At 62.8% G+C, this 41,851-nt stretch carries 35 protein-coding genes, 1 tRNA gene and 1 pseudogene (1 of these 37 running past the window's edge); 17 read left to right on the top strand and 20 right to left on the bottom strand.

Going from position 1 to position 41,851, the window contains the following annotated elements; all coding sequences use genetic code 11:
* The 6 genes and pseudogenes from AC3A3G_RS01290 to AC3A3G_RS01265 form a co-directional block, all read left to right on the top strand.
* The coding region (locus AC3A3G_RS01290; protein WP_487487353.1) for a beta strand repeat-containing protein at positions 1-7,137 on the top strand (7,137 nt) is incomplete at its 5' end.
* A 193-nt stretch (positions 7,138-7,330) separates the two neighbouring features.
* Positions 7,331-8,575 carry a TolC family outer membrane protein gene (locus tag AC3A3G_RS01285; RefSeq protein ID WP_487487352.1) on the top strand — a complete coding sequence of 415 codons (1,245 nt, stop codon included), beginning with the start codon at positions 7,331-7,333 and terminating at the stop codon, positions 8,573-8,575.
* A 26-nt stretch (positions 8,576-8,601) separates the two neighbouring features.
* Complete coding sequence (locus AC3A3G_RS01280; RefSeq protein WP_487487351.1) at positions 8,602-10,851, top strand: type I secretion system permease/ATPase; 2,250 nt, start codon at positions 8,602-8,604, stop codon at positions 10,849-10,851.
* Positions 10,848-12,074, top strand: coding sequence for a beta-barrel domain-containing protein (locus AC3A3G_RS01275; RefSeq protein ID WP_487487350.1), 1,227 nt, complete (start codon positions 10,848-10,850; stop codon positions 12,072-12,074). The genes AC3A3G_RS01280 and AC3A3G_RS01275 overlap by 4 nt, the downstream gene beginning before the upstream one ends.
* A 25-nt stretch (positions 12,075-12,099) precedes the next feature.
* Positions 12,100-12,540, top strand: coding sequence for an outer membrane protein assembly factor BamE domain-containing protein (gene bamE / locus AC3A3G_RS01270; protein ID WP_487487349.1), 441 nt, complete (start codon positions 12,100-12,102; stop codon positions 12,538-12,540).
* 68 nt (positions 12,541-12,608) lie between these two features.
* Positions 12,609-12,770, top strand: a pseudogene (locus AC3A3G_RS01265) (transposase); the annotation flags it as partial.
* 19 nt (positions 12,771-12,789) lie between these two features.
* Here the strand turns inward: AC3A3G_RS01265 and AC3A3G_RS01260 are convergent.
* Positions 12,790-13,979, bottom strand: a protein-coding gene (locus AC3A3G_RS01260; RefSeq protein ID WP_487487348.1) for an IS3 family transposase whose coding sequence is annotated in 2 segments (ribosomal slippage) — positions 12,790-13,721 and positions 13,721-13,979 — 1,191 coding nt in all. Because the reading frame shifts where the segments join, the coding sequence is not laid out codon by codon here.
* Here AC3A3G_RS01260 and AC3A3G_RS01255 point away from each other — a divergent pair.
* On the top strand, positions 13,967-14,296 hold the full coding sequence (locus tag AC3A3G_RS01255) for a sunset domain-containing protein (RefSeq protein WP_487487347.1): 330 nt from the start codon (positions 13,967-13,969) through the stop codon (positions 14,294-14,296). The genes AC3A3G_RS01260 and AC3A3G_RS01255 overlap by 13 nt on opposite strands.
* Positions 14,297-14,483: 187 nt before the next feature.
* Here AC3A3G_RS01255 and AC3A3G_RS01250 read toward each other — a convergent pair whose 3' ends face one another.
* On the bottom strand, positions 14,484-15,572 hold the full coding sequence (locus AC3A3G_RS01250; protein WP_487487346.1) for a PA0069 family radical SAM protein: 1,089 nt from the start codon (positions 15,570-15,572) through the stop codon (positions 14,484-14,486).
* A gap of 222 nt (positions 15,573-15,794) precedes the next feature.
* Between AC3A3G_RS01250 and AC3A3G_RS01245 the strand changes: the two genes are divergently transcribed.
* Complete coding sequence (locus tag AC3A3G_RS01245; RefSeq protein WP_487487345.1) at positions 15,795-16,217, top strand: hypothetical protein; 423 nt, start codon at positions 15,795-15,797, stop codon at positions 16,215-16,217.
* A gap of 77 nt (positions 16,218-16,294) precedes the next feature.
* Here the strand turns inward: AC3A3G_RS01245 and AC3A3G_RS01240 are convergent, their stop codons facing one another.
* From AC3A3G_RS01240 to AC3A3G_RS01220, 5 genes are all read right to left on the bottom strand, one after another.
* Positions 16,295-17,383 carry a PA0069 family radical SAM protein gene (locus tag AC3A3G_RS01240; protein WP_278448933.1) on the bottom strand — a complete coding sequence of 363 codons (1,089 nt, stop codon included), beginning with the start codon at positions 17,381-17,383 and terminating at the stop codon, positions 16,295-16,297.
* A complete protein-coding gene (locus AC3A3G_RS01235) occupies positions 17,380-17,637 on the bottom strand; it encodes a radical SAM family protein (protein WP_423753119.1) in 258 nt (85 codons plus the stop codon). Before AC3A3G_RS01235 ends, AC3A3G_RS01240 begins: the two co-directional genes overlap by 4 nt.
* Positions 17,638-17,723: 86 nt before the next feature.
* Positions 17,724-21,962: a translocation/assembly module TamB domain-containing protein gene (locus AC3A3G_RS01230; RefSeq protein WP_487487344.1), complete on the bottom strand. Its 4,239-nt coding sequence runs from the start codon at positions 21,960-21,962 to the stop codon at positions 17,724-17,726.
* Complete coding sequence (locus tag AC3A3G_RS01225; protein WP_487487343.1) at positions 21,959-23,746, bottom strand: autotransporter assembly complex protein TamA; 1,788 nt, start codon at positions 23,744-23,746, stop codon at positions 21,959-21,961. Before AC3A3G_RS01225 ends, AC3A3G_RS01230 begins: the two co-directional genes overlap by 4 nt.
* A gap of 56 nt (positions 23,747-23,802) precedes the next feature.
* Positions 23,803-24,060, bottom strand: a complete 258-nt coding sequence (locus AC3A3G_RS01220) for a hypothetical protein (RefSeq protein WP_487487342.1) — start codon at positions 24,058-24,060, stop codon at positions 23,803-23,805.
* A gap of 244 nt (positions 24,061-24,304) precedes the next feature.
* Between AC3A3G_RS01220 and AC3A3G_RS01215 the strand changes: the two genes are divergently transcribed.
* A tRNA-Lys gene (locus AC3A3G_RS01215) sits at positions 24,305-24,381 on the top strand.
* Positions 24,382-24,410: 29 nt separating this feature from the next.
* Here the strand turns inward: AC3A3G_RS01215 and AC3A3G_RS01210 are convergent.
* A complete protein-coding gene (locus AC3A3G_RS01210; RefSeq protein WP_487487341.1) occupies positions 24,411-24,617 on the bottom strand; it encodes a hypothetical protein in 207 nt (68 codons plus the stop codon).
* Between the two features lie 83 nt (positions 24,618-24,700).
* Here AC3A3G_RS01210 and AC3A3G_RS01205 point away from each other — a divergent pair, with 83 nt between their 5' ends.
* Positions 24,701-25,249, top strand: coding sequence for a hypothetical protein (locus AC3A3G_RS01205; protein ID WP_487487340.1), 549 nt, complete (start codon positions 24,701-24,703; stop codon positions 25,247-25,249).
* Here AC3A3G_RS01205 and tgt read toward each other — a convergent pair.
* A complete protein-coding gene (tgt, locus tag AC3A3G_RS01200) occupies positions 25,246-26,358 on the bottom strand; it encodes a tRNA guanosine(34) transglycosylase Tgt (RefSeq protein WP_200167534.1) in 1,113 nt (370 codons plus the stop codon). The two genes, AC3A3G_RS01205 and tgt, sit on opposite strands and share 4 nt — an antisense overlap.
* A 195-nt stretch (positions 26,359-26,553) precedes the next feature.
* On the opposite strand from tgt, the gene AC3A3G_RS01195 reads away from it, so the two are divergent.
* The gene (locus AC3A3G_RS01195; protein WP_487487339.1) at positions 26,554-29,160 is read left to right on the top strand and encodes a TonB-dependent receptor; all 2,607 of its coding nucleotides are present in this window, start codon (positions 26,554-26,556) and stop codon (positions 29,158-29,160) included.
* Positions 29,161-29,167: 7 nt separating this feature from the next.
* Here the strand turns inward: AC3A3G_RS01195 and AC3A3G_RS01190 are convergent, their stop codons facing one another.
* Both AC3A3G_RS01190 and queA read right to left on the bottom strand, forming a co-directional pair.
* The gene (locus tag AC3A3G_RS01190) at positions 29,168-29,644 is read right to left on the bottom strand and encodes a hypothetical protein (protein WP_200167536.1); all 477 of its coding nucleotides are present in this window, start codon (positions 29,642-29,644) and stop codon (positions 29,168-29,170) included.
* Positions 29,641-30,735, bottom strand: a complete 1,095-nt coding sequence (queA, locus tag AC3A3G_RS01185; RefSeq protein ID WP_200167650.1) for a tRNA preQ1(34) S-adenosylmethionine ribosyltransferase-isomerase QueA — start codon at positions 30,733-30,735, stop codon at positions 29,641-29,643. The genes AC3A3G_RS01190 and queA overlap by 4 nt, the downstream gene beginning before the upstream one ends.
* Positions 30,736-30,848: 113 nt before the next feature.
* Here queA and AC3A3G_RS01180 point away from each other — a divergent pair, with 113 nt between their 5' ends.
* The gene (locus AC3A3G_RS01180) at positions 30,849-31,307 is read left to right on the top strand and encodes a MaoC family dehydratase (protein WP_368922446.1); all 459 of its coding nucleotides are present in this window, start codon (positions 30,849-30,851) and stop codon (positions 31,305-31,307) included.
* Here the strand turns inward: AC3A3G_RS01180 and AC3A3G_RS01175 are convergent.
* Complete coding sequence (locus AC3A3G_RS01175; RefSeq protein ID WP_368922449.1) at positions 31,304-31,732, bottom strand: GNAT family N-acetyltransferase; 429 nt, start codon at positions 31,730-31,732, stop codon at positions 31,304-31,306. The two genes, AC3A3G_RS01180 and AC3A3G_RS01175, sit on opposite strands and share 4 nt — an antisense overlap.
* 93 nt (positions 31,733-31,825) lie before the next feature.
* Between AC3A3G_RS01175 and AC3A3G_RS01170 the strand changes: the two genes are divergently transcribed.
* A complete protein-coding gene (locus AC3A3G_RS01170) occupies positions 31,826-33,493 on the top strand; it encodes a lysine--tRNA ligase (protein ID WP_200167539.1) in 1,668 nt (555 codons plus the stop codon).
* A gap of 180 nt (positions 33,494-33,673) precedes the next feature.
* Positions 33,674-34,153: an SH3 domain-containing protein gene (locus tag AC3A3G_RS01165; RefSeq protein ID WP_125899885.1), complete on the top strand. Its 480-nt coding sequence runs from the start codon at positions 33,674-33,676 to the stop codon at positions 34,151-34,153.
* 63 nt (positions 34,154-34,216) lie between these two features.
* Here AC3A3G_RS01165 and AC3A3G_RS01160 read toward each other — a convergent pair whose 3' ends face one another.
* The 5 genes from AC3A3G_RS01160 to AC3A3G_RS01140 form a co-directional block, all read right to left on the bottom strand.
* Positions 34,217-34,849, bottom strand: a complete 633-nt coding sequence (locus tag AC3A3G_RS01160; RefSeq protein ID WP_487487338.1) for a S24 family peptidase — start codon at positions 34,847-34,849, stop codon at positions 34,217-34,219.
* Positions 34,850-34,890: 41 nt separating this feature from the next.
* Positions 34,891-35,325: a hypothetical protein gene (locus AC3A3G_RS01155; RefSeq protein ID WP_125899887.1), complete on the bottom strand. Its 435-nt coding sequence runs from the start codon at positions 35,323-35,325 to the stop codon at positions 34,891-34,893.
* A gap of 89 nt (positions 35,326-35,414) precedes the next feature.
* Positions 35,415-35,750 (bottom strand): hypothetical protein, encoded by a 336-nt coding sequence (locus tag AC3A3G_RS01150; RefSeq protein WP_200167545.1) that lies wholly within the window; start codon positions 35,748-35,750, stop codon positions 35,415-35,417.
* Positions 35,751-35,863: 113 nt separating this feature from the next.
* Positions 35,864-36,268, bottom strand: a complete 405-nt coding sequence (locus tag AC3A3G_RS01145; protein WP_200167546.1) for a PaaI family thioesterase — start codon at positions 36,266-36,268, stop codon at positions 35,864-35,866.
* Complete coding sequence (locus tag AC3A3G_RS01140) at positions 36,265-36,744, bottom strand: PaaI family thioesterase (protein WP_125899890.1); 480 nt, start codon at positions 36,742-36,744, stop codon at positions 36,265-36,267. Before AC3A3G_RS01140 ends, AC3A3G_RS01145 begins: the two co-directional genes overlap by 4 nt.
* Positions 36,745-36,816: 72 nt before the next feature.
* On the opposite strand from AC3A3G_RS01140, the gene AC3A3G_RS01135 reads away from it, so the two are divergent.
* Positions 36,817-37,884 carry a ligase-associated DNA damage response exonuclease gene (locus AC3A3G_RS01135; RefSeq protein WP_487487489.1) on the top strand — a complete coding sequence of 356 codons (1,068 nt, stop codon included), beginning with the start codon at positions 36,817-36,819 and terminating at the stop codon, positions 37,882-37,884.
* Here the strand turns inward: AC3A3G_RS01135 and AC3A3G_RS01130 are convergent.
* Complete coding sequence (locus tag AC3A3G_RS01130; RefSeq protein WP_200167549.1) at positions 37,860-39,446, bottom strand: response regulator; 1,587 nt, start codon at positions 39,444-39,446, stop codon at positions 37,860-37,862. The two genes, AC3A3G_RS01135 and AC3A3G_RS01130, sit on opposite strands and share 25 nt — an antisense overlap.
* Before the next feature lie 203 nt (positions 39,447-39,649).
* On the opposite strand from AC3A3G_RS01130, the gene queC reads away from it, so the two are divergent.
* A complete protein-coding gene (queC, locus tag AC3A3G_RS01125; RefSeq protein ID WP_487487488.1) occupies positions 39,650-40,357 on the top strand; it encodes a 7-cyano-7-deazaguanine synthase QueC in 708 nt (235 codons plus the stop codon).
* Positions 40,354-40,989, top strand: coding sequence for a 7-carboxy-7-deazaguanine synthase (queE, locus tag AC3A3G_RS01120; RefSeq protein ID WP_487487337.1), 636 nt, complete (start codon positions 40,354-40,356; stop codon positions 40,987-40,989). Before queC ends, queE begins: the two co-directional genes overlap by 4 nt.
* A gap of 3 nt (positions 40,990-40,992) precedes the next feature.
* Here queE and AC3A3G_RS01115 read toward each other — a convergent pair whose 3' ends face one another.
* Together AC3A3G_RS01115 and AC3A3G_RS01110 are read right to left on the bottom strand one after the other, a co-directional pair.
* Entirely contained in the window at positions 40,993-41,256 is a 264-nt protein-coding gene (locus AC3A3G_RS01115; RefSeq protein ID WP_487487336.1) for a hypothetical protein, read from the bottom strand.
* A 96-nt stretch (positions 41,257-41,352) separates the two neighbouring features.
* Positions 41,353-41,851 carry the 3' portion of a pirin family protein gene (locus tag AC3A3G_RS01110; RefSeq protein ID WP_292057582.1) on the bottom strand. It continues 197 nt past the right edge of the window, so 499 of the gene's 696 nt are visible here — the last part of the coding sequence; its start codon lies beyond the right edge, outside the window; its stop codon occupies positions 41,353-41,355.

Below are 41,851 nucleotides of genomic sequence, written 5' to 3'. Positions count from 1 at the left end.
GCGGATGGCGCTTACAGCTTCACGCCAGCGGCGAACTGGAACGGCGTGGTGCCGACCATCACCTATACGGTGAGCGACGGTGAGGGCGGTAGCGACACCGCCGATCTGGTCATCACAGTCGATCCGGTGAATGACGCGCCGGTCATCAGTGGAGGCAATCAGCAGGGTACGGTCGTGGAGGCCGGCAATCTGGATAATGGTACGCCCACAGTTGGCACACCCGACGCCAGCGGAAGTTTCAGCGCCACGGACGTTGAAAACGATCCGTTGGTCTGGAGCGTGGTGGGTACACCAGACACCACCTATGGCGTGTTCAGCATCAATCCCACGACGGGCGCTTGGACCTATGCGCTGGATAATTCGTTGCCGGCAACCCAGGCATTGAATGAGGGTGATGAAATCCCGCTCACCTACACTGTTCAGGTTAGCGATGGGCAGGGCGGAACAGATACCCGCGAGGTCGTCATTACCATTAACGGGACCAATGACAGCCCCGTGACGGTGGCTGACGTCAATACTGTTATGGAAGCGGGCGTACTGGATGGCGGTAATAGCGCCACCGTTGGTGTGCCTACGGCCGAGGGTGATGTCCTTGCCAATGACAGTGATGTGGATGACGGCGAAACCGATACTTTGCAGGTTTCCGGTGTCAATTTCGGCGCTGTGGTGGGCAGTGTCGGCGTGGCCCTGAGCGGGATCTATGGTTCGTTGGTGCTGGCTGCCGACGGAACGTATGTCTACACGCTCGATAACGACAATACGGATACGCAGGCGCTGGGACAGGGCCAGACGGCGACCGAGATTTTCACCTACACTGTGACGGACGTGAACGGTGCGACCCACACCAGCACCCTGACCATCACTGTCCAGGGCACCAATGATCAGCCGGTCATCACTTCCGATGCGAGTGATGCAACAGGCTTTGTAGTGGAAGCAGGAACGGGCGTCGTCGGTACAGATACCACCAGCGGAACCTTAACCGCGTCTGACGTCGACACAGGAGCGTCGCTGGAGTGGAGTGTTGCGGATATTAATGGAACCTACGGCACGATCGTCATCGATCCGATAACGGGTGAATGGACCTACACGCTGGACAATAGCCGGGCGGCAACGCAGGCGTTGAATAATGGCGAAAATGTTATTGACGAATTCACCGCCATAGTGACCGACGAACATGGTGCTTCTCGCGAGCAAACCATCAGGATCAATGTCGCGGGCTCGAATGACGACCTGATTGGAACGAACGCTGCGGCTAACATTGTGCTGCTCGAGGACGCCAGTGCGACGGGAACCTTGCAGGACTATGTCTATGATGTTGATGACATCATCGAGGTAACCAGTTTCCAGATCGACGCCGATGGCGACGGCACGCCGGAAACCTACAATTCGGGCAACTATGACTGGGGGGATGCGATCGCACTGACCGATAGCGACGGCGTTGCGCGAGGCACGCTGACTATCGACTCTGACGGGTCTTATGTTTTCACACCCGCACCGAACTATTCAGGCGCGGTGCCGACCATGACTTATACCATGGCTGAATCCACTGGCGGCAGCGCTACGCCTGTGACGCAGACGATCACCTTTGAAATCACGCCTGTGGCAGACGTACCTGATCTTGACCCCGACAAGACGGTCAACGTGCGGGAAGATACGGTTCAGCCTCTTAACCTGACCGCGCCAGCCATCACCGATCTCGGTACAGGTGTTGCAAATGGCGACTATCCTGAACGACTGGGCGAAATCACGCTTACGTTTGACGGTGCCGGTGCGGCAGGTGCCACCCTTGTGACGGGTTCAACTGTGCTGACGCCGGTTGGCGGTGTGGTCACCATTGTGCTGACAGATGTCGGCCATGTGACGACTGTTCCCGCTGAAGACGTTGCGAACGGCATCTATTATCTGACCTCTGCCCAGTATGAGGCCCTTGAAGTCGTGCCGCCGGCCGAGAGCGGAATCAACTTTGACATCACGGTTGAAGTGACGAGCTATGAGGTGGACGCCAGCGGTGCGGTCGCCACGGACGGGCAGGGCGATCCGATACCAGGAGCGACCAATACCCAACTCATTACTGTTGATGTGCAGGCCGTTACAGATGGTGCGAATCTGACCATTAACGGCGGTAGTACCGCGAATTTCACCGGTTTTGAGGATCAGCCGATTACGATTAGCGGCCTGCTTGCTGCGTTGAATGATAGTGACGGTAATGCTGGTCCCGATGACGATGGCAGCGAGGGCTTCCAATATATTGTGAGTGGGCTACCGGTGGGCTCTGTCGTCACCATCGACGGCGTTGAAACCACGATTAGCGCCGGTGTCACAAGTGCGTCGTCGGCCTTCACTACCTCACACACGCCTCCCGTGATCACGATAAAGCCACCTGCTGATTTCAGCGGCGACATCGAAGGGGTAACGGTTACCCTCAATGCGCGTGACACCGATGAAGATTCTTCTGGCGTGATTGATACTGTGGCGAGTTCCGTCACCCTTAACCTCTATGTCACGCCTGTGGCGGGCGATATCGGTGCCAGCGATTCCACGACGGACGAGGATACGCCTGTCGCTTTCCTGTCGGGTGTCAGGGTCACAGACACGATTGATGATGGCGGTAGCGAAGTCATCAACTCTGTGACGTTCGAAGTACCGACGGGGTGGGTGGTAACGCCACCGGCCTCCTCGGCAGGATGGACCTATAATCTCGTCGATAATGATGCCGAGATCATCTTCGACAACAGCCTGACCCAAGCTCAGCGCGAGACTATTCTGGGCGGCTTTACAATCAAGCCGCCAGCGCACAGCAGCGCGGATGTGACCATAGATCTGTCGATAACCTCCACAGACAGCAATACGGTCAATGGTGTTCAGGTTGATAGCGCTCCTGCCACAGTCACACGCAGTGTCGACATAACCGTCGATCCGGTCGCCGAGAGAACGGATACAGACAGTGACGGTGTGGGCGGAAACGATGTCACGATCATGCCGGATCACATCTATACCGTTTCCGGTTCAGAGGACGCCTGGTTCGCGCTTGGTGGAACCTATACCGGTGCATCTAACAACACGGGTGGTTTCAACCTTTTGGCCGGATGGTCGAATGCGGATGCGGACGAGTTCATCTATGCGGTTCTAACACCGACGCTTGCTCCGGATACTGCAGGGGAAACCGAGATCGGCACCCAGTTCCGCTATTCCACTGATGGAGGCGCGACCTGGATTACCCAGACCTATGTTGGTGAACCGTTGTGGGTGCCACAGCCCTATCTGAATACTCTGCAAGTGATGCTGCCGCCGGACGTGTCGGGAACGCTGACGATTGGCGTGCAGGCCGGGACAGTGGACTATGACGACGATGCAGATGTCACCGTTATGCCTCTTGATCCGCCCAAGGAGAGTGCGGATGGGGTCAGCGTTGATGTGAGCGGTTCGGCGACCCTTTCGCTGATCCGTTTCGATCCGGTTGCTGATGCTGTTACAATGGCGCTCAACGGACGGGCAACAGGTCTTGAAGACACCGCTATTCCGCTGTCGATCAAAACGACCAGTTCGGATCCGTCAGAAACGTTCACTGTCACCATCTCGGGAATCCCGGTTGGGGCGACGATCACTTACGGCGTCGGGCCAACGGCTGTGACATTCACCGCTTCGACGGGAAATACGAGCTTCGAGATTTCGGACTTCAGCAACACCGTCCCCGTATCGATTACGCCGCCACTGAACAGCAATGGCGACTTCCAGTTGACGATGAGTGCGGTTTCGGTTGATGGCAGCGTGCAATCGGCCCCCGTGTCGCGGACGATTGACGTTTCGGTTACCGGTGTCGCGGACACGGCGACTGTGACCTTGCCTGTCATCGACTACACTACAACCGAAGCTGTGCTCGATAACGGCAACAACCGTGTTTCACTGGACCAACTGATTGACAGCGTCGAGTCATTCGACAGCGACGGCTCGGAAGCCGTCACCTTGCGCATTACGGGTGTACCGGAAGAATTCTCGATCGTCGGCGCGACCATGGTAACGATGGGGACCGGTGGCGATCGTGTCTGGGTGGTTTCCGCCGACAATCTCGCCAATGTCTCGATCGTGACGCCACCGAATTACAGCGGCACGGTCAACTTCAAGGTCGCACCGGTCACCACTGAAAATGACGGAGACTCGCTGACAGGGGGGCTGGTTGACATCAGCTTTACCGTCACGCCTTCGCCGGAAGCCACAATCACGCCTAGCGCGACACTGGTCGAGGACGAGGTGACATCCCTTAACATCGGGATTGTTCATCAGAACGGCGATAACGATGAAGCTCTGGGTCGAATCTACATCTCCCAGAACTACGCTCTTGGTGCAGACTATACCCTGTATCTCGGTGGGGTTGCGCTTGACCAAGCGGGTCTGAATACCACTGTCATTGGCAATGAGACCTATTTCATCGTCGAAGCCGAGCAAATTGGCGATCTGGGAGCTCAGGGAGTCTCCAATCTCGATGGCGACCTTGGATCGCTTGAGTTCCTTTATGAAGCTATCGATCCGTCCAGCGACCGCTCGCTTACTGCCGTGACCGAGCTTAAGCCGGGCTCGCTGGCCTTGAGCGCTACGCCGGTGACAGATCCGATTGATGTATCGATCAACAACATCGTGATGGTCTCGGCGACCGGAACGGTAACGGATAATACTGCGGGCGACGATGCTACCCCTGATACCGCTGTCGTGACCGAGCAAGGCGCGCTGACGGTGACGATGCATGTGAACTCTCAAGACACTGACGGCAGCGAGCATCTTGTTCGTATCCTGATTACAGGTGTGCCCGATGGCGTGACGGTGACAGGTGCCTCGCAGGTCGGTGCGAATAGCTGGCTTCTGATCTATGATGCTGGCGATGCCCGTACGATCGGTGCCGGCGGCATCGACGTACCGGTCGAGTTCATCGTCGGTATCGGGGCAGGCAACGGTCTCTCAACGATCTCGATGACGGCGCTGGTCCAGGATCAGGGGCAGTCGGCATCCACGCCCGCTGGCATTGTCACCGATAGTGTTGAATGGACGCTGGATGTCGCGCTGAGCGACGGCGGAGTGTATCTGCCACCCGCTATCGATCAATGGGAATATAACAACTCGGCAGGCACCGAGGATTCCGCCTTCGTGCTGGGGGATGTTATGGACGCGGCCGTTTCGGTCGCCGATCCCGGCCTCGCTTACAGCTACACTGTCAGCGTCACTGATCTGCCTCCTGGCTCTCAGGTCAGCGGTATGATCCTCACCAACATCGGCGGTGTGCCGACCTGGACTGCAACGGTGACAGTGCCGGCTGGTGGTGACAGTCAGGCGGCCTTGGATGCTCTGTTGGCAGGGATTAGCATTACGCCGCCGCAAGACAGCAACGACAACAATGCCAGCTTTGCCTTCGATGCGCGCCTGATGGGTTCTGTCGTCGGCGGACCGAGCATCAAAGCCGATGAGCGCGCCGACATGCCGGTTACACCTGTGACAGACGAGGCTGTTATTACCGTGAGCGCTGGAGATACGGACGAAGGCGGTACCAGTGTGAATGCAACCATCGCCGTCTCCGATCCTGCGGACGGTATCCATGGGCAGGTCGTCGACGGTAAGCTCTATGTGCAGGTGTCGACAACGAATAACGATGGCGGCACTGTGACCGACAGCTCTGGGCAGCCGATCGTTCTCAGCACCGTCAGCGATGTGGATGGAGTGCCTGATGGTGACTACTATGTCATTGATGTCGGTACCGCAGGCGGTTCTGTTGACCTGACCTACACCGTGCCGGACGGCGTAACCCTTCAACCGGGTGCGGTGACCTTCACCGCCTATGCACAGACTCAGGAAACGGGTGCGAACAATGTGGCCTCTGCGACTGCCGCCAACTCTGCGGTGATCGAGATCGTCAACAACGGCGTCACCGTGAACAGCCAGATCATTACCGGAGCGGAGCCTGTATCCGCAGACAAGAGCCATGCGATTGAGCTGGTTGGGCTATCCATTGCTCTCAATGACAATGACGGGTCTGAGTCCATTCATTCGATCCTGTTGGCGGGTGTGCCAGTGGGCTTCCTGCTCTATGTGGGAAGCAGTGCGGGCGATGCGCCGCTCGCCGCAAAGGCCTCCAACGCCGGAGGTGACGGTGTCACCAATACCTGGGTGCTTTCGGCGGATGGCTCCATGCCTGCCTATGTCGCGATCCTGCCTGCCCCCAACTGGAGCGGGACGCTGGATAATCTGGCGCTGGTGGTCGAGTCTGGCGAAGCCTCGCTGAGCGAGACGCGCGTGGACACGGTTCCACTCGAAACGCTTACTGTGGAAGCGGTTGCAAACGGTGTGACCATCGATCCTACCCTGTCGTTCGGTCGAGAAGGACAGATCATCAGTCTCAACCTCAACGCGTCGATGGCTGACGCAGCAGCGGCGAAAGCGGCGGTTGCGGACGAAAGCACTGAGACTACGACCCTGCAGATCACCGGCCTTGGTGAATATGCGGCCTTCTATGTTGGCGACACGCTTTACGATGCGTTCACCTACGATGCTCTGACCGATACCTATACCATCACTGGCCTGACCCAGGACGATCTCGATGATCTGGGCTTCGTACAGGCAGCGGCAGCCTTGACAGATATGGATACGAGCACGTCAGGCGTGCAGGTGACGGTAAATGCCTTTACCGTTGAAAGTAGTAACGGCGCGCAATCCGAACCGCTGGATATTCCCAAAACACTGACTATCGCGCTTTCGTCGGCGCAGGGAACCACTGGCAATGACCGTTTCATCTGGGATGGCGAAGCGATCAATGGTCGAGCCGGAACGGATACGGTTGAACTGCGTCTTGGCGAGAGCCTGACCCGTTCGGACCTTGTGACCTATTTGCGCAATGTCGAGGCTCTCGATCTGTCGACCCCCGGTGCCAACCGGATTACGGGCGGGTTGTCGATTTCCGATGTGTTGAGCATTACGGGCTCAAACAACGGTCGTCTCACGATCCATGGCGACGACGAGGATGAGGTGTCGCTGTCCAATACCGATGAGTGGAGCACTGACGGCGAAGTGCAGAACGGCTATATCATCTACACCAGTACTTCGACGGGCGTGTCGGTGGCGATTGATGAAGATATCAATGTCTCCTATGCGGCCTGATCCGAAAGCGTATAAGCAACGAACAGGAAGCCCTCCGACGAACAGGATCAAACCTGTTCGTCTGGAAGTGTCCGGTAAAGGCGGCCGGCGCTGGTTGCTGCGATTTACAGCGATTGCGCTTTCGGCGCTGTGTGCTCCCACTGTCGTGGGGGCACAGTCCGGCGTTCAGGATACTGTCGATGAAAGACTGGGAATGGCCGAGGCCGTTCGAGCAGCCGTTTTCACTCATCCTAGTATCAGGGGCGCACGAGAGCAGGTACGGCAGGCTTTTGAAGGAGTTGAAGCCGCGCGAGCGGGCTACAGGCCCCAGATCACTGGCGGTATAGAGGGGCGGACCAATCGTTACCGAGAGAGCAGCTACGACTCGCGGCATGTTTACACCGCCACCGTTAGCGCCTCTCAGATGCTTTATGATTTTGGCAAAGTCGCTGGTGCCACGCGTCAGGCGCGGGCAGGGGTGCGGGCCAGTGAAGCGCAGGTGGAATGGGCGACGAACGAAATTGCTATGAGCACCGCCCAGGCTTGGGTCGATGCACACCTCCAGCAAGCTCTTGTTGCACTCGCGAGCGAGCAACTGGATGCCGTTTTGGCGATCACCTCTCTGGTTGGCGAGCGCGTCACCAAGGGCGCAACATCCAGATCGGATCTGGAACAGGCGAATTCTCGTGTGGAGGCGTTGCGCTCTCAGTTGCTAGGTGCGGAGGCTGAAGCGCAGCGCGCGAGTCTGACGCTGATGCACCTCACAGGGCGTGTCGAACCGGTACAGATCAGTGGAGATATTCCGGCAGAATTATGGGGCGAAGCCTGTCGGCCTGCTGCCGATGTCAGAACGCCGGCCGTTCGTGTGGCGGAGGCACGGCGGGATGACGCCCGCGCGCAGCTCGATATCGCCCGTGCCGAGCGCCTGCCGACAGTCACTTTGGATGGCAGCATTGGCTATGCGCTGACCGATGGCTCGCGTCTTTACGGGGAGCACCGCTCAACTGGTCAGGTTGGTGTGAATTTCGCTATGCCGCTTTATCAAGGCGGATCAACAGGCGCGCGTGAACGCGGAGCCTATTACCAGCTCCGGTCTTTCGAGGACGCGGTCTATCAGGCTCGGCTTGAAACGCGTCAGGGTCTTGCCGACGCGCGCTCTCAGTATGATGGATGGGCGGGGCGGGCTCCGGTTCTCGACACACGTGTGAGAAGCATAGACGCCACGAGAGAGCTTTATCGGCAGCAATATCTTCAACTTGGCAGCAGGTCTCTTCTCGACCTTCTTAACGCCGAACAAGAATATCACGCGGCGCGCGTCGAACAGCTTCAGGGGATTTACTCGCAATATCGTCTGGCCGTACAGTGCATCTATCATCGCGATCAACTGCGCGACATTTTCGGTTTGGAGAGCACGGACGCTTCCGAGGCGGGCACGGCTGAAATCGGTACGGCGCGATGAACGAAAAGCCTGATCCGAAGATGTCTGTGGCCATCGACGAAATTGGTGCAGGGACTGCTGTGCCTGATAGCTTTTCCATTCCCGCTCCCGACGACAAGCTGCTTTTGGCCTGGCGCGAGGCCATCCTCGTTATGGCCGCGCATTTCCAGTTGAACGTCTCGTCGGAACATGTCCGGCTTGTGTCGGACTGGAGCGAGGGTTCATCTATTGAGGAGCGCGCCAGAGCAATGGCGCGGCAAGCGGGGCTGTCGTTCCACAAGGCGCGTCCTGAACTGTCGGACTTGAACGCTTGGCGTCTGCCTGTCGCCATTCAACTCGATGGGGGAGAGGTCGCCGTGGTGACCTCTATGGGAGCCGACGGGCTGACCCTCATTATGAGTGGCGACGAGCGCGCCGAGGTCACACACAGCGCGGCATCCTTGCAGCCGCATGTGCGGTTCATGGCGATGCTGCGCCCCTTGCAGGCCGCACGGGATGTTCGGGTCGATGACTATATTGCGCCGGTCGAAAAGAACTGGCTGCGTAACCTCGTACTCGTGGACTGGCGTCCATATGGACACATCCTTGTCGCTTCGCTGATCACCAATCTGATGGCGCTCGCGGGTGTCCTGTTTTCGATGCAGGTTTATGACCGCGTTGTTCCCGCACAGTCCATGCCGACGCTGTATGTGCTGTCCGCAGGTGTGCTGCTGTCATTGATCTTCGCCTGGGTTATGCGCGATGCGCGGATGCGGATCACGGATGTGCTTGGCAAGCGGGCTGACTTGCGAATTTCCGATCGCGTATTCGGTCACGCGCTGCGCGTCAGGAACAGCGCGCGGCCCAAATCAACGGGAACTTTCATTTCGCAAATCCGGGAATTGGAACCGGTTCGCGACATGTTGACCTCGACGACCATCGCCGCGGCGGCGGACCTGCCATTCTTCCTTCTGTTCTGCCTTATCTTCTGGCTGATCGCTGGATGGCTGGTGGTGGTGCCGGTTGTAGCCTTCCTATTGCTGATTGTTCCCAGCCTTCTCGCGCAGCGGCGACTACGCGATCTCGCCCAGACCGGTATGCGCGAGAGCGCTCTGCGAAATGCAATGCTGGTCGAGGCTGTGCAGGGGATCGAGGACATCAAGGTTCTGCAGGCTGAACAACGTTTCCAGAACCAGTGGAACCACTACAACGCCGTCAATGCTGACTCCGGTCTGAAGCTGCGAGACCTGCTCAACCGGCTCAACAACTGGATGCAAACGGTGCAAGGGGCAGCGTTCGCCGTGGTCATCTTCTTTGGCGTTCCGCATGTGATGGCAGGACAGATGAGCACCGGTGTGCTGGTTGCGGCGAGCATACTGGTCAGCCGCATGCTGGCCCCGCTTTCGTCAATTACCACTGTGCTCAACCGATGGCAGCAAGCGAAAATCGCAGCTCAGTCTCTCGATCAACTCATGAAGCTGCCCGTGGACAATCCGCAGGAAAGTACTCGTGTCCATCGTCCGGCGGTTTATGGGCGCTATGCCTTGAATGACGCCACCTTCAGCTATGATGGCGAAACGCCCGCTCTCAAGATTTCATCTTTAAAGATTGAGCCCGGAGAGAGAATTGCTGTGCTGGGTCGCAACGGAGCGGGCAAGTCGACGCTGTTGCAGGCGCTTTCAGGGCTGATGCAACCGGTCGACGGATCGGTGCTGATCGATAATGTAGAGATGAGTCACATCGATCCGTCGGATATCCGGCGCGATATTGGATGGTTGAGCCAGAACGCTCGCCTCTTCCACGGTACTCTGCGTGAGAATCTGAAACTCGGTGCGCCGCTTGCGGATGATGAGCGGGTTCTTTCGGCGCTGCGTACAGTCGGGGCTCTCAACTATGTACAGCGTTTGCCGCTAGGGCTTGATCATGCTCTGCAAGAGGGCGGACTGGGGCTGTCTGGCGGTCAGCGTCAGGGTCTGCTTCTGGCACGTCTGTTGGTGCGTGAACCGCGTGTTCTTCTTCTCGATGAACCGACCACGGCCATGGATGAAGCCACTGAACGTCACGTCGTCGCCGGACTGCGCCAACTGTCTCGCGAGCACACGCTTGTCATTGCCACCCACCGTCTGTCCGCTCTGGATGCTGTCGAGCGTGTGATTGTCGTCGATGGCGGGGCAATCGTCATGGATGGCCCGAAGAATGCTGTACTGGGGCGGTTGCGGGAAAATGAACCTTCTGCACCCGAGCGCTCTGCCGCTGCTGCAAAAACACGGCTTGTTGTGCGGCCGCGTACACGCGTTGACGAAGGAAAAACGTCTTGATCGGGCCGATGTTGAAAAACGCCGCAGGTGCGATGAAGAGTAAACAACAGGGGGGCTTGCCGGACCTCGCTGACCTCGACGAAACGCGCGCGAGCCGTTCCTCGCGCGTTGTCTGGCTTGTGGCCTTGTTTCTCGCCGCCTTCTTCCTTTGGGCGTGGTTTTTTGAGATCGACGAAGTCTCCAGCGGTGGCGGTAAAGTCATTCCTAGTTCGCGCGATCAGGTGATCCAGACGCTGGAAGGTGGCATCTTGTCCGAACTGCATGTGCGGGAAGGGCAAATAGTCGAGAAGGGTGCGGTACTGGCCCAGCTCGATCCGACGCGCGGTGAAACAAGCGTGGAAGAGACCGCTGCCCGTTATCGTGCGGCATTGGCTGCCAGCGCAAGGTTGCAGGCCGAAGTCAGCGGGCGATCGGTCATCGCCTGGCCCGAGGAACTTGCCGATTGGCCGGACCTTAAAGCCGCTGAAACGGCACTGTTTCATTCGCGCCGTGCCAGCCTTGACGAGACGGTACGCGGTCTTAATCAGGCCTCTAGCCTTGCACGGCGCGAGCTTGAAATCACCCAGTCGCTGATCGCCACTGGCGCGGCGAGTAACATCGAAGTCATCCGCTTGCAGCGGCAGGTAGCCGACCTCGAATTGAAGTTGGGTGAAGCCCGGCTTCAGTACATGGTTCGAAGCCGCGAGGAACTTTCCAAGGCTGACGCAGACGTTAGGTCTCTGCAATCGGTCGTGCGTGGCCGAGCTGACATGCTTGATCGCACGACATTGACTGCGCCAGTTCGCGGCATCGTAAAGAGCCTCGATGTTACAACCATAGGCGGGGTTGTGGCACCGGGGGGATCGATCATGACATTGGTGCCGATTGGTGACCAATTGCTCGTGGAAACACGAATTTCACCACGTGACATCGCCTTCATTCACCCGGGCCAGAGTGCTCAGGTGAAGGTGACGGCGTATGACTATTCCATCTATGGCGGATTGGAAGGAAAGGTCGAGACTATCGCTCCCGATACGCTTCGGGACGAAGTCAAACCTGAGATCGTCTATTATCGTGTTTTGGTGCGAACGGAAGCTGACGCACTGACGGATAGGGCCGGAAGAAGACTGCCAATCACGCCGGGCATGGTGACGACTGCGGATATCCGTACGGGGCGCAAGACCGTGTGGGATTATCTGACCAAACCCTTGAACAAGACGCGCGAAGCTTTGCGTGAACGCTAAAAGAAATCTGAAAAGGATTGTGAGTATGTACAAGCTGTCAGCTGTTATCGTTGCCACTCTGCTTGGGCTGGGTGTGACCGCCGCGCCGGTCTTGGCGCAGTCCAATCCTATTGATCGCGTTAGCAATCCGAACGCGCTTGATTTTACCGATGTCGAAGTCAGTCCGCAGGAGATGAATCCTCCGTTTGTGCGGCACGGCCTTGTTGTTGAACCGCAGCGCCTCGCGTCGATTGGCACTGGCATTTCGGGTGCCGACGTAACAGCAGCTCTCGGCGAGCCTCTTCGCAAATACGGCGTGCGCGACGCTGAATGGGACTATGACGTCAGACTCAAGATGCCGCAGTCTGACAACTTTCTTATCTGCCAATACAAGATTGTTTTCGATCAGCAGGATCTCGTCGCGGAAACGGTTTGGCGTCGCCGCCAATGCGCTCAAATCGCTTCCCAGCAATCCGCTGCTTCGTGAGGATTTAGGCTCAGGACCCATTGATATGAGGGGCGCGATCTGATTCAGGCTCAACAGGAGTCTGAACCATGAGTGACCTTTATTGGCTGACGGACGAGCAGATGGCTCGTCTGAAGCCCTTCTTCCCCAAGAGCCACGGCAAGCCGCGCGTTGATGACCGGCGGGTGTTGAGCGGGATCATCTTCGTCAACCGCAACGGCCTGCGCTGGCGGGACGCGCCGGCAGCCTATGTGACGTGACCCCCGTTTCTCATCCAACCATAACGAGAGTCCTTTGGTGATCTGAACTGGGGTTGGTGGGGTTGGCAAGAGGCCGGTCAGCGCAGCCCCCAACCAGCGCAGCGGACCGGCCGATCTGTCCGTTGAGCGCATCTGCGTAAGCCTGCGGCGTCAGCCATCCGAGCTTCGAGTGCGGACGCCGCTCGTTGTAGTCGCGCCGCCAGGCTTCCAGCACCGCGCGGGCGTGCGGCAGGGATCGGAACAGCGTCTCGTTCAGCAGTTCGTCACGCAGGCGTCCGTTGAAGCTCTCGTTGAAGCCGTTCTGCTGGGGCTTGCCGGGCGCGATGTAATGCCAGCCGACGCCGGTGTCGTCGGCCCAGGCCAGGACCGCGTTCGAGGTGTATTCCGTCCCGTTGTCGCTGACGATGGTGTCGGGCCGACCCCGCTGCCGAATGACGGCGTCCAACTCCCGCACGACCCGCGCGCCCGACAGCGAGGTGTCGGCCACCAGCGCCAGGCATTCACGCGTGCAGTTATCGATCACCGTCAGGATGCGGAAACGCCGCCCGTCCGTCATCTGGTCGGCCACGAAGTCCAGCGACCAGCGCTGGTTCGCCAGCAGTGGCAGCTCCAGCGGCCTTCGGGTGCCGATGGCGCGCTTGCGACCGCCACGTCGACGGACCGTCAGTCGCTCCTCGCGATAGATCCGCTGGACCCGCTTCCTGTTGACCGCATGGCCCTCGCGCCGCAGCAGGACGTGCAGGCGGCGATAGCCGAACCGGCGACGCTCCTGGGCGAGGGCCTTCAGCCGGTCGCGCAGGGCGCCGTCGTCCGGGCGCGTCGCCTGATAGCGCACGCTCGTCCGATCGACGCCCAGGACACGGCACGCCCGCCGTTCGCTCATCTCGTAGGCGGCCTGCAGATGACCAGCCGCCTCGCGCCAACCGGCGGGCGTCACCACTTTTTTCCCAGCAGGTCCTTCAGCGCCACGTTGTCCAGCATCGCGTCCGCCAGCATCCGCTTGAGCCGAGCATTCTCGTCCTCGAGCGCCTTCAACCGCCGAGCCTCCGACACGTCGAGCCCGCCGAACTTGGCCTTCCACTTGTAAAAGGTCGCAGAGCTGACGCCGTGCCGCCGGCACACCTCCGCCGTCGCCACACCGGCCTCCTGCTCCCGCAGGATCCCGATGATCTGCTCTTCCGTGAACCTTGATCGCTTCATTCTGTCCGTCCTTCGTTGGGCGGACTCTAGCTATTCCTGGAGGAGTTTCAGGGGGTCACGTCAGATTTGGCGTCCATGGCGGCCGTTTCGAAGCCCCCTGGGACTGGCGAAGGGCGCAGAGGGTCGCCTCGCAACAGACGCCGCCGGACCTTAGGTGTGTGATCAAGGGCAACATCAACGCCAAGGGCGCGCGCATTTTCCATACCCCCCAGATGCGATCTTATGCTGCGACGCGGATCGATACGGCAGCGGGGGAGCGCTGGTTCTGTTCAGAAGCTCAAGCGCGCGCCGCAGGATGGCGCTCGCCAGGCGAATGACGTGTTCGTGGACATGACATGAGCCCTGGCGCTCCCCCTGTATTGGAACATGGGTTGGATGCCTCTGACACCGAAGAAATCAGGCGCGCTGGCTCACCTCGTTTGCCTCTGAGGCAAGAAGATTCCGGCGGCAGGACGCAGACTGTCGCAACCAACAGGCGCGTTTCGTCGAGTGGAAGATGGGGGGCTAGGCGAAAAGGTCCAACTGGGGACGCGCCGATGTCGGCACCTGGAACTTCGTCACCTCCAGTTCGTGCCTGGGGACATCCAGACCGTACCGGTTCACTGCCGCCTTAAATCGTGCCGCGACTAATTCGGCTACCGGCCCGGTGCCCTTCATGCGCTGCGCCCAGTCCGCGTCGTATTCCTTGCCGCCGCGCGTCTGTCGGACCAGCGACATCACGCGGGCAGCCCGATCAGGGCGGGCCTCGGCGAGCCATTCCTTGAACAGGTCCTTGATCTCCAGCGGGAGGCGCAGGGTCACATACATCGCCGTAGTGGCGCCGGCCTTGGCGGCGGCTTCCAGGATGCTTTCGAGTTCGTGGTCGTTCAGTCCTGGGATCACGGGCGCGAAGCCCACGCCGACTGGAACACCGGCCTCGGCCAGGCGCGAGATCGCCTCCAAGCGCTTTGCAGGCGTTGACGCCCTGGGCTCCATCGCTCGGGCCAAACTGCGGTCCAGGGTAGTGATCGAGATGAACGCCGACGCCAGATTCTCGCGTCCCATAGGTCCGAGGATGTCGACGTCCCTCGTAATCAGATTGGACTTGGTAATGACCGAGATCGGTTGGTTGAACCGCGCCACTACCTCCAGGACACTGCGCGTGATCCTCAACTCCTTCTCGTCTGGCTGATAGGGATCGGTGTCGCCGCCAATATGGATGCGCTTGCAGACGTATTTTCTGGCTCTGAGTTCTTGTTCCAGCAGAGCCGCTGCATCGGGCTTAGAGAAGATGCGTGTCTCGAAATCCAGGCCAGGCGAGAGGCCAAGATAGGCGTGCGCCGGCCTAGCGTAACAATACGAACATCCGTGGCTGCATCCCTTGTAGGTATTAATCGACCGCTCGAAGCCGATGTCCGGGCTTTGATTTTTGCTGATGATGGTCCGCGATCGAAGCGGCGTCACGGTCGTAGGAATTTGAGCGGGGAGCGCGGCGTCGTCGTCGGTCCAGCCATCATCGAACGCCTCGACCTTAGCTGCCTCGTATCGGCCGCTGACGTTCGATCGAGCGCCCCGGCCGCGCGCTGCTGGCTTGGTTTTGGCGGCGACGATCATGGGAGTGTAACAGGCCAGTAGAGCCAGATTTCGTAACTCCCGCGCATGAATTTAGTAAAATCAATGGCTTAAGGCGATTTTTGGGCAATGTGGCCATGGCGCATGGACGGTACTGCTACGCCCCCGACCCACAATTGACTGAAGCGGACCTGCCGAATGTCTGAGAAGGGTGGAAAGCGGACGTGTCGCCTACTAGGCTATTGCTCATTGTGGAGAGGCAGCATGCACGATCTCACGCTCGCATTCGAAGCAGCAGTTGTTGGCCGGTCCTGCCGTATCGAACGTCGCGAAGCAGATTGGTCGATTGATCTAGGCGACAATGTGGGCTTGGCCGTTGGCTGTCACTGGCGACTAGTCTCATCCGAGGGCATCGCGCTTACGGACGAGGACGATGGGCAGAGGTTTGGTTTGCCAGCACCAGTCGATGCCGAGACCAAGGCCAACGATCTCCTCGCTGGGACAACCGTGTCATCTGCAACAGTGGATCGTCTTACCGCAGATTTTAATCTGCGATTTTCAAACGGCCTCCGCCTCGACGTCCTCAATAACTCCTCCGGCTATGAGGGTTGGCAAGGAGGCTTCAACCACGACGGTAAAGCCGTTTCTATCATCGCGATGGGAGGTGGCAGTCTGGCCTACTTCTGAATGTCTGCAATGGGTCGGAAGCGGAAATAGACGCCTGGCCCGAAAGCAGACACGACATAGAGCGTTGCAGCCGTCAGCTAGGCGAACAGGTCTAATTGGGCACGCGCCGACGCGGGCACCTGAAACTTCGTCAGGTCCAGTTCGTGTTTGGGGCCGTCGAGGCCGTATCGCTTCACCGCCGCCTTAAAACGTGCCGCGATCAATTCGGCTACCGGCCCCGTGCCCTTCATGCGCTGCGCCCAGTCCGCGTCGTATTCCTTGCCGCCGCGCGTCTGGCGAACCAGCGACATAACCCGCGCGGCCCGATCTGGGCGAACATCGGCCAGCCATTCCTTGAAGAGGTCTTTGATCTCTAAGGGTAAGCGCAGGGTGACATACATTGCCGTGGTGGCGCCGGCTTTGGCGGCGGCCTCTAGGATGGATTCGAGTTCGTGGTCATTCAGCCCTGGGATGACGGGGGCGAACCCGACGCCTACGGGAACGCCGGCCTCGGCCAGACGTGAGATCGCCTCCAGGCGCTTCGTCGGGGTCGAGGCGCGCGGTTCCATGGCGCGGGCCAGCCCACGGTCCAAGGTGGTGATCGAGACGAAGGCCGTCGCCAGTCTCTCTCGGGCCATTGGACCTAGGATGTCGAGGTCGCGGGTGATCAGGTTTGACTTGGTGATCACCGAGATCGGCTGGTTGAACTTGGCCGCAACCTCCAGCACGCTGCGCGTGATCAGCAACGACTTCTCGTCAGGCTGATAAGGGTCTGTGTCGCCGCCTATGTGGATGCGTTTGCAGACGTATTTGCGAGCGCTGAGTTCCTGCTCCAGAAGTCGCGCCGCTTCGGGTTTGGAGAAGATTTTGGTCTCAAAATCCAGGCCAGGGGACAGGCCCAGATAGGCATGGGATGGCCTCGCGTAGCAATAAATACAACCGTGGCTGCATCCCTTGTAGGTGTTGATCGAACGCTCGAAACCGATGTCCGGGCTTTGATTCTTGCTGATAATGGTCCGCGACCGAAGCGGCGTCACCGTAGTAGGAATTTGGGCAGGGAGGGCGTCGTCGTCGTCGGTCCAGCCATCATCGAACGCCTCGACTTTGGCGGCTTCGAAACGACCGCTGGCGTTCGATCGAGCGCCTCGGCCGCGCGCTACCGGCCTAGTTTTGGCGGCGGCGATCATGGGAGTGTAACAGGACAGTAGACCCAGCCATGTTCGCAGCCCTTGTAGGGGTTGATGGAGCGATCGAAGCCGACGTCGGGACTCGTGTTCTTGGCGATGATGGTGCGGGCGTGTTCCGGGGACAGGGTGGTGCGAAGCGGGGCCGCCGCCTCGTCCTGATCCGTCCAGCCGTCGTCGTAGGCCTCGCGTCGATCGGCTTCATACCGACCCGAGGCGTTGGAGCGTGCGCCGCGTCCGTTGATCGCCTTACTCATGTCCGCAGGATGCGGAACGAACAAGAACAAATCAAGAACAAAATGGACGAGAGAACGAAACCGGCTTTTAGCCAGTCTCGCTCGCGTTAGCGTCGGGCGGCGGCGTTGGGACGACGGTCGCCGCGATCGCCGCCGGGACGCGGACCTTCACGACGCCAGCGGACCGACAGGGCGGTATCGCCTTCGCCGCCGAACTTGGAGGTGATGGCCAGGTTGCGTCGCACTTGCCACTCCACATTGACGGCTGCGCCGCGCTCGGCCCCGCCGATGACCTCCAGATAGATGTCGTCGGTGATGTAGCGCCCGCCCGCAACGGTCAGGCTGGAGGCCTCACCGCTGAAGGACAGACGGTCCAGACCGGCCAGTTCGCGCAGGTTGCCGACGACGTCGAAGCCGCCGCCGCCCGCCAGGGACGCCACGGCCGAGGCCAACTGAGCCGCTTCGAACGGCGACAGTTGCGCCGCCGAACGTCCGAACAGCACCTGCGACAGGATTTCGTCCTGGGGCAGGTCGGGGGTGGAGGTCAGCTCGATCTTGGGCGAGACGGCGGTGCCCGTGACCTTGATCACGGCGGTCAGTGCCGGGTCTTCGCGCACGGCTTCCAGGTTCAGGCGGATGCGCGCCGGATCGGTGGACAGGATGACCGAGCCGCGGTCATTAAAGACGAAGCGCTTGCCAGCGAACTCATAATCGCCGCGCACCACATTGGCCGTGCCGCTCAGTTCGGGCTGGGTGATGGTGCCGCGCACGCGGGCATCGGCGCGCAGTTCGACGTTCAGGCCGCGGCCGCGCAGGTAGATTTCGCGTCCCGTCAGCGTCAGGTCCAGGCCGATCTGCGGACCTGCGGCGGCTTTTTTCTCGGTCTCGACAGTGTCGCCGCCGGGACGGTTGATCTCGACCACGTCCATTTTGACGATGCCGGTGGAGCCGGGCAGATCGGGCGAAATCTCGGCCTCGTCGATGTTCACATTGCCGGTCAGGCGGATGTTGCCGTCTGCGCCGCGCACGGCGGTCAGGCGACCGTTGGCGCGCGCCTTGGCGATGTCGTTGTCGATGATCTGGAAGCGCGCCAACTCCAGCCGCAGGGTCGAGGGCGAGCCCTGACGCAGACCCAGGTCGCCGCTGCCGGACACTTCGCCCTTCACGCCGTCGGTGGCCTGGAAGCGTTCGATCACGGCCTGGCTGTCGTTGAAGCGGCTGGCCAGGGTCATGTTCTCGAGACGCAGGCCCGTCGTTCCGTCACGGAACGCGCCTTCGTTCAGGTCCAGCCGGCCGTTCAGGCGCGGCGCGTTCAGGGTGCCGGCCAGGGTCGCCTGGCCGTTCACCTGCCCCGACAGCGATTGAGCGCCGCCCAGGAACAAGTCCCAGATGGGCTGGATCTGGCCGCGAATGGCGATCTGACCCGACAGATTTTCGGTTCGGGCGATGGCCAGACGCAGGGGCGCGGCCGAGGTTTCGACCGGCAAGGTGACGTCGGCGGTAGCCTGAACGGCCGTGCCGTTGTGGGCCTCGGCGCGCAGGCGCAGGGCGTCGCCGGTCAGGTCGGCGTTCAGCGTGCCGTCGACGGCCAGGCCGCGTGGCGCGTCCAGACTGCGCAGTTGCCTGAGGTCGACATTGGCGGAGCCGCGCAGCGTGTCACCTTGCCCTTGCATTGAAACACGCCCCGTCACCTGGCCGCGCAGATCGGGGACCAGCGAGCCCATTTCGACATTGGTCATGTCGGCCTGGATAACGCTGCCCTCGCTGTCCTGCTTCAGTTCGCCGGTCAGGACGCCGCCGCCGACGCCCAGGTCCAGGCGCGCGACGCGGCCGTCGCCGTTGAGGGCGAAGACGGCGGGCGCGCGGGTGGTGAAGGCGATCTCACGCACGCGGCCGCCCCCGCGCAGGGTCAGGCTCTGCGCTTGACCCTGGCGGGCGTATTCGCCCGAGCCGTTGAACTGCACCGGATTGGCGCCGCCCACGTCGGCCGCCAAGGTGAAGGGCAGGCGGTCCAGCGTGCCCTGGCCCTTCAGCGACAGGTTGCGCAGGGTCCAGTCCTGGCCGGTCAGGCGTACGTTGCGGCCTGTGACGTCCAGAATGGCGGTTTGGTCGCCCGCGCCTTCAGTCAGGCGGATGCGGCCGTTGGCCTCGCCCGAGGCCAGGAAGGCGCCTTGGCGGGCGGTGAAGGTCAGGTCGGCGCTGGAGGGGAAGTTGTTCGACAGGGCGACGTCGCCCTGAGCCGCGACGCCGCCGGCGTTCACATCGACGTCCGACAGGCGCAGGCGTGGCCCGCCCAGGTAGAAGTTGCCCGAGGCGTGTGCCGGTCCGTAGTTGGAACCGGAGTTCAGCACCACGCGCCCGTCCGAAGCGTCAGCGCCCTTGCGGAAGCTAAGCACCAGATCGGCGTTGGTCAGGATCAGGCCGCCCGCCGCCACCTTGTCGAAGGCGGCGCGCAGGTCGGCGCGCGGCTGAGCCAGGGTGCCGGTCAGGGCGCCGTCGCCCGACATGGCGCCGTCGATGGCGACCGGGCCGACGCCGAACGGGCCTTGGGCGTTCCAGTCCAGCGCCAGCCGTAGCTTCGGCCCCTCGATCAGGCCCTTGGCGCCTGCGCGCCCGGCGGCGCCGGTCAGTTCGCCGCGATCAATGGAGACGACGCCGCCGTTCAGCGAACCGGCCAGTTGCAGGCGCGGCGTGGCGCCCAGCAGGCGATCCAGTTCTTCCATGCCGACAGCCATGCGCGAGCCGCGCCCGTCGAAGCTGAGGGTCCAGGGCGCGCCGGTCTTGGCCGAGGCCGCCCGGATCGGGCCGCCGAACGCGCCGCGCGCGCCGGGTTGAATGCGCGACAGATCGGTCAGGTCGGCGCGGCCGCTGAAGTTCAGGCCGCCGTTCAGGCTGCGCCCGCCCGAGCCGGTCAGGGTCAGGCCCTGTCCGCGCGCGTCGATCTTCTTCAGCAGCATGGCGCCGTCGGCCATGCGCGTGCCTTCCATCTGGATGCGCGGCGCAGAGCCCAGCAGGCCGCCGATGATGCCCGCCGATGAGCCGCCGACGGCACGCACGTCGGTCGTCACGTCGATACGGCCCTTGTTGGCGGCGATGTTGACGGGGCCGGAGATGCGCGTGGCGCGATAGGAGGCGATGTCGGCGTTCAGCAGACTGGCCGAGCCTTGCAGGCTCCACACCTGGGCGTCGCCCTTGAACACGCCCGTATAGGCGGCGGGACCGGCGATCGGACTGCCGACCAGGCGGCTGAGCGAGGGGGTGTTCACTTCCAGGCTGATGCCGTCGGGCGAGGTGTTGTCCGTGGTGCGGATCAGGCCGCGCGCGCTGGATTCGATGTTGTCGGCGTACAGGCGCCAGGCCACGCCCTGATAGCCTTCGCGCTGGGCGTCCGGCGTCATGGCGAAGCCGAAGCGGGCGGTGCGGCCGATGCGTTCGGCGAAGGGCTCCAGCAGGTCGGAGCCGGAGAAGTCGGCGTAACCCGACACCTTGGCGCCGTTATCGCCATAGCTTCCTTGCACCAGCAGGGGGCGGAACTGGCCGGTCTGGACGGCCACGTCGATGACCTCGCCGTTGACTACGGCGACGGCCGAGAAGGGCTGATCAGGCGAATAGCCCAGCGACCCGGCGATCGGACCGCCCTGAGCTTCATTGGCGCGCAGATTGACGCGCAGATCTTCGGGCTTGTCGCCGAAGGCGGCGGCCAGGCGCAGATAGTCGCCCTTGCGGTTCAGGCTGTAGGCGTTGACGTTGGCGGTCTTGACGCCCTTGCGCGGAATGGCGGCGTCGCCGCTGAGGGTCCAACGGCCGTATTCTTTGGAGAAACCTTCCAGCAGTTCGACATTGGCGCTGAAGCGGTCGATGTCGATGGAGATGGCCTGCGGCCCGCCCGGCTCGCTCGGCGGCTCAAGTTCGGGACGGCGCAACAGACGAATCTGGCCGGCGCTGATTTCCGTCGCATGGAAGCGCCGCGCCAGCAGAGGCCAGTAGGACCAGTCGACGCGGACGTCCGTGGCTTCCAGCCAGACGCCTTTTTCGTCGGTCACGGTAACGCGCTTCAGGCGGAAGTCGTTGAATAGATCGCCTTGCAGCCCTTCGACGTTGATCCGGCCGTAGCGGCTGATCTTCTTGCCCGCGACGAAGCTGGTGATCAGTTCGCGTCCCGCGTCGGACACCAGATACATCCGCCCGCCCACCAGGGCGACGACGATCAGGGCCAGCAGACCGGCGAAGGTCGCGCCCGCGATGAAGGCCGCCAGTTGCAGGCGCGTGCGCTTGCGCTTGGCCTTCTTGGCCGGCGTGTCGGCGACGTCTGCGCCCGTTTCGTGAGGCGGAGGTGTGTCGGTCAAAACGCCTGGCCGATGCTGAGATAGAGTTGGAACCCAGAGTCGCCCTCACGCTTGTTCAGCGGGAAGGCGATGTCGGCGCGAACAGGGCCGAACGACAGTTTGTACCGCACGCCGACGCCCGCGCCGTAGCGCATATTGGTCAGGTTGGGCGTTTCCTGGAAGCCGATGGCGCCGCCGTCGACGAAGGCCACGGCCTGGAATTTCTCGCCGATGTCGCGTCGCACTTCGATCGAGGTCTCGAACAGCGACAGGCCGCCGCGCGGTCGGTTGTTGGGCAGGCGCGGGTTGATGCTCTGATAGGAATAGCCGCGAACCGAGCCGCCGCCGCCCGAATAGAACAGGCGGTCCGACGGGACGGTCAGTTCTTCGCCGCCGATGATGGAGCCGATGCGGGCGCGTCCGGCCAGCACGGTCTTGGCGTCGTCCTGAAGCGGCAGATAGGCGGTCGCCTGACCCTCGGTGCGCAGGAACAGGACCGTATCCTCGCCCGCCACGGCGGTCGGCTGGGTCGACAGCGACAGACGATAGCCCGAGGTCGGGTTCAACGGATCGTTCGAGCGATCCATGAAGGCGCTGCCGCGTAGGGTGACGATGGCCAGGTCGCGGTCGAAGGTGATCGGCGCCTGGGTCACCGGGTCGAACCGATATTCCGTGTAGCGGCCCGCATCGACGCCCAGGCCGTAGCTGAACCAGGACGTCTTGCCGAGGCGCTGGGACAGGTCTGCGGCCATGGTGATGGCGCTGCGGTCGTAGGCGTCCGTCTGTTCGTTGACGATGAAGGACGACAGCTTCAGCGTCCGTCCGGCCTTGCGCCAGTGCGGCTGGGACCACTCGCCGCCGATGCGGCTGTCGATGCTGGCGATGCGCGCGCCATAGCGCAGGGTGTCGGCGCGCCCGAAGCGGTTGTACCGCGTGCGGAAGACATCGACGCCGACGCCTTCATAGGTCGAATAGGTGGCGCCCGCCTCAAGCAGGCTGACCGGCCGGTCCGCGAGAGTGACGACGACCGGGCGCAGGCCGTCCGGCCGAATGTCGTCCAGCGGCGACAGAGCCACGCCCACGCCGTCATAGACGCCGGTGTCCAGCAGGCGACGTTCCAATTCGGCGATGTCCTCTGGATCGTAGCGATCGCCTTCCTTCCAGGGGACCAGGCTCTGGAGCCAGCTTTCCTTGGTCGGTCCGCGGGTCCGCAATTGAATCCCGTTCAGCCGCACCAACTCGCCGGAGTTGATGTTGAAGCCGGGTTGAACCAGGAAGGTGGCGTGATCCACGACCACGCGGCGGGGCAGGGCGACGGCGTCCGCATAGCCGCGCCGAGTCAGATCGGCGACGACGCGGCCTTCGGCTTCCAGAATCCCGGCGGCCCGGCCCGGTTCGCCGGGCTTGAGCCGGATGTCTTCAATGACAGCGGTGCTGGTTTCCGCGTCCGGCGCAGGCGCAGTCCAGTTGATCGTGGTTTCGCCCAGGACGAAGCGGCGACCCGGCGCGATCTGAACCACGGCGACAGGCTTGTCATCGCCCTCGACCTGATCCTCTACGGTGGCTTGGTAATAGCCTTCCGAACGCAGCAAGGCCTGAGCTGAAGTCAGGGCGGCGCGGGCGCGACGACGCGCCTCGAAGCGATTGGACGGCGCGCCGTCCACCTCGCCAATGGCCTGTTCGAGCTGGCGTTTGAGATCGCCGTCTATTTCACCGCGAATCTGAGCCCGGGGTTCGGCGGCGGCCTGGCTTGCAAGGGCGCATACTGCCGCGCTGGCAAGAAGGAGAGGAAGCCTCGACGTCAAATCCGAACCCTGGTTGCGAGACGATCATGAGCGATTAGCTCCGTTCGTCAGGAGAATCAGTAAAACAGCGTATCGCTTTCGGGTTGCACTGTCTCTTCGGAGGAACGCTGGTCCGGCGGCAGCGCCTCTACCGGCGTGGCCGCTTCGGGAGCGACGGCGGTCTCAGCAACGGCGGGCGCGGCGGCGTCTTCGGCGGCGGGGGCCTCAACGGGCGCCGGCGCTTCGACGGGCGTCGGTTCGCTGTAGGGTTGTTCACAGGCGGCCAGGAATCCGGTGGCGGCCAGCGCCGCGCCGATCATCAGACGATTCAACATGGATCGATTCATTTTTGATCCCCCTTCTAGGGGCTGGAAACGTGGAGAGGCGAAGCCGGTTCCTCTGGGCGCGCCTTTATAGGATTCATGTGAACCTGGGATGAATCGCGCGCTCGAATCGCCTTGATTTCGTGGCGGGGGCCGTCGTCAGAGCCTTGTTTGTGCGGTGAAAAATTTCCTGAAATTTCCACTTGCCCGCCGCGAAGCTCATCCGTATGTTCCGCGCTCTTCGCAAACGCGATGTGCGCCCCTAGCTCAGTTGGTTAGAGCATCTGACTTTTAATCAGAGGGTCCTCGGTTCGAGCCCGAGGGGGCGTACCACTCCCCTGAAATTCCAAGACGATCAGCGCCTAGGACTTCTGGTCCTTGTTGCGGACCGCGCGCTCGAGTTCCGTCAGGCGTTCGTCCAGCCAGCTGACATGTGAGGTTCCGACGCCGCGCCGTCGCAAGGGGCCGTGGAGCCGCCAGGCGAGTGCGAGCGCCGCCGCCAGTACGACTGCGGCCATCACGAAATCCAGCCATGTCAGATTATAAAGCGGGACGTTCAGCAGGCGCATGACATCAGCCTAGGCGGGCTTTGGGCTGGGTGTCGAGAGAGGCAGGCTTGGCTTTAACGCGCAGGGCGTGATTAAACGCGCTCATGCGCCAGATTTCATTGACCGCCATCGCTGTGTCCCTGTTGCTTGCCGGCTGCAACGCCGGCGCCTCCGCCCGAGACGGCGTGGACCAGGTGGGGACGGGCCTGGGCGACGCCGTGGCTGCGCCGCTAGAGGATCTGAACCTCAAGCGTCAGGAAATACCGACCGTTCTGCTGCAGGCGGAATCCAATCCCTATGACGTGCGCAACATGACCCGATGCACTGTCATCGCCGCCGAGATCGCGCGCCTGGATGAGGCTCTGGGGCCGGACACGGACGCCGCGCCCACCGACGACGGAACCTTCATGAGCGAGCGCGCCGCTGACGCCGCCGCCGGGGCGACGCTGGACGCCGTGCGCGGCACGGTGACGGACTTCATTCCGGCCCGCAGCTGGGTGCGCCGCCTGACCGGCTCCGACGCTCACAGCAAGCACGTCCAGTCGGCCATTCAAGCGGGCCTGCGTCGCCGCTCCTTCCTGAAGGGCGTAGGAATGCAGCGCAACTGCGCCCCGCCGGCGGCGCCGGCCGGGTTCGTTCCGCGTCGCGGCTAGGTCTTCAGATGCCGCGCACGGAAGTCGCGGCGGAACTGTTCGAACCGACCCTCGGCGATGGCGGCGCGCATGGCGGCCGTCAGCGCCTGGAAGAAGGCGATGTTGTGCCAGCTCAGCAGGATCTTGCCGAGAATCTCATCGGCGCGGATCAGGTGATGCAGGTAAGCCTTTGAATAGACTTGTGAGGCCGGGCAGGGGACTTCGACGTCCAGCGGATCCTGATCCTCGGCGAAGCGGGCGTTCTTGAGGTTCAGCGGGCCGTCCCAGGTCCAGGCCTGTCCGTGACGCCCGGCGCGGGTCGGTAGGACACAGTCGAACATGTCGACGCCGCGATAGACCGCCTCGACCAGATCAATCGGCTTGCCGACGCCCATCAGATAGCGGGGGCGGTCCTTGGGCAGGAACTCTGGCGCATAGTCCAGAACCTCGCACATGGCTTCGTGGCCTTCGCCGACGGCCAGGCCGCCAATGGCGTAGCCGTCGAAGCCGATCTCCTGCAGGCGTTCGGAGGATTCACGGCGCAGGTTTTCATAGGTCGAGCCCTGCTGAATGCCGAACAGGGCCTGGCGGTCGCGCGTCCCAAAGGCGTTCTTAGAGCGCTGGGCCCAGCGCGCGGACAGCTCCATGCCTTCGCGCGCGCGCTTTTCCTCGGCGGGCCAGGCGACGCATTCGTCCAACTGCATGACGATGTCGGAGCCCAGGCGGTCGGCCTGAATCTGGATCGAGCGTTCCGGCGTCAGGACGTGTTTCGACCCGTCGATATGGCTGGAGAAGGTCACGGCCTCCTCGGTCAACTTGGAGATGCCCGACAGGCTCATGACCTGGAAGCCGCCGGAGTCGGTCAGGATCGGCTTGTCCCAGCGCATGAAGTTATGGAGGCCGCCCAGGCGCTCCATCCGCTCGGGACCGGGCCGCAGCATCAGGTGATAGGTGTTGCCTAGAATGATGTCCGCGCCGGTCTGTTTGACCTGATCCACCGTCATCGCCTTGACCGTGGCGGCGGTGCCGACGGGCATGAAGGCGGGGGTGCGAATGTCGCCGCGCGTGGTTTTCAGCACGCCGGTGCGGGCGCGGCCTTCGACAGCGGAGATCTCAAACGGAAAAGGCATGGGCGTTCCTTGCAGGGAGGCGCGTCTTAGGCCGAACGGGGGAAGGCCGCCAGTCCTTGGAGGCGTTCAGGCGAGGCGGTTCTGTGGCGGCAATCCGGCGTCGACGCCTTTGTTCGAATAGCGACGGTTATTTGGCAACCGAACGATCACGCGGCTGTTAGGGCAGCGCACAAAACCGTGAAAGTCGCCTGATTAATGCTGCTCCGTTCGGGAACCCTGGGTTCCGTCTCTCTGCTTGCGCTCGCCGTCGCCCATCCTGCCTGGTCTCAGGATTTCATTGAAGTCACGCCGCCGTCGGCCGCCTCCGACGGCCCGGTCCAGGTGCAGGACGTGGTGGTGACGGGCCTGCGCGGCAGTCTGCGCTCGGCCCAGGCGCTGAAACGCAACGCCGACGAGGTGATGGACGCCATCGTCGCCGAGGACATCGGCAAGCTGCCGGACGTGAACGCCTCGGAATCCCTGGCGCGGGTCACGGGCATCCAGGTCGAGCGGGGAGGCGGGGAGGCGTCGCGCGTGATCGTGCGAGGCCTGCCCGATGTGGCCACCACCTACAACGGCCGCGACATCTTCACGGATCAGGGGCGTTCGGTCGCCATGCAGGACTTCCCGGCGGCGGCCATCGCTGCGCTGGAGGTCTATAAGTCCAGTTCCGCCTGGCGACTTGAGTCCGGCATCGCCGGCCTGATCAATGTGCGGTCTCGGCGGCCGTTCGACTTCGACGGATTCGAACTGTCGACCTCGGTGAAAGGGTCATATGCGACCCAGTCGGAAAGTTATGACCCGAACGGCGACATCCTGATCAGCAATCGCTGGAACACGGGCGCGGGCGAGATCGGGGCCTTGCTGAACCTGTCCTACACCAGTCTCCGCTACCTCGACTCCGTGCGTTGGGACAGCGGCGGTATCGTCGCGGTGGACGGGCAGTCGGCTGATCCTGCGATCCAGGGCGCGCGCTATCCCGATGCCGTGGGCATCTTCTACGGGACGGGCGAGCGCTGGCGGCCGTCGGCCAACCTGGCGTTGCAGTGGCGGCCGAACGACCAGTGGGACTTCTATATCGACGCCCTCTATCAGGGCTATCGTAACAAGATTTCGGACCGTCAGTTCATCGTGCCGCTGAACCACGAGACCACCCGGTTCGAGGACGTGGAGCTGCGCAACGGCCGCAATGAGATTCAGAGCCTGACTCAGGTCGCGGGTCGTCGTCCGGAGCAGTGGCAGGGCGCCTCGACCGGCAAGACGAACACCTGGCAGGCGGCCGTGGGCGGCAGCTACAACGCCGGGCCGCTTCAGATCGCCTTCGACCTGGCGCGCACCGACAGCACCTATGAGTTTTCGAACTACAGCTTCGACACGGCCTTCACCTATGCGCCGGTGACGCTGATCGACTTCGATATGCCGCGCGAGGACGGCGGGGCGGCCTTCGAGTTCCGCGATTTCGACGTCACGGACCCGGACAACTACGTCTATCGCGGCCTGTTCGACCGCCACTTCATCGGCGCGGGCGATGACTGGCAGGCGAAGATCGACCTGACCTATGACACGGGCAACAGCCTGATCCCGCAGTTGAAGTTCGGCGTGCGCTACGTCGACCGTAACGGCTCCTATCAGAATGGCGAGCGGTATCAGAACCAGGAAGACCTGGGCCTGCCGTTGACCGCCCTTCCGGTCGAACTGGCCCTGATCCCGTCAGGGTTCAATGGCAGCGACGTTCAGGCCATGCGCGCCTGGGTGTCGCCGACCTACGGCAGCCTGCGCTCCAACATGGATGCCCTGCGCGCCCTGGCCGGGTTCGAGTTGGGCCGCCCGCCCATCAACCCGGTTCAAACCTATCAGGCGTCGGAGATGGCCTACACCGCCTATGGTCAGGCGGACTTCGCCATCAACACCCGCATTCCGATCGAAGGCGAACTTGGCCTGCGGATCGTCGCCACCGATTTCAGCGTGCGCGGAACCAGCCGTTCGATTGAGGGCGAGGAAGAGGTGTTCACGCCGGTCGATCAGGGCGGACGCTACACCGACCTGCTGCCCAGCCTGGGCGTGCGCTTCATGCTGGACGACGGCTTGATCCTGCGCATGGCGGCGAACCAGACGCGGACGCGCCCGGCCTTCGGTCAGCTGAACCCCAGCCTGTTCGTCAGCCCTTCGGCCGATACCTCCGGACGACGCACGGCCTCGGGGGGCAATCCCGATCTGCAGCCGATCCAGTCGACCAACTACGACCTGACGCTGGAGCGCTATTTCGCCGATACCGGCGCGGCGACCCTGGCTTTGTTCCGGCGCGAGATCTCAGGCTTCATCGCCGATCAGACGATGGATGTGGACGATCCCGTTTATGGCGTCCTGCGCGTTACGCGGCCGGTCAATCTGAACGACGCCGTGCTGCAGGGCGTCGAGGCGTCGTTCACGACCTTCTTCGATTACGATTTCGTGCCGCAATGGGCGCGCTCGTTCGGGGTGCAGGCCAACGCCACCTACATCGACGGGGCGCTGCCCTATGTGTCGAAATATTCCTACAACCTGACCGGCATGTATGAGAACGGGCCGTGGACGGCGCGGCTGGCCTATAATCTGCGGACCAAGTTCGGCAACGGCGTCATCGGCGAGCACGTCGATGATGTGGCGCGGCTGGACTTCTCGGCGGGCTGGTCACCGACCGAGCGCATCACCGTCAGCTTCGACGCGACCAATATCCTGGGTCAGCCGTTCCGGTCGTTCTACGACTATGGCGAGGGCGTCTATCCGCGCGACGTGCGCTATGAAGAGAGCCTCTACACAGTGGGTCTGCGCTTCCGGTACTGAACCAGGCTCAGCGCAGGAGCGTCTCGAGGCGCTCCGCACGCTGCAGATCCTTGGGACGACCGAACAGGCGGCACTTCTCGATCTGTTCGGCGACGGTAGGAACATAGAGCGTGCCCCCGTCCAGTTCGATCGCCTGGCGCGTGGTGAAGATGACCGGCGTCCAGTCGGCGCCCGCGCGCACGTCCATCATCGCCATGACCTCAATTGGAACCGGCGTGGTCAGGATTTCGCCGAACACCTGCGACCGGAACAGGCCTTCGCCGGGGTCTTCGATGGCTTCGCCGTGCAGAGCCTCGATCAGGCGCCGGGCGTCGCGAGGACTGGTCATCACGTCGACATCGGGCACGTGCCATTCCGACAGGCCCGACAGCGCCATGCCCGCGCCCCCGAACACCCACCAGGGATCCTGAAGCTCACTGGCCGCTGAAGCCAGGATGTCGAAGGTCGCGGCCAGATTTTCGGGCAGGTCGTCGATGTGGCTCATTGGGCGTCTTCCCGGAACAGCAGGCTTCCGTCGCCATAAGAATAGAAGCGGTAGCCGCTGTCGATGGCGTGGGCGTAGGCGGCGCGCATCGTCTCCAGCCCGGCGAAGGCGCTGACCAGCATGAACAGAGTCGATTTCGGCAGGTGGAAGTTGGTCATCAGCACGTCGCAGGCGCGGAAGCGATAGCCCGGCGTGATGAAGATGGCTGTGTCGCCGTGGAAGGGCTGGACCACGCCGTCCTCGCGGGTGGCGCTCTCCAGTAGACGAAGCGAGGTGGTGCCGACGCAGACGATGCGCCCGCCCGCCGCGCGCACGGCGTTCAGGGCGGCGGCGGTTTCGGCCGAGACCTCGCCCCACTCGGAATGCATCTTGTGATCGGCCGTGTCGTCCGCCTTGACCGGCAGGAAGGTGCCCGCCCCGACGTGCAGGGTCACGGCGTGGGTCGTCACGCCGCGCGCCTGGATGGCGTCCAGCAGGGCAGGCGTGAAGTGCAGGCCCGCCGTCGGCGCCGCGACCGAGCCGTCATGCTCGGCGAAGACGGTCTGATAGTCCTTCAGATCCTGATCGTCCTCGGCCCGCTTGGCCGCGATATAGGGGGGCAGGGGCATGACCCCGACCTCGCGGATGGCGTCGTCCAGCACAGGGCCCGCCAGATCGAAGCGCAGGGTGACGAGGCCGTCCTCGCCCTTGGCGGTGATCTCGGCATCGACCTGGCCCAGGAAGCAGGCGCTGTCTTCCTCGCGCCCGAAACGAACGCGGTCGCCGACCTTCAGCCGCTTGCCGGGCTTCATGAAGGCGCTCCAGACATCGGGCGCGTCGCGGTGGTGCAGGGTGGCCTCGACCGGGACCGACAGCAGTTCGCCTTCCGGCCCGGTGCGGTGGCGGACGCCCGATAGGCGGGCGGGGATCACGCGGGTGTCGTTGAACACCAGGGCGTCGCCCGGTTGCAGAAAGTCCGGCAGGTCACGGATGATCCGATCTTGCAGATCTCCGCCCTTCACGATCAGAAACCGCGCGGAATCGCGCGGGTCGGCAGGACGCAGGGCGATGCACGCCTCGGGCAGGTCGAAGTCGAAATCGGATGTCCGCATGAGGCGGGCAATGCTCACGCCCCGCCTTTGCGGTCAAGCGAGTCCCGGCCGAAAGTCGACTGGCGAAAACCGCTCCAGCCGCTATGTCAGACTGAGCAATGGGAGTTGAGTGCATGACCGACCGCTATCTGGACGACCTGACCGTCGGCGAAAGCTGGGGCAGCGAGCCCTTCACGATCACCGAGGCCGAGATCATCGCCTTCGCGACGGAGTTCGACCCCCAGCCCATGCACGTGGACAAGGCGGCGGCCGAAGCAGGACGTTTTGGGGGCCTGATCGCCAGCGGATGGCATGTCTGTTCGCGCGTCATGCGCCAGTTCGTGAACGAAGCCTATTTCGGCCAGACGCCGCTGCTGGGCATGAACGTCGACGCCCTGTGGTGGGTGCGGCCTGTGCGTCCCGGCGACACCCTGACCGTGCGCCGTGAAATCATCGAAATCCGCCCGTCCAAGAGCCAGCCCGATCGCGGCGTCGTGCGCACCAAGACGACCGTCACCAATCAGGACGGTGATCTGGCGATGAGCTTCGAGAACCAGATGCAACTGCCCCGGAACGCCGAGGCGCGGCTCTAGGCCTCGTTTGGGCGCAAGAACAACGCCATGCCGATGGAGTTCGGCGCTGTGGGTTGGAAACCGTACTGTGCATAGAGGCGATGCGCCTCGCCGTCTGCGATTAGACTGATGTAGGCCTCGGCGGGCACGGTGGCGCGCAAGTGATCCACCAGAGCCTTCATGATCGCCTTCCCCAGGCCGCGGCCCTGGTGGGCAGGATCGACGGCGATGTCGACGATCTGGAAAAACAGCCCGTTGTCGCCGATGACCCGCCCCATGCCGACGGTCTCATCCGCCTGGTTTTCGATCACCACGGCGAAGACGGTGTTGGGCAGGCCGGCGGCTGCCGCTTCGGCGCTGCGCGGGGTGAGGCCCGAAATGGTCCTGAGGCGACGATAATCGTCGATGGCGGGCGTGCGAGCGGCGATGCGGTAATCAGGACTCATTGCGTCTTGCTAGCCGATGTAAGGCCGGGGCGACAGGGAGTTTCAAGGGATCAAAAGTTGACGTGATGCTGCGGAGCCTTCAAAGCCCGATGCATGCTTCAGAACCTTGAAACCCTGTCCCGTGAGGCCCGTTCGTGGCCGTTTGAGCAAGCGCGCAACCTGCTGGCCCACGTGCTCAAAAAACGGCTGTCGGATGCGGAGCGCGACGCCGCGAAACTGCTGATCGACGCGGGCAAGACGGACGAGGCTCTGGCGACCTTCGAGGCGCTGAACCGGCCGGTGATCCTGGAGACGGGTTACGGCCCGTCCGGCCTGCCGCACATGGGCACCTTTGGCGAAGTCGCCCGCACGACTATGGTGCGCAATGCGTTTCGCGCCCTGACCGGCGATCACTGGCGCACGCGCCTGATCGCCTTCTCGGATGACATGGACGGCCTGCGCAAGGTGCCCGAGGGCGTGCCGAACCCCGACATGCTGCGCGAAGACCTGCACCTGCCTCTGACCAAGGTGCGCGATCCGTTCGGCACGCATGACAGCTTTGGCGCGCACAACAACGCCCGCCTGCGCGCCTTCCTCGACAGCTTCGGCTTCGACTACGAGTTCATGTCCTCGACCGAGACCTATCGGTCGGGCCGGTTCGACGCGACCCTGCTGACCCTGCTGGAACGCTTCGACAAGGTCATGGGCATCATGTTGCCGACCCTGGGCGAGGAGCGTCGCGCCACCTATTCGCCCTTCCTGCCGATCAGCCCGATCACCGGCCATGTGCTGCAGGTGCCGACGCTGGAGCGCAATGTCGAGCGTGGGACCATTGTCTTTGACGATCCTGCGGGCGGCCGCACTGAGGCGCCCGTCACTGGCGGCCATGTGAAGCTTCAGTGGAAGCCCGACTGGGCCATGCGCTGGACCGCGCTGGACGTCGATTACGAGATGTCGGGCAAGGACTTGATCGAGAGCGTGCGCGAGAGCGGCAAGATCTGTCGCGCCCTGGGCGGCACGCCGCCGGAAGGCTTCAATTACGAGCTCTTCCTCGACGTCGAGGGCAAGAAGATATCCAAGTCCAAGGGCAACGGCCTGACGATGGAGGAGTGGCTGCGCTACGGCACGCCCGAGAGCCTGAGCTGGTACATGTTCCAGTCGCCGAAGTCGGCCAAGAGCCTGCACTTCAACGTCATTCCGCGCGCGACGGACGACTATCTGTCCTTCATCGAGCAGTACAAGACGCAGGAACCGGCCAAGCAGATCGACAACGCCGTCTGGCACATCCATTCGGGTCAGCCGCCGCAGAGCGTCTCGCCGGTGTCCTTCGCCCTGCTGCTGAACTTGGTGGGGGTGGCCAACGCCTCCAGCAAGGACCAGCTGTGGGCCTATTTCGCCAAATACCTGCCCGACGCCACGCCCGAGAATGAGCCGGTTCTGGATCGGCTGATGGGCTATGCGCTGAACTACTACGAGGACTTTGTGAAGCCCTCGAAGACCTATCGTCTGCCCGACGACAAGGAAAAGGCGGCGCTACTGGACCTAGCGGAACGTCTGAAAGCCCTGCCGACCGACACGACCGACGGCGAGATCATCCAGGGCGAGGTCTATGCCGTAGGCAAGGCGCACGAGTTCGAGCCGCTGCGAGCCTGGTTCCAGGCGCTGTATGAGGTGCTGCTGGGCGCCTCGCAGGGGCCGCGCTTCGGATCGTTTGCGGCCATCTACGGCCTACCGCAGACAATCGCCCTGATCGAGGCCGGGGCGAACGGCGAACTGGCCTAGCACTGAGCATCGGGGCCGCCGTAGATACTGCGGCGGCTCTTTTTTCTATCGAGACCTCAAGCAGCGCGAAGCGCGGGAGGCCAACTCAACATGAACAGAACATAACGGCGCGACGGGGGGAGCCTTCAGCTTCGCCAGTGCATTGTCGCTCCATCGACAACTCGATGACAGGAGAGACGCATGTCGAAGTTCTTCAAGGCGGGTCTGGCCGCCACCGCCATGTTCGCCGCTCTGGGTTCCGCCGCCGTGCCGATGAGCGCTGCCGCCATGCCCCAGGCTAACGGCATCACCAATTGCGACGCCCCGGGCGGTCGCCAGCAGGCCGGCGCCGCCATCGGCGCCGTGCTGGGCGGTCTGGCCGGTAGCCAGGTGTCCAAGAATGAACGCGCCCTGGGGGCGGTGGTCGGCGCCGGCGCCGGCGCTGCGGCTGGCTCATATATCGGCTGTAATCAGCAGCGCGCGCGTTCGGCCAATCAGGCAGCCGCTAACTCGTACCGCGCAACCTCGAACCTGCGTATCCGCACGGGCCCGGGCGCCAACTATCGCCAGACCGGCAGCCTGTCGGCAGGCCAGCCCTTCACCGCCGTCGGCTCGCAAGGCGAGTGGGTCCAGATCGCGGGCGGCGGTTGGGTGAACGCACACTACGTCGCGCCGAACTGATCGGCTTTCTCCCCCGCACCGATCAAAGCGAAGGCCGTCCCGAAAGGGGCGGCCTTTTTCGTGTCACTGACTGACCCAGAGGATGCGGGCCATCCATAGAATCTGGTCGCGTGCAAGGTGGCGCGGCGGGTAGTCGGGGTTCATGGAGGCTAGGACCACTTCACGGACGTTCATGGTCGCGATTTCCTTGGCCAGAGTTTCCCCTGTTCCGGTACGCAAGGCCACACGGTCGCCACGTCGGACTTCGGTAGCGTCCAGATCGACGATGACGCGGTCGCCAGGGCGATAGAGAGGGGTCATGGAATCGCCTTCGATCCGCAAGCTGAACAGGCTGTCCTTGCGTGTCGGAAGCTCGGTTTGTTCCCAGCCATCAGCCAGCGGCAGGCCTGCGTCGTCGAAAAAACCTTCATTCCCCGCTCGCGCCAGCCCGAGCATAGGGATCGGCAGGGCGGCGGGGCCTGGATCATCAGCCATGCCGGCGAATTCACCCAGGCTGAGACCTGTGGCCTGAAGCACTCGCATCAGACTCTCGGTGGACGGCCAGCGCGGGCGCGTCGGATCACCGCTAAACCGCTTTGACGGATTGAAACTTGTGGCGTCCAGCCCAGCGCGCCGCGCCAATCCGGAAGCGGACAGGCCTTCGCGACGAGCCAGGACGTCGATGGCGTTCCATATCTGCGCATGAGACAGAGGCATGGGGAATGATACCATGCCGGGATGTGGATAGGAATATTCGCCTATTCAGCCTCTTCGCCCACGGCTCGACGCTCTTGCCAAGCGAGGACTGCGCCAATCGTGATGGCGAGCATGATGCCGTATCCGGTCATGTTGACGACCGTATAGAAGGCCGAGATGGTAGGCTGCATCTTCAGGAAAACCATCACGTGGCTGGCTACCGCGAGTAGTTGCAAGGCGCTGGCCCATACCGGCCACGATCGCGGGGATTTCCAGACTAGGGCGACGAAAACGCCCAGAACGATAATGTCGATGATGAACACCGGCCACTGCATGGCTTCGTAGCCGACCATCATCTGAGCGAGAATCGACAGGAACCAGGCGACAAGCATGGTGCCGGCGCCGATCCGCTCGGGCCTACCGCCCTTGGTGAGCGCGAACAGCCCAGCCAAGAGCATAATGGATATGCCGACGTACTCGGATACGAAGCCGAACATAGAAACCCCCTCCGCTGTCCAGCGAAGGGGGTATCATGTCACCAAAGCGCCGAAGGCGCACCTAACTCTAGGTGTGAGTTAGATTAAATTCACGCAACCCGCAGGTGACCCATGGGGCGGCTGTCCCATTCGTCCGGCTTGGCCAGCGGACCAGCGGCGTAAGTGCCGTAGCCGAGACGGCGGTGATCCTTGGCCATTTCATTGTGGCAGGCGACGATAGCTTCGCGCGCGGCGCTCAGAGCGGCGATGGATTCCATGGCCTTGGTCTGAGAGGCCGATGCGGCCACGGCGGAAACGGACAGGGCCGAACGGGCGCCGATCATCGACTGCACCAGGGCGGTGGCCTGCACGATCGCGTCGTCGATCGCTTTCTCGGTAGCGTGCAAATCACCGGCGACGGCGGCGATCACTTCAGTGCGGTCCATAGCATACCCCTCATCAAATCTGCGAGGAGCAATAGTTAACACGCGTTAAGGCTGTTTGGTAGGAATTTGTTTACCATTGGTTACTTTACGCGTTTTGCGTGTGAACGCTCACTTCAGGTTGTGATCTCTTCGTCCAGTAGGAAGTGGGCGGTCAGGCTGGCGATTGGTTGGGCGTGGTTTTCCTGCCAAGCCTCGGCGATGACATGAGCGACCCTGCGCCCGGCGCGGTTGATGCGGGCGCGAGCGAAGACGTGGATGGGCTTGCCAGAACGAAGGTAGGCCACGGTGACGTTTATCGGGCGGGGCAGCCGCAGCCGCGGATAGGTCAGTGAGACCTGGGCCATGGCGGTCATCTCCAACAGCGCGGCTGTAGAGCCGCCATGCAGGGCGGGCAGGAGAGGGTTGCCGATGAGTTTGTCGTCGAACGGCATGGTCACGGTGACTTCATCGCCGTTCACCTGCGTCTGCAGACCGAGGAAGCGCGCATAGGGCAGGCTGTCGAGCAGGAAGGCGGTCATGCGGCGTCCTTCGCGCGACGAGGTTTCAGGTTGGCGCCGGTGCGGCTGTCGCCTTCTGCACTGACCATGTAGGCGGATTGGGCGGCGGCGACAGGGTCGCTTGGGTCGTCTTCGAACGCCCAGGCGCGCACGAAGGCCAGATTGCGGGTCAGGCGATAGCAGCGGGCTTCAGCCAACAGGTCGCGCCCAGGTTGTGCGGCTCTCATGTAATCTACGCGCAGGTCCAGTGTCGCGATCGGGCGAAAAGCGTCCAGCGCCACCCAGACGGCCAGCCCGCCCGCATGATCGAGCAGGGTCGTCACCAAGCCGCCGGCCAGGACGCCAGTCTCGGGGTCGCCGACCAGGTCGGCGTGATAGGGAACGCGCATCCGAACGCGGTCGCCCTCAAGGCCTTCATAGGCGAAACCCAGGGCGTGGGTGTGGGCGGCGCCGGAGGCCAGTTGCGGCAATAGGGTGGTGAGGAACGAATCCGTCATCAAGGCGTCCTTTTATGAGCGTCGCCCTTGGTCGCCTGTCCGGCGCAGTCTTGTCCAGCCAACCTTGATCTGATGATGCGCCCTCAGGATCTTTTACGACCCACGCCCGCAGGCCTCTATTGTTCTCCTGGTGATTTCTACATCGACCCGGTGCGTCCGGTGGATCGGGCGGTGATCACCCACGGCCATTCCGACCATGCGCGCGCCGGGCACGGTGCGGTTCTGGCGACGACTGAGACCCTGGCGATAATGGCCGTGCGATACGGCATGGATTTCTCCGGGCGGAGGCAGGCTGTCGACTATGGAGAGACGACATCCGTCGGCGGCGTTGATGTGCGGCTGGTTCCGGCCGGGCATGTTCTGGGTTCTGCGCAGGTCGTTGTCAGCCGCAACGGTCTGATCATGACTGTGTCTGGCGACTACAAGCGGCGTCGCGATCCGACCTGCGTCCCGTTCGAACTGACGCCTTGCCATGTCTTTATTTCGGAGGCGACGTTCGGCCTTCCGGTTTTCGTTCATCCCCCCGACGCCGATGAGATCGACAGGCTGATGCGTTCACTGGCGCAGTTTCCGGACAGGGCGCATCTGATCGGCGCCTATGCCTTGGGTAAGGCGCAGCGCATTATTTGCCTGTTGCGCGAGAGGGGTTGGGAGCGGCCGATCTACGTTCATGGCGCGCTGGAGCGGTTGAACGAGCTCTATCAGGCGTCGGGTGTCGGTTTGGGGGCGCTGAGGCCAGCCACGGGTCTGAAACCTGGAGCTCTTGGCGGTGAGGTGGTCATTGCTCCGCCATCGGCAGTGCAGGACCGTTGGGCGCGTCGCTTTGCTGAGCCGATCATGGCTTTCGCTTCAGGCTGGATGGGCGTTCGGGCGCGAGCGCTTCAGCGCGGCGTGGAACTGCCGCTGGTGATTTCCGATCACGCCGACTGGCCGGAGCTGACCCGCACCTTCAACGAGATCGCGCCTGAAGAAGTGTGGATCACCCATGGTCGGGAAGAGGGGCTGCTGCGCTGGTGTGAACTGGCGGGCGTCAAAGCGCGCGCCTTGCGCCTTGTGGGATATGACGAGGAGGGCGGAGGCGAAGGGGAGATTTCAGAAGCCTTGCCTGACCAAGGTCAGGCTGCGCCGCGATCCTTGTGAGCGACTGCAGGTTCGGCAGGTTCCAGGGCTGTATTCATGGCCAGACGCAGTCGCTCGGGCTTGATCGGCTTTTCGACCACGGCGGCCATGCCCGCCGCCAGATAGGCTTTGGCGTCGTCAGGGTCCGCGTTTGCGGTAAGGGCGATGATGGGCAGACGGCCCGCTGCGCCGGGGAGGGCGCGGATGGCGCGCGTGGCCCCGACGCCGTCCAGGCGAGGCATCTTGATATCCATGAGGATCAGGTCGAAGGGGCGAGACTGAGCGGCCTCCACGGCCTCTTGACCGTCCTCAACGGTTTCGGAGGTGCAGCCGAACATTTCGCAAAGGGCCTGAGCCACCACGCGGTTGGTGGCGTTGTCGTCGGCGATCAGGACGTGCGGCTGGGCCTGCAGGTGCAGGTGATCCAGATTCGCTACGTTTGAGGGGGTCTCCTGCTCCATCAGGGCGATGGGAGCTTCCAGATCAAAAGCGAAGGTGGCGCCGCGACCGATGTTGTTTTCGGCCCGCAGCCGGCCGTCCATGCACTGGATCAGGCGTCCACTGACCATCAGGCCGAGATCGCAGGATTCCTCGGTGTTCTCATCCAGTCGCCGCATCTCGGCTGACCCGTCGTCACGGACGCGGGCTTCTATCAACACGCGATCGCCGTGAGCGAGAGCCTTGAGGCTGGCTTCCACCATGCCGTGACGGGTGTTGCCCAGGGCGGCGCTGATCAGATTGTTGAACACCTGCTTCAACCGGTCGGCGTCGATCATGGCCGCCAGTTCGGTGTCGCCTTCATAGCCGACCATCAGGGTCACGCTGTCCTGGGCGGCGCGGGGGGACCAGTGGGTCTGCAACTCGTCCATCAAGGTGCGAAGGGGCGTAGGGGCGGGCGACAACTGCAATTCGCCAGCCTCTGCGCGCGCCAGGTCCAGTGCGTCACGCAGGTTGTCGAGCAGGTCTTCCGCCGATTCCATGATGGTGCGAGCGTGAGCCTTGGCCGCTTCGTTCAATGGCTGCCGGTGCAGCAACTCGGCGACGGCGAGAACTCCGTTCATGGAGGTGCTGAGTTCGCGATTGAGCAGGCCCATGAAGCGGCTTTTTTCACGTGCGGCGGTCTGCATTGCGCTGTCGGCGTCGGCTGCGGCCCGCGCTTGCTCGGCCAAATGCTGGTTTTCATGCTTTTGCAGCTTGTTGACGGCGCGCAGCAGGGCCACCGCCGTGCCGACGCCGCGATAGGCGCCGTTGCGAGTGACGATGAAGCCGCGCATCAAGGTGCCCGGTCCGCTTTTCAGGATGATGTCGGCGAAGGCGTCGATGCGGACGCCGGATTCCACTACCGCAGGCTCGGGGTCCATCAGGTGGGCGATTTCGCGACCGCCATACAGACTGGGGCCCAGCGGCCCCGCTAACTTCATCAGGAAGTCGCTGCGTTCGATCAGGCCGACGGGACGCTCGCCGTCCACAACGGCGATCACCAGGGTGTCCGGCTCGCGCTCGAAACGCGCGAATATCTCTCCTGTCTTTGCAGAAGGAGATACGGGCTCCGCCCGCTCGGTCAGCACTTCGATCGTCGGCATTCGGCCGGACTCCTACTGAGACCATTTTACATTCTTTGAAAATATTTGCTGAACGGTTAAGCGCGACCGCAGATTCTGCGACATGGCTTTCTTTTGCCGGGCGGGCCGGTCTGGCCTATGCTGTGTGATTACCCATCTTCCGATCCTGGAACGTCCTTGGATGCGCGCGGCTGACGGCCGACCGCAGGTTTGTCATGAACGAAATCCCCCCCAACGCATTAACTTCCGCCCTGGTCCTCTTCTCAGGCGGGCAGGACAGCGCCACCTGCCTGGCCTGGGCGCTGGAGCGTTTCGATCGGGTGGAGACTGTCGGTTTCGACTACGGCCAGCGTCATGCGGTCGAGATGCAGGCGCGCCAGTCCGTTCGCAAGGAACTGGTTAAGGCCTTGCCGCAGTGGGCCGAGCGTCTGGGGGACGATCATGTGGTCGATCTGACGGGCTTCGGCGCCATCGGCGAGACGGCGATGACGACCGAACGCGCCATCGAGGCGGATGCGCGCGGCCTGCCCAATACCTTCGTGCCGGGTCGCAATCTGATCTTCCTGGTGGCGGCGGCCGCGCTGGCGGATCGCAGGGGGCTGGAAGTCCTGATCGGCGGCATGTGCGAGACCGACTACTCCGGCTATCCCGACTGTCGCCACGAAACGATCCAGGCGACAGCGCGCGCCCTGTCGCTGGGCCTGGACAAGTCTGTTCCGGTCGAGACGCCCCTGATGTTCCTGACCAAGGCCCAGACCTGGGAATTGGCGGATCAGATCGGCGGTCGCGCCCTGGTCGAGGCCATCATCGAGTTCAGCCACACCTGCTATCTGGGCGACCGGACACATCGCCATGTCTGGGGTTATGGCTGCGGCGCTTGTCCGGCCTGTGAACTGCGCGCGGCCGGTTATGCGCAATGGGCGGCCGCATGACCTATTCGGCCAAGGAAGTCTTCCTGACGGTGCAGGGCGAGGGCGGACAGGCGGGGCGCCCCGCGGTCTTCCTGCGCTTTGCCGGATGCAATCTGTGGAGCGGGCTGGAGCGGGACCGTGCAACGGCGATTTGCACCTTCTGCGACACCGATTTCGTCGGGGTGAACGGCGACGGCGGCGGCAAGTTCAAGACCGCCGACCTGATGGCCGACCACGTCGCGGGGATGTGGCGCGGCCGCGAAGGCGATCCGAAACTGGTGGTCTGCACGGGCGGCGAGCCGCTGATGCAACTGGATGCGCCGCTGATCGACGCCCTGCACGCACGCGGATTCGAGATCGCCATCGAATCCAACGGCACCCTGACGGCGCCGGACGGCATCGACTGGATCTGCATCAGCCCCAAGGCCGCCGCCCCCATGGTTCAGACCTCAGGACAGGAGCTGAAGCTGGTCTTTCCTCAGCCGCTGGCCATGCCCGCCCGCTTCGAACATCTCGATTTCGAGCGGTTCTGGCTTCAGCCGATGGATGGCCCTGATCAGGTCGCCAACACCGCTGCCGCCATCGAATACTGCCTGACCCACCCGCAATGGCGGCTCAGCGTCCAGACGCATAAATACATCGGGGTGCGCTAGGGATCAGCAGGTTTTGCCCTGACGCTGTCTTTCTTTGCAGCGGCGTTGTTCGCGTTCGTATCCGCGCTGCTCGCGCTCGCGCTTGGCCTTGGTTTCCTCGTCCGAGGTGGTGACGGCGTCGAAGCCCGCGCCGACGGCGGCGCCCGTCACCTTGGCCGCGCCGCCGACCACGGCGGCTCCGGCGCCGACGACGGCGCCCGCGACGCAGCCCTGAAGCATCAGGGCGCCGGACAGGCAGAGGGCGAGGGCGGTGAGGCGCTGGATCATGACGGCACTCTGCCGCGCCGCCTGCCTTCTGTCAGTGCGCAAAAGAAAGGGAGCGCTCTTTCGAACGCCCCCTGTGATCTTTCGATCAGCGTAGTCTTACAGGCTGTCGACCATGACCAGTTCGGCGTCTTCGGCGGCCGTGATGGTGATGGTCAGCTCGTCGATGATGCCGGCGCCGTCGCGGGCGTTCAGTGTGGTTCCGTTGACGTCCACCCGGCCCACGGCGGGCACCAGATAGGCGCGGCGACCGGCGGCCAGGTCATAGGTCAGGCTCTCGCCCGCCTTCAGAGTCGCGGCCAGGATCTTGGCGTCGGCGTTGATCGACAGGGCCTCGTCCGCCGGATCGCCCGAGGCGACGACGGTGAAACGGCCTGAGCGGTCGTTCTTGGGGAACTCCCGCTGGCCCCAGGACGGCTGGGCGCCCGGTTTGTCCGTCTCGATCCAGATCTGGAACAGGGTGGTCGTTTCGTCCTCGAGGTTGAACTCGGAGTGACGCACGCCGGTCCCAGCGCTCATCACCTGAACGTCGCCCGCGCCCGTACGGCCCTTGTTGCCCATCGAGTCCTCGTGGGTGATGGCGCCCGTGCGGACATAG

The sequence above is a fragment of the Brevundimonas sp. Soil_N_31 genome (assembly GCF_057655995.1).
The sequence above is the reverse complement of the archived record's forward strand: the minus strand, read 5'-3'. Positions and strand labels throughout refer to the sequence as shown.

Coding starts and splice junctions, on each gene's coding strand:
- AC3A3G_RS01285 (WP_487487352.1), top strand. CDS start 7,331: ATGGCCGAGGCCGTTCGAGCAGCCGTTTTCACTCATCCTAGTATCAGG.
- bamE (WP_487487349.1), top strand. CDS start 12,100: ATGTACAAGCTGTCAGCTGTTATCGTTGCCACTCTGCTTGGGCTGGGT.
- AC3A3G_RS01250 (WP_487487346.1), bottom strand. CDS start 15,572: ATGATCGTCGCCGCCAAAACCAAGCCAGCAGCGCGCGGCCGGGGCGCT.
- AC3A3G_RS01245 (WP_487487345.1), top strand. CDS start 15,795: ATGCACGATCTCACGCTCGCATTCGAAGCAGCAGTTGTTGGCCGGTCC.
- AC3A3G_RS01240 (WP_278448933.1), bottom strand. CDS start 17,383: ATGATCGCCGCCGCCAAAACTAGGCCGGTAGCGCGCGGCCGAGGCGCT.
- AC3A3G_RS01235 (WP_423753119.1), bottom strand. CDS start 17,637: ATGAGTAAGGCGATCAACGGACGCGGCGCACGCTCCAACGCCTCGGGT.
- AC3A3G_RS01220 (WP_487487342.1), bottom strand. CDS start 24,060: ATGTTGAATCGTCTGATGATCGGCGCGGCGCTGGCCGCCACCGGATTC.
- AC3A3G_RS01210 (WP_487487341.1), bottom strand. CDS start 24,617: ATGCGCCTGCTGAACGTCCCGCTTTATAATCTGACATGGCTGGATTTC.
- AC3A3G_RS01205 (WP_487487340.1), top strand. CDS start 24,701: ATGCGCCAGATTTCATTGACCGCCATCGCTGTGTCCCTGTTGCTTGCC.
- tgt (WP_200167534.1), bottom strand. CDS start 26,358: ATGCCTTTTCCGTTTGAGATCTCCGCTGTCGAAGGCCGCGCCCGCACC.
- AC3A3G_RS01195 (WP_487487339.1), top strand. CDS start 26,554: ATGCTGCTCCGTTCGGGAACCCTGGGTTCCGTCTCTCTGCTTGCGCTC.
- AC3A3G_RS01190 (WP_200167536.1), bottom strand. CDS start 29,644: ATGAGCCACATCGACGACCTGCCCGAAAATCTGGCCGCGACCTTCGAC.
- queA (WP_200167650.1), bottom strand. CDS start 30,735: ATGCGGACATCCGATTTCGACTTCGACCTGCCCGAGGCGTGCATCGCC.
- AC3A3G_RS01180 (WP_368922446.1), top strand. CDS start 30,849: ATGACCGACCGCTATCTGGACGACCTGACCGTCGGCGAAAGCTGGGGC.
- AC3A3G_RS01175 (WP_368922449.1), bottom strand. CDS start 31,732: ATGAGTCCTGATTACCGCATCGCCGCTCGCACGCCCGCCATCGACGAT.
- AC3A3G_RS01170 (WP_200167539.1), top strand. CDS start 31,826: ATGCTTCAGAACCTTGAAACCCTGTCCCGTGAGGCCCGTTCGTGGCCG.
- AC3A3G_RS01165 (WP_125899885.1), top strand. CDS start 33,674: ATGTCGAAGTTCTTCAAGGCGGGTCTGGCCGCCACCGCCATGTTCGCC.
- AC3A3G_RS01160 (WP_487487338.1), bottom strand. CDS start 34,849: ATGCCTCTGTCTCATGCGCAGATATGGAACGCCATCGACGTCCTGGCT.
- AC3A3G_RS01155 (WP_125899887.1), bottom strand. CDS start 35,325: ATGTTCGGCTTCGTATCCGAGTACGTCGGCATATCCATTATGCTCTTG.
- AC3A3G_RS01150 (WP_200167545.1), bottom strand. CDS start 35,750: ATGGACCGCACTGAAGTGATCGCCGCCGTCGCCGGTGATTTGCACGCT.
- AC3A3G_RS01145 (WP_200167546.1), bottom strand. CDS start 36,268: ATGACCGCCTTCCTGCTCGACAGCCTGCCCTATGCGCGCTTCCTCGGT.
- AC3A3G_RS01140 (WP_125899890.1), bottom strand. CDS start 36,744: ATGACGGATTCGTTCCTCACCACCCTATTGCCGCAACTGGCCTCCGGC.
- AC3A3G_RS01135 (WP_487487489.1), top strand. CDS start 36,817: ATGATGCGCCCTCAGGATCTTTTACGACCCACGCCCGCAGGCCTCTAT.
- AC3A3G_RS01130 (WP_200167549.1), bottom strand. CDS start 39,446: ATGCCGACGATCGAAGTGCTGACCGAGCGGGCGGAGCCCGTATCTCCT.
- queE (WP_487487337.1), top strand. CDS start 40,354: ATGACCTATTCGGCCAAGGAAGTCTTCCTGACGGTGCAGGGCGAGGGC.
- AC3A3G_RS01115 (WP_487487336.1), bottom strand. CDS start 41,256: ATGATCCAGCGCCTCACCGCCCTCGCCCTCTGCCTGTCCGGCGCCCTG.